We start from the raw sequence: 55,496 nt of genomic DNA, 5'->3' as shown, positions 1-55,496 counted from the left end.
AGCTAATGGATCTGATCTTCGCTTGAATGTCAGCGACAACTCTCGCTCCTAGCTGTTCATACATTTGCTCCACGGTTATTTCAAAAGCAAAAACCTTATTCAATAACCGTTCCATGAGGCTTGTCCAGTCGCCTTCCTTCTCGTCGAAGCTAGCTCGAATGAAAGAGCGCTCTGGAATCTTCACCTGTTCTTTTAATACGAACATTGGTGTCAGCTCTCCATTTTCACTTGTGGCTAGAATTTGCGTCCCTGGAGGTCGAAACAAACCCTCTATTTCTGAGGCACTTCGTCCTTCTGAAGGTGGGAGAGGAATTGTTAAGAACTTCTTCTTCGCCTTAATGGTCATGCCGTATTCATGAACGTTCGCAATCATTGCGTAAAAAGAATCGTCTTCGGCGAAAATCCCAACTTCAATTCTGTATCGTCCTAAATCTTCTATGATCTTCTGGAATTCAGGAATGTTATCCTGATTAACTTGAATACCGATGTTGTTTGTTGGCATGCTAAAACACCGTCAACTTCAACGAAGACCGACTTGTGTATTTTTTCATCAGGCGCGCGAATTCCTGACCGTAAGGTGTCGAATCCAACCCCATACTTTCTACGCTTGTGCGGTCGCTATTGGAAAACGTTTGGGACATCCCATCCACCTTCTGTGAGGCAACTCTCCGAACATTAAGAGATGCCAAGTGAGCTGCAAGATAACGTTGGAGTCTTTCCCGATATTTATCAGGAATTTTTTCCTCATCAAGCTCTGCCTTGGCATCTTCAATATATAGATTCAAATCATCATCCGATAAGCTTCTGAGATGTTTGGCGATACTCCTAATTTTGTCAGGAGTCGTATCGTTGGCCATTACTCATCATCCTCGCCGTTTTCACCTTCACCCTTAATCTCTTTCAGTTGTTCCTCAATCGCATCCAGGACCGTCTTACGATCGTCGTTAGCTTTCCATTGCTCAAGCAAATCCACCGAGAAAGTGTCTTCTACTAATTCAATCGCTTGATTCGCGTTCATGTCTTTAGTGCTTTTCACCTTATGTGTGACGATTTCACCTTTATCAATCAAGCTCTTGATGATTTTATGGTTACTGAACTTCTTCCAGTCCTGCTCGCTCACGTCGTTACTACCGGGAACAAGCATGACACCTTCAGCGTGACGAACGTACTTTCCTTTGTTCTGTACTAACATATTAAATTCCATCTCCTCTCACGATTGCCATTGGATAACGAACGATCACTCCGCCTGTACGCTCTTCCAATGGAACCTTGTAGTTAGGGAATTTGTACTCTTCTTGGTGACGTTTGATATCCATAGGAATCAATAGCTGGACTACGTTTGGTGAACTATCAAAAACTAGGAAGCTATCAGTATCACCATCACCCACCTTTTCAAGATCAGAGGTAAAGTCAATACGAGAGAACCAGCTTTGACTACGAAGGTACCCAAGGACCGTTTGGCCCGTGTACTGGTTATACTCCTTTTCAAGCTCTTCCATAGCATCAGGGGTAACGATAAGAGTATCAGCTGTATGTCCTGGAAGCTTATTGACGGCTGCACGCGCTTTGCGTAGATCAGCTACAATTTCACGCCCTGTTTTATCCTTCCAAGAAGAGGAGGAACCAGCTTCGTTATTCTGAACAGCCATGGTCTGAATGCCTTCAGCATTGGTCACCCCTAGAATGTTGTGCTTCGCATCCCCCTTCCAAGCGATACGGTTCTCTTTCTCAGAAATAGCACGGCGTGCCGTTGCTGCTTTCGTTGTCTCGACTGGTTGCCCAGACATTTGAGCTTGTCGAAGTTCCTGAACAGAAAGACGAAAGGCTGCAGCAATAGAATAAATTTGTTCTGTATGACGTGCCATGTCCGCATCCACTAATGGAATATCATCGGCTCCTGGAGCTAATACTTTAGCAGCTCCCGAACGCTTGATGACGTCATAGCTGTATGTTTCCGCACCTTCTGGAACATCAGATTTCACATTGAAAATGGTACGTGCTTTCAGTTCCTCTTTATTGATTTCATAGATTGTATTGTCGATTGCGTTTAAATCCTGCGGGCGGATCAATGCATCATTACGGATGGTCATGTAACCTTCACTCCTTCAGTTTTATGGTAGGTTGATTTCAAGCTGTGCCAGTTCCCCGGCAAGGGCTGCTGTTTTAAATACCGCTGTAGGGAATGCCACTACGGTGGATGTCGCTGTACCTTCAGGACGGAAATTGCCAGTCGAATTATCAGCCACAGCTTTATCACCAATATTGACATCCTCCTCTACTTCGACCCAGATTGGACCTTTACGGACGACAGCGACTGGCATTTGAGCCTTGTAAAGTTGATCATTGGCATTAGGATCCTGCCAATCGTGTGGTTCTTGGGCTAAAGCAATACCCACAGGTGAACCGCCTGCAAAGACATTCACTGTTTCTCGATCGGTTCCTAGTTGAACAGCCACTCCATATGGGATGGCTTCTGCAGCTGCTTTGGTTTCAGCAGAATAATCCTGGTAGTTTGCTAGTTTACCTTTACCTTGAGCTTCTGGCATGTACTTGTTGTACTCTGTAATTGCCATGAACAATCACTCCTTTGTATTTTTTATTTTGAATCCCGTAGGTTCAGGCGATCTTGGCGTTGCTTATCCAAGTCTCCGCCCGAATCATTGGTTCCCTTCATCTGGTTGGCGCCTGTGCTTTGAAATCCATTGTTTTGATAAACACTCACCGTGCCATCAAAACGCGCGTTAATGTATTCGTCGGACTTGCCATCAGCTTTGAAGTTCTCGTCAGCCTTTTGAATAACAGCAACCTTGATGTCCTTATCGCTCTTGGTTGTGTAATCAAAGTCATCATCCAGATAGTTACGGGCTGAATCAATTAAAGTGAGACGGGCATCCACAGCCTTTTGCATGTCCTCATGAGAAGGGCCGGACTCTTTCGCGCTCTTGAGCTCTTGCTCAAGGTTATCGATTTTCGTTTTATTCGCATCCACTGTTCCTTGCAGCGTGTCACGCTCTTTGGTTACAGTGTCGAGCTGTTGTTCTTTTGTTTCCAGAGCATCGATGCGTGACTTAACTACGCTATCAACCTCATAATCTTTATTATCAATCTTGATTGTTGGCATGTTGCCACCTCCACTTTTATTCTCTTTATGATCCACCTGCCAGGCCGCTGAATCTTTTCTCCATCCAGATGAATCTCCTTTTATGGCTGCTTCCGGTCCCACACGCCCTTGATCTACAATGGCGATGTGATTCACATCCACGTTGGTCTGACGGAATTGGTAGTTCTGTCCTTCGTATGTTCCATCTTCTGCGACCAGATCTGTCATGAACCCAAGGCTGATTTCCCGTTTACCGTCATTAATCTTGTCGATAAGGTCCTCATCCCAAATGGTGAATCCGACCATAATTCCCCCGCCCTGAACAGAAGCATCCGTGTGAGACATCCCTTTGCCGTAGGCTTTGATGTTTTTCATGTGGACCGGTTCATTGGGGTGGTCATCCGTTACTGGCTTCGCATTACATGAGCGAACCGTGTGGTCAGAATAGATGTCCTCAGGATGTTTGAGTTCAAACTGAATGGATCCATCGTCACGACCATAGGGGTAAACCCCGGGCTTCGTTACAACAGCTCTAACGGTCAGATATCCCTCGTCTGTTTCGTTGTAATCTTTGATAAAAGCCCGATCGAAGCGCTGTTTCTTACTCAATGTTTCACCCCCTTTCAAGCACTAAAAAAGCCCACCACATTAGTGAGCTTAAATCTATTCTATTACTGGATCAGCTGTGCACCTGCAGTTGTAATCCGTTCCAGGCCATATTTGGCGGCCCTTAACCGTAGCACCATCTTTCCATGTGAAGACATTGCCATCTAAGTCAGCGTGAGTGTCTCGCACTCGCTCATCGTCACTATCTCGCCAGGTAAACTTATCAATGCCAGCTTGTGTATGCCTGGTCTTCGTTAAATCGCCAAGAATGCTACCAGCTTGATCCCGAGCAATGAACTTAGCCCTGGATTTACTGGCCCCAGAAGCCTTAGTAATTTCAGCACCCATTTCATTGATGGACTTCCCACGCCTTACTCCCTGAAGAACAATGGTCTGTATTTTATCGTGGTAGTCTTGATCAATACTTTTAATCCAGCTGACGTTTTCATTTACTGCGGAATCCATAAACGATTCTAACCAGGTTTCACGACCAATAGGGTCAATTCCTTGAACAGTTTTCATCTGGTTCCTAAAAGTGTCCCGCTGGGATGCGTTGATGGATTTAACAAAGCTCCCAGCCAGTTTGTTGATGGTTTCAGATGTGAATATAAATTGACCTGAAAGCTCTCTTGCCTTTTGTAAAAGAGTCATGATCTTGGACAGGATACCTTCCAAATCCACGACAAAAAGACCACTATCCATTTGGGTGCGGTATTGATGGATGAGTGGTTTGATATCTTTAGTGAAGGTTTCCCATATGTTTTTACGATTAAGATCTACTAGCTTACCGATACCACGATAATAAGAAACAGATATGGCCGTCGGGAACTTACTCTGAGGCATTTGAGGGCTATTGGCCATGACCATCCCTCGCCTCTTGTATGCTCTTCTCCAATTCAGTTAGTTCATCTTCACTAAAGTCGAGCTCAGCACTCAATGAAGCACCGGTGAACCTCTTCTCTCTCACCTCATCTGATGTGAGAACTTGGTTTCTTAAATAAATCTGATCAGTTTCAGCAACCTTCTTACGAATTTCAGCATCTGCTTGACTGTCCAGCTTCCAAAGAGGATTGAAGCTGAAAGACCAATCGAGCTTGTCCGGAATTAAACTCCCAAATTCCTCTGACTGCAAAAGGAATCGGAGAAGGTACTCGATTTTCGGCCGAACAAAGTTTTCCTGAATACCCGCTATTCTTGCGTAGTAGTTCAGACTGTCGTATTGAGCCCCTGTGAGCGTTCCGGACTGTTGCCCTAGTATATGACTCTTCGGCATCCTCGCAGAGCCAGCTAGTGTCTCCCAGACAAATTGGAAGAGCTGATCAATACCGGATACGTTGGTGGATTCTTTCGCAATTTCTTCGTTGGTCCCAATAATGGCAAGCGCTTCTGTACGAAACATATAATCAAGCAGCATTTGTGCTTCCTGCCGCTCTTGCGGACTCATACTTTCAACATCGTCAGATTTATATTTCTTGAACACATAATCATAAAGGATCTGGCCAGTAGACCATGCAGCCGTGTCAAACAGCGTAATGTATTTATACATCGGTTCCAGTCGGCTTTGCCCCCAGTCAGCATCCTCAAGCTTTTGGGTCTGCATATGAAGAATGCGATCCCGGTGGACTTCCTGCTCTTCCCTTTGTTTAGAATTCTTGATCATATACGATTCAACCTCACCATATTGAGGAGAAAACACATCGTCGTTCATATTCATCTTCGATACTTTCCCTGAAGAAAAAGAGTGCAAATAATCCACTGACTTCACATTTTTCGGATTAACTGGATCACTCAATGCAAACTCCTGTGTTTCCGTAAGGCCCAGGGCAGTAAATCCATCCCCTCGTAATCGTTCATACCGCACCATATGTTGAAACACTTCCTGCGCGTTCAATGCTCTTAACTTCAATTCCAGTTTCTTTTTTAGTGTTTCATCCTCAACGTTAAGGGTAATCCACTCGCGAGTTGCATCCTCAGCTGGAATATCAATGATGTTCTGAATGAGTTGGTCATTCGAATATAGGTTTGTGATTTCTTCATGTGAGAGTCCTCTTCCCTTTTGAGGGGACTGTCGCATCAGAACATCTCTCGCTCCGCCTTTTTCTCCTACTTGTAAAAAGTCTTTTTTGAATTTGCGTGATGCTTTGGCTCCACCTATGGTCATCACCTCCCGTAAAGCTTTTTATAACGTTCTTTAATAGATAGCTTGTATTTGCTAGCTACTATGGTATTCACAAAATAGCGATCACTATCCATATGGTGATCATTAGCTTTAACCGGTTTGTCCTCGCCGCGATCTGCTGCTTTCTTATCCCAAATGTATGAAGCGTACTCTCTGAATGTCTCGGTACAGGATAAGTCGTATAGGATTTCCCCATTAATCAAAGCGTTGGCTACATTTCGAATCCCTTCTAACACATCATTTTTAGCCTCAATAACTTTGAAGCCATTCTTTTTAAGTAAAGCAATAAATGAGGATGCGCTTGGATCCACGACAATACCAGCTGGTCTGATATCACCCAGGAACTCGTTTAAATCTTTGAGGTATTCCTGATCGGTTTTTTGCTTCTTTTCTTCACGCCCGTCATAGTGATATTCTTTGAGCTTATACCAGATATCAGGGCGGAACCCCCACAATCCAAATGCTGTAGGGTTTTGAGTACCATAGTCAATCGATACATAGTGCTTTTTAAACTGGGTGTAAGTTACATTGGTCGTGTGCTTATCCATATCAAACATGTCATAGATAACACCTTCAGCAAGCACCCAAAGCCCAAGAATGTAGCGTTTATAGAAAACACCAGTATAGAGACGTTTGAAACGGTTTTTAACCTTCTCTGATAAGGAAAGATTATCATCCATCGTAAAGTGAAGATGGAGCAAGTTTTTCTCATCGGTAGCGTCCAAGTAATCGGTTTTAAACCAATGATAAGGTCCTGCTGGGTTACAGTTGAACCAGAACTTTGAACCTTCGACAGAACAACGCGCCGTGGCCTGGTTAACAAAGGATTGTGGCATAAGGGCCACTTCATCAAAAAACATTCCAGCTAATGTAATACCTTGAATGAGATCCTGACTGGACTCATCCTTCCCACCAAACACATAAAAGTAATTGGATACCCCTTTATAAGTTATGGTGAGGTAATTATCAGCTCTATGGTCCTTTACGACGTACCCTCTGGATTTGAGCATGCGTTTCAGAGGTGTGATGACGTTCCTTCTGAATGAACCAATCGTCTTACCAGCCATTCCGAGGTTTTCATCTTCAAAGGTTTCCATTGCCCACATAACGAAAGACAATGACATGACAACCGTTTTACCGGCACGAACGGAACCATCACATATGATGCCATCTTTGTCTTTAACAGGAGAATTGTTACGCCACCAGGTTAAGACCTTCAGCTGCTTCTTGGAGAAAGGCTTAAATTTAAACGGTGCCGGCTTCTTTTTCTTAGCCTTAATCATCGTCCCACACCTCTGAAGCCTTACCATCTAAAGCATCAATGAATCCATCGTCCTCATATTCGCCATCGTCAATATTAGCTTTCGCCTTATCCAAATCGAGTCGTTCTTGAGTTACTTTCATATCATGCTGCATTTTTTCGAGTTGACTTCTTCTGTGATCATCTTGGCCACTAAGTAGAATGAAGTCTTTAATCAGTGATCGGAGTTCACTCATGGCACGAGATTGTGCTGTGAGGAATGTAGCGTGCTTATCCCACGCAAATTGGATCTCCCACTCTTCTTTTTCTGTTGAGAAAGATTCACCATCAGAAGCCTCTGTTTTCTTAACTTCTTTGGTCATGTCCTCTTGATCAGTGACATACATCAATTTTTGCGCTCGAGCAATGGCTGTGTACTTAATTACAATATTCTCCCAAAGCATATCCACCGGAGACTTCTCACTTATAGCATCGACTATCTGCATGGTTTCATCGTCATCTGGAAAAATGGTACGAAAAAAACCGTGTGAACCAGCGTTGTTGTTCCCTTTAGGCGCTGAACCTCCACGGTTACCCATTGCGTTTTTACTCCCTTTAGGAGCTCCCACACTATTCTTTTTTGTGTGCACACTTTTTTCTTTGGGTGCACCCTTTTCACGGGACCATTCATGTCGTCTTTTCCATGACTTTACGGTATTAATCGAGACGCCATGTTTCTCTGCAATCTCTTTGTATTTCAAGCCTTTGATGTAATCCTTCTCGGCTTGTTTATGCTTCTCGGCCATCTACATTTCACCCACCTCCAGCATAAATTAAGTTTGTTTTGTGATCATGAAAAAAGCACCCCTTCACGGAGTGCTTTAAAAATCATTTGAAAGGATTTTCTATTTGGGAAGCTGTTGGCATAAAATCCGTATTTAACTTATCTCTCTTTACCTCTCTTTGAGATACCTTTACTGCAAATACTTCTGCCTCCAACTCTGCGCTAAAGGGCGTATGAACTACCAGTTCGACTTTATACCACTCTGAATCATTACTGGTTGCAAGGAATTCACTTTCAGTTGGTACTCTTCCAAAATCGTAATAAAGATTTTCCCAATTGGATTCACCCTCGTCATGAATATGCAAAAATACCTTAGCCATAATACACCTCCTCAATCGAACTAATTCGACAAAAGGAAGCATTCACCTTTTACATCGCCCATATTTCAGTAGATACTTGCAATGATATCCATGGAAGGGTAATCACTAAAATAAAACTCAGAACTCTAAACAATTCTTTAAATATTCCATTTTCCATTGATTTAAGAATAATAATACAAACTAAACCCACTACCAACGCTACAGCTCCCATTATTAGAAAAGGACCTGCAACTTCCCAAATCATATCCCAACTAACTAATTCCATTTCATCTCCCCCTAACATATTTATCGGAGGAATTTTGTTTTTATAAAAAAGCACCCCTTGTTGGGATGCTTCATACTACTTATTAGCTTTATCTTCAATTTTTTTAGTTTTGTTGTTCTTAGGTTCCTCCAACAAATAGTCCATGAAGTTGTTTGGTATTACCTGCTTCAATCCTTCAGGTAAAAAGTTATGAAGAATAGAGCCTGACAACTTTGCAACCCTAGGGTTGTTTTGCGTATATAAATACATCCTTGTTGAGAATGAAAGGAACCAGTTCTTTTTAGAAAGCAATTCTGATTGGGATTTTAATATATCAATTTCTCTACTTAAATTACGAATAACCTTTTCCTTTTCCCTATCCTCTTCTAAGTCTTTATTAATTTTAGTTTCAAATTCTTTTTGCAAGCTATCTAATCTCATTTTAAGTTCTTCAATTTCACTATTCTTAAATGATTCATCTTTAGACTCAGCAAGAAAATCTTCAATATCCTGAATCTTTGCTTCGTGCTCTACAAACTTTTTATGTGTAGGTGTAGACTTGAACTCTTCAGCAATATATTTAGCCCATTCTTCAATACAATTTAATAAATCACTTTTGTCCTTTGCGGGGAAATATTCTCTTTGTAGTATTTCACCGGGTACATACCAAGCCCTAAAGTCATTTCCATCAATTATAATCTCCATATTGTAATGTTTTAGATACCTATAAGTAATTAATAGCTTCTTGCTATTAGATTTAGTCACTGCGTCTATTGTAAAGTCCTCAGATTGCGTAAAATCGTTACTTAAATGTTGGTATATCTCTTGCCTAAAAGTTTCTGTGATCACTTATACCATCCTCCTCGCCTACATCTTCGACAAGGATATGGAATTTCCTGCATAAAAAGATACCCGCAAGGGTGCCTCATAAATAAGTTACTCATGTTTCCTGGCCATGGATGTCTGCCAGTCCGTCCTGCCATCCAGTTTACACAATCCTAAGTGTATACGTCATCTTTTGGGAAAAGTGTGCAATATGTGAAATCATTTATTAGGTGAAAGTATAAGAAGCCCAAACCTTTCATACAAACAGAATGGCCCTTTATGTACTTCCCATTGTTCTCCACCTGGCTTTCCTAACCATAAATATGAAATACCTTCTGATATCAGCCTACGTAATTCTGTGGATGGCATCATCTTATCTAATTGCAAAACTAATGAACCGTCTAACCTTTGAGAATACTGTCCAGCGATATCAATTCTAATCCCATTAAAAAAAAGAGCTCTAAATTGCATCCCGATCCCCCATTGCATAAATTAGATATTGAGGAATATTATACCAATTTGTCGAATTATGAACAATTGGCCTTTGGTAGTGAGTAATTGGTTTTTTTTGATAATTTTTCTACCACGTTATCCTTCAAATTATATATATGTCTTCTTGAAAGACCCATATGCCTGCTAATAGCGACCATACTCATACCATCCAGCAGACATTCCAGAACAGCCTTTTCCCTTTCCTCTTCAATTACAGCCATGCGCTCCTGGATGAATGTCACTTTCACTTCGAGCTTATGGACCCAGGTATATTTTTTATCACGGCGAACGATCTCACGCGCCACCGGATCACCGATTTCCCCTTGCGCTTTAGGAAGGGTCGATTCAATTCCAGACTGAGCGACTAAATTTGTTCCAGCATCTTCGAGCAGTTCTCTTTGCCTCTTAATCTCGTTTATCATCCAGTTATAATCACGTAGTGCATTCTCAATCTGCTTCTTGTTCATAAGACACCTCCTATTTTTGCTTTATAGCCCCACCACGACCTCTTCTGTATGTCGGGCGGTTCATCCCCATAAGTTCCTCAATATCTCGTGTGCTAAAGTCTTCTTTCTTTTTCTTAGGGTGAGGAGTCTGGATGTTATGTTTGCGTTTATATTGTTTGAGTTGCTCACGCAGTTGCTGGCTCATTCCACATGTCTCCTTTGGTTACCAAAATCTAAGTATTTGGATAAAACAGTTGCATAGAATAAAAAAAGAACACCAACAACAGCTGCATGTTTGCAACCTGTAGTCAGTGCTCTCGGTTTTTCCGATAAGCAATATTTAGCGATTATTCAGTGTATATTGATGTATCTGATTATGAGGTAAACCAGCGTTTAACCCTCTTGATATTATTTCAATTTCACTGGTGTATACATAAAACCAGTAGTCAACATCAAACAAGAATAAATCTTTTGATATGTTTAGAGGGCTTAATAGGAACCCATTGAATTCCTTTTTTCCTTTCCTTAAATTACTTAGGATTCTTTTATTCCCATCTACGCAAATTATAGGTTCTTTAACTAAAAACCACCTTAAAAATATAGGGTGTCTCTTATCAGATATTTTACTTTCGTGGTATTCGGTATCAGGGTCAATATAAAGGTGGTCAATTTCTACCTTTTCTAAAGGAACTTCCCTTTCATTGACTAATTTATTTATAGCTTCCACGTTAAAATGATAATGAAACTCTCCAAACTCACTCACGTAAGATGACTGAAATACCTCCACTCCACGTTCCGGGTCTCTGATATCTTCTTTGTCTATATCTGCTAAATGATCAAAGTAGGCATTCTCATTTATTTTCTTCTTTATACTTAGGTCTTCTCCTGTCAACTTTTCATTCCAGTATTTTTTCCATTCATTTATATATTGATAGCCTTTTAAATGTTTAGCCATACTATTAATGTGAGCTTTAAAATTAAACCTACTCCACTCTTTTTTATTACGTTCAATTTTTCTTACCGGCATGGAAAATCCCCCTTTAGTCATCTACTTACTTCATCGGCTTAAGAGTTTTCTTATTAAATGTGAATACTTAGATTTTAAATGTTTCTTCCATCTTCCCGTGACAAGGTTTTCCGCCCTGCCAGTTGATCGTCAAAGCCCCGTATCCCTCCTCAGGAGCTGGGGCCTTGACCACCTGTCCATCCTTCACAACATAAACACCGTTTTCCATCAAATCTATTTCAGCTGTAGTTCCTAGTTTTTTCGCTGCATCCGCCAATGTATAAGCCCCCTCGAAGTGTGCTATAATGAGATTGTCAGATTCATTTTAGCCGGGGCTTATGCTCTGGCTTTTTTTGTCCCATTTTACGAAATTAACTATACTAAGATAATACTCTTTGATATTGTTACGTCAGGGTGAACAATAAGGGTAGTATAGAGAAAAAGACGTAAGGGCGAATTTATTATAAATGCACTAATTATTGACGATTCTTCATTCATGAGATCCTGGCTAAAAAAAGTGTTAGAAATAGAATCAATTCACGTGATTGCTGAAGCTGCTAATGGTATAGAAGGTGTTATTGAGTTTAAGAACCATGAACCGGACATAGTTATATTAGACTTTGTGTTGCCTAAGATGAATGGGTTACAAACTCTCATTCAGCTAAAGCGAATCAATCCCCAAGTAATTGTTATTGTTTGCTCATCATTAGGTGATAAATTCACTATTGAAAAATTTGCTAAAAATGGAGCCTATGACTTCATACAAAAACCTTATTTTAAACGTTTACCAATCGTTATCTCCAGGATCAAATCAGATTTAAAAAGATAACCCATTTCACCCAACTGGTCAGAGATTTATTCTTTGGCCTTTTTTATTTAATCAGTTAGGGATATATTCCCTGTAACCTTTTACCTGTTTCAAACTGACAAAATAAGAATTCTTCCAGAAAACACGGCACTGCATAGACATGTGTTAACCTTAGTTGGATGATTAAATTTGGAGGATTACTATGGACGATATTTCACAATTAGAAAAGAAAATAGAATCTGTCCGCCAAGAAATGTATGAAGCCTATATAAATGAAGCAGACTATGAAGAAGTCTTAAATATATCTCAAAGGTTGGATAAACTCCTAAATCAACTCAGCGCCTTGACATAGGATGTACGATGTTATTGTTTTTCTTATAAGAAAATAAGTGTGAACAATATCGAATTGTTACTGAATATAATGATTTATAACTACTAAAAGAATGGTGATTCAAATGGGAAATACAATTTTGATGATCATCTACTTTTTTCTTTATTTTGTTTTAGCGGTATTGTTTATATTAGGGTCGAGGAATTAAATAACTTCAAACCTTCATTTTCTAAATTCAACTGGTTATTTTTTTGATTTCCGCTTAGATTACTACATATAAATATAGAAGATATAGTTAAGATGAATGATTCACCCTACCTTAATAATCAAGAGGTGCTATTAATGTTTTTTCTATATTTCGAGCTTTTAGGTGGCGATGATTATATAGGCATTGTTATTTTAATTAGCGCTTTTTTAATTTTAGGTGCTCTATTATATTTCACTCATAAATATGATAAGAAGAAATAATAAAACCTCTACATGTAAAGCTTTTGGCGAAGGTAGGTTGCCTCAATGAAACTACTCTTAATATTCTCTTTTTTGATTATCGCTCTCTTTCTCTTCATTCTGGGAGTCATTCATCTAATGACTTTGTAACCTTTTACTTTAAAATTATCTCGGAGCATTTTTAATACTTTCCATCACTTCATTTTCGTCTTCTAGATCCAGTCTTTTAACTTCAAAGAACGCCCCTTCCAACTTAAAAACGTCCATTTCACCTGGTTCTAAACTCTTCATATAATTGATCATCTGTTTCGCATTCATACAACCACCTCGCTTATTTCAACCTCAATCCTTGGCTTAGAGCTATACCACTTGCTGATTGTAAACTCCACTACCTGACTGTCATCGTTCCAAATCACTTTGTTCAAAGCGTCCTTAATACCCTTAGCATAATTATCGACATCCGGCTTAGTCACTGGACGGTATAATCCTGCCTCAGCCTCTGCTGTACGCTTCTTCGAGAAGTTCTTGAGTAAAGGCTTATACACTTTAACTCGGACGTTCAGTGGCCCCTCTAAAAGTTCTGATGGAGCATGTTGAGAAGCGACCAGTCCGACATACTGTTTAAAGTCCTTGGATTTCTTCGGATCATAAAGAATCGTTTTTCCTTTTTTGCTTTTGCCGGCCCTCGGTCTACCTTGAGCAACCGGCTCCCCCAGAACAGTGAACGAAATCATAACTCCAACTCCTTAGCCTTCTGACAATTCAAATTGATGTGTATCTGTTCCAGCTCTGTGAGTGTCATATCTTCTGATTTCTTACCTACACGATCTTCTGTATATCCCATTGTCCAAAGCCTGTGAATAAGCTGCTGCTTTCGTTCAGCGACACCTCGCGATAATTGTGTAGGAGCCGCATGAGAGTGTTCATTTGATAGATTCATAATTTACGCTCCTTTATTTAATCCGTTTTTCAAAAAGAGTTTCTCCATCACCGTTCTTCATCCGTACTCCAGGATTTTCACCTTCGATAATTTCTAAAGACAGTGCACCTTGCTTCGCAGCATGTCTAGCTTTATTTGCGGACGTACAGCATTTGGAGCAAAGTCCAGTCTTCCAGGTGTACTGGTTGGTACGCTTCCCGCATATTTTGCAAAGTGGACGGTCTTTCTTGCCCATTCAACCCCTCCTAGAACCATTTATTTTGATCACTGGTAACATCCACTTCCATCGCCCGGGCCATTGCTAGCTTGCTCACAAGTTCGTCGTAACTGAGCCCATCTGTATCCGTGAAACCCATAGCGTTTAGCTGATCAATTACGTGCTTGGTTTTATAATCTAGCTCACTGACTTTCATGCAGACACTTCCTTCTGCTTTGCTAAGCCAGCCTTGAGTCGCTTGATTTCTTTCTTCGACCGTTCCTGAGCCGCCAACCGACACTCAGCATTCGGGCAAGGGTTCACATAAGTAGCTGAGTGGTCGTAATCGTAACGGACTCCTCTTCCGTGGCATATCTCACACATTTTAAAACCCCTTCCGACGGTAATCAGGTCCGTCCATTTTTATAATTTCCGTTCCATCCATGAGCCTGGAGAAGTTTCGTTCGTTCAGCTTCTTTTCCAATTGATCACTAGGTAGGTTCGTTGTGAAAATCGTTGGTTTCCCCGACCGATCATCCAAAACTTCAAACAACTTTGTGTGACCCCAGCTGTTCTGACCGTCTTTGGCATTGGTGTACTCTGTACCAAGGTCGTCCAAGACTAAGAGATCCATATTTTGAATGAGCTCTAAGATTTGGTTCTCACTGAACTCACTATCATCGTTGTAGGTCTGTTTAATTTTGGTGAAAAGCTTTGGTACTGATAAGAACAGGCATCTTCTTCCCTGCTCCATGAGCCGCTTTGTTATGGATACAGCCAGGTGACTCTTTCCTGTTCCGTATGGTCCTGCAATCAGAAGATTGCTAGAGTCTTCCGTGAAGTTGTTGGCGTAATCAAGCAGGTCATCTTTCGCTTGTTTTAGCTTGGCTGTAGGTGGTTGGTAACTATCAAAGGTTGCCTTCTGCAGCGACTTATTCATCAAAGAGTGCTGATCAAAAACCTTGAAGGTCTTTTTCAATATAGCTTCATCTCTCTGCTTCAAAGTTTGTTGAGCGAGAGCGATATCTTCACATTTGCATCCAGCAGCTACCTCAATCCATTCTCCCTTGCGAGGCCCCACCGGAATCTCCATTTGGCTTTCCTCAACAAATTGCCCGCAGCCTTCACATGTGTATGATCCAGTGACATGTTTTTTAGGTGGCTTGATCTGTCCTTCATGAGTTAATCCTTCCAATGGCTCCCCTCCTAAAATCCATAGTTATATTTCTTTTCTGTCTTCCTGATCGGCGTTACATTAGATTGATTTGTTGGCTGGATGCTTTTTTGTACCGCACGAGCATCTTCCAATGACTGAACGCCTTTTGATTGCCAGTCTCTTAATATCGCTTCACAGTACCCAAAGTGTGACTTGTTGTTTTTCACTGCTAGTTTCATAGATGCGACCACAAGCTCGTCAGACATTTCGCTAGACCATTCCGTGATGTTCTGACTGACGAATGGTTTCAGCATTCCAAAGTTTTGCTCATAGAACGTGTGCGGATTTTCGGTCCCCTTTTCATCATCATCTAATTCTTCTTTATCATTCTTTAAGTTCTTTACATTCTTGTATGTGGTATTCTGTTGGTGCGTTGCTGGTATTTTGCTGTCATTTTGTTGGTATTCTGCTGTCATTTTGTTGGTGGTATCATCATCATGAGATTGATAATCCCCCCATTTAACAACGGTTACGATGCTGTATTTGTTGGTGGATTCTACTGTTATGACTCCATCTTCTTTTAGAGTGTTCATGTAATCTTTGATGGTGGACTCTTTCATGTTCATTTCAATGCTTGCTTTCTTTCTTCCATAGACAAATTGACCAGGTTTAATGAGAACTTTTTGCTTCCCGATCCTTACCTCAGTTTCTTTGTGTGAGCACTTAGTGAGGCAATAAATAAATACTTTGAGCATCTTTTCATTTTGAAAAATATCACTCAGGAGCAGCTTGCGATGTAATTTAATCCATCCCTGCATCAGCCCTCCTCCCTCCTTTAATAGGCTTTATTTTTTCTTAATAATGGCGTCCATCTTCTGAATCTTCACCAGCTCCCATCCAGGGCAAGTATTTCTCACGTAACTTTGCACGTAACGTTTGAATAGCTGCCCTGGTGAGCTGGTCCCTTCAACCATCCAGACGTAAATATGAGGAATGGCTATTGTCTTTTGGTTCATGGCACGTACACAGGCTTTCCGGTCAATGCTTGTATCTCATCTTTAAATCGTCTCTCGTCGCTGTTGTTGTCACTGAGGTGCAACAACCATATCTCTCTAACCTTCTGTAGATCATTCGCCTTCAGGAATTCTTTGACGTTCTCTAAGCTGAAGTGCGAACGTAATAGTCTCTTTTTCATCACTTTCGGAACATAGCCGGCTGCAATATTCTTGTTAAGTATGTCTAAGCTGTAATTGCACTCACAGAGGATATGTGTGAGGCCTTTGAACTTGTATCGAATGTAATAGGTGTCAGTGGCAAATAAGAGCTTATCTCCGTCCTCATTAGCCAGTAGAAACCCCAATGGTTCAGATACATCGTGTTCGACCTCAAAGGGCATGATGGTCCATGTTCCGACCGTGAATGATTCTCTTGCTTTTATAGGCTTTACTCGGGGTCCCTCAACACCGATGGCCTCTGCCGTCCCTTTGGACATGTAGCAGTTCTTTCCGTTCTTAAGCATGTCCTGAACTCCTGCACAGTGGTCCTTATGCTCGTGAGTAATCAGGCAAGCTTTGATTTTGGAAGTCTGGAAGTCTAACTTCCTCTGGATCTCTTTAAATTTGATTCCTGCTTCTAGGAGCAAGGGGGTTTTGCCATCCGTAATGTGATAGCAGTTCCCCTTACTGGAAGAAGCGAGGGCTTTGACTTCAATCATTAAAAGCTCGGTCCTGACGTTGCTTGCTGTTCTTTCTCAAAGTCATCTATAGCTTGCTGGAAACTCTCATCATTGGATTCATCCACCTGCTTTGGTTCTGGATCCGGTTCAGGTTCCGTGTACTCAACATCGATATAATCCCCGTTTGCGTTACTGTTGATTTCCTCTTCGACCTGAGCTTCTTCTACTGATTCATCCGTTTGATTGAAGTGATCAATGACTAAACTGCTATCATCACTGGAGTTAATGAACTTCTTACAAGCGCGGTTAATAACCGTTTTCTTGGCCATTTCTTGTTTAAATTCATCATGCGTACTGCCTTCTTTTTCTTTTGTCTGTTCCTTGCCCCACATCTGGGACTTGCTCCAAGCTTTTCGGATCTCTTCCATAGTCATCAATTCGGTGTACTCTTCTCCATTCGGAAGAGTAATGATGCAATAAGCACCTGTGATTTTATCCTTGTTAATGTTATTGAATTGTTGTTTATGAGAGAGGCTTGTGATCTTACCTGCCTTCATTTCGTAATCGACTTTATCCTCCTCATAAATGACAGCTGCATCAATACTTTTAGCTCCAGTCACTCGCTTTGTTACAGCCATAGTTCCGAAGTAAGACCGTTGGAAAGTCAGGGACTTACCGTATGCAATGAAATACCCTTGGTTTTTTGCAGGATTCAACCCTTGCACAACCATGTTCAGAAGGCTGTTTGCTACACTGTCTTTCGTACAATGTTGTAGAACAGGAACATAATCTTTACCGCTTTTCGCTTTGACCTCCTGGAGTTTTAACCAAGCACTTTTCATGGCATTTTCAGGGCTGTAATTGGCTGGAAAGTGAAGCTCACCCTTCTCTTGAAATTGTTTGACTTTACCAGCTACCACATCGACGGTATCTTTCTTTATCATTGCTAGTTCTTGTTTGTTTTGACTCAATTAAATCGCCTCCAATTTATTAATCACAATAAGTTCGATTGCAGTGAGGGCATCCAGTTACTAACGTGGATGCAGCTTCTTTTACTGAAATCCCTGTTCTCATATTTGATTCTTCTGCAGTTGCAGGAGATCGGTTCCCTTTATCAAATTTCCAATGATAATGTTCATAAATGTTTTTCCTGCAGTTCCAACAGCTTCCACCTTTGGGAGCAAAGTGAGGAGCACCTGACTCCTCACAATATTTTTCTTGGGCTTTAAGAGCTTTGATTACATCAAATTCCGGCATTAGACCAACTCCAATTCTTCTGCATATTCGACTCTTAGTTTCTTATCTGGTTCGCTTACTACCAGGCTGATGGTCTGTGTGTCCAGATTGATTAGATCAGTGACAGCTTCCGCGTTATCAATGAAGATCGGTACCTGGATGCCATAGTGTTCAGATAGAGTATTGATGATGTCCAGACCGACATTGATTCTCGCTGCATTATTTAGTCCGGAACTGTACGGAACACCGTCATACAACGTCTCGCAGGTCTCTTCTAAGCCGCCATTGATGTTTTCTTTAAACAACTTGAAGTTCGCCTGATTGAATCTATCATTGATTTTGCTTGTTAATAGGTTCACTTTAGATCGAATGAATTCTTCTGTTAGATATAGCTGCTCTTCTAATTGCTCGTATTCTTCACCAAGCTTCTCTTGTTCAGCTTCCAGTTCTTTCACTCGCTTGTTACTGGACGCCAATTGAACGAATTTCGCTAGGTCTTGATCAATAGCACTCTTTTCACGTCGAAGGTCCTCAAGCTCCGACTGAGCCTTATCGACCGATTCTTGTACATTGTTTCTCAATTGACCAACTTCTTGATCAACAGCTTGCTTTTCTTCCAATTTCGCTTTGTAATTAGGAAGCTCTTGATAGTCTGTTGTATTAGATTCAAGTTGCTGGAGTTCTTCATTCACTTTCTCCAACTCTTCTTCTTTCGTTTTAAGTTCATATCTAAGATTGATTAGAGCAGTGTCATGGTTGCCATTCTCAACACCAAGAGCCGTTTTTCTCTCTTTCTTCTGGATACCTTGTTCATTGATAGATTCAAGCTTGTTCGCCTTTTTCTTATTGAATTCAGCTTTAGCTTTTTCATGATCCTCCTGAATTTGCTCTTCAGGAAGTGATTGTCCGCATGTAGGGCAATTTTCTTCGTGATTGGATTCGAATTCTTCAGCATTAATTTTGTTATATTGCTCCCGGAGCTCCTTCATTTCTTTATCCAATTGTTCTTGTTGGTCTCTGTTCGATTTGACTGCATGCTCTCTCTTATCAATATCTCTTTGAAGGCTGTCCACTTCTCTGGCTAATCCGTTCAATTTATTCCGTTTACCGCTGGTCTTGTTATGGTTCAAGTCAGCTTGTTTGTTTTTAATTTCAAGCAGCTGTCCTTCAATCTCACGAGACTTCGTTTGTTTCTCGCTTACCTGGCTACCGTTCTTGATACGAGTGATTTCCTCTTGCTTATCATCAATTAGAGACTGGATGTGGTTCGCTTCATCATTCAGAGCTTGCTGATCCAGTTCACTAATATCAGGCACTGAGCGATTGACTTCATCAATTCGAACAGGGATACGATCAAGTTCTTGATTTATTTCTTTACGCTTAGCTGCAATGACTTTCTTATGGTCTTCAATACTGCGACCGTTTAGGAAATCTAGGAGCTTTTTCAGATTAGGATTGCTTTTAATAACTTCTTCATCTGTTACATCACCTGCAATCTCTAACAGAAGCTCACGACGTTTCTGCCAGTGCAATTGTTCATTGAAATAACTTGGAGAAGTAAGTAGTTTAAAGACATCCTCATCGATGATTTCAGACACCTTAGATTCAAATTCTTTTTTCTTACTAGGCACATCATCAACGAAGTAGTCTGTCGTATGGCCGGTAAACTCTTTAGATGCAGACCCTCGCTTCTTGGTCCATTTCTCTGTGTAAAATTTCCGAAGCTTTAAAAGAGTACCGTTTAGTGAGAACTCACCTTCAACTTCGTGTTCGAGATTATGAAGCACTTTATTAGCAGCATCCAAAGTCTTAATGGAGAAATCCTTCTTGTTTTGGCTGTCCTTGCCGAACAAGAGCCAAGTGAAAGCATCAAACAGGGTTGTTTTTCCAGTAGCGTTGTCCCCGTAAATTCGAACGTTCTGGCCATCTGGTTCAACAACAAACTTTTTAACTCCCTTAAAGTTTTTAAGCGACAGTGTATTCAGTTGCAGGTTTTGCACTAACAGCACTCCCTTTCAATTTTTGATATTCATTTGTTAAAGCGACCAAATCATCTTTTGAATCCTCTGGATCATTCGCAATCATCTGACAAAGAATTGCGTATCTGACCTCAATGGGAACGTCATTCCGTCCCTTTCTTAGCTGTTCAGCGTAAAAATTCATATGGCCCTCCTTGTCGTTTTTTTCAATTTAGGGCATAATGGAAGAAGAATATTTACCCAAGTTATCCACGTTGCCGCGTGGATTTTTTTATGCGCTAATTTCATCTGTAGCTACATTTGCTTCATAATCGAATTCAATAGCATCACCGCAATATGGACACCGGTCAGGATCCACATCAACTTTCACCCAGAACTCATTCCTACAAAGACCATTCATGCATGAATATTGATCTAACTTTACTAATTCCATAATTCACCTTCTTTCTGATGCCAGCGCATCGTTGAAACCAGGAACGGGATGAAAGGATGACATCTTTCAATAGGGGGGCGTTCCCGGTCTCAACGACAGGCTGACCTGTCGCCCTCTATACCTTGCTCTGCGACTAACATGCATGGTATATTGGAGTTACTAAGTTTATGTTCCTGTTAAAGTCATCTGGACGGCCATCCAGGTGACTATTTTTTTGCTTATTTCCATACATGGCTTGGAGCCTCCTAAATCGTAGTTACAAAAGCTAGATATAAGATTGATAGACTTATAATGAACATGATCCAGATCGTGACATTGGTGCTGTTGATTTTCCTCATTTGGCATGTCTCACGATCGCCACCGTAATCCCTTGATTCTCCATATCCACGGCAACTTTTCTGAGCCTATCGTGGTTAGTTTTTCTTTCTCTAAGAAACTCCAAATCTTTCGCGACGTGAATAATCTGAGTTGCTGAATACTTCGCTTTATCGATGTTTCCTTGAGTGAATTGTTCTTCAAGCTCCTTCATCTGTGACCAAAACTTTTTCGTTAATTGTGCTGCTCTTTCTACATCTTTTGGTAAGTAATTATTCAAATTGTTCATGACGTGACGTACCCCCTTGATTGAAGTTTTCGATGGTGATCCTCCCAAAGCTGGGTCCAACTCAATCCATACTGCTCACAAAGCGTTGCGACATAAGTGATTGATGCTCCAATAACATCGATGTGCTCTCTTGCTGATTGTTCTATGTCTTGGAGTTCGAACGATTGAGTAAAGGAAGGATTCTTGGTTAGCTTCACTTTTTCCATCGCTACGATAGCCTCACGCAATTCTTCCATTGCTTTCTCTCTGACGGCTGAACGATGAAGGTCTACAGCCGGTCCATCCATTCGTGTTACTCCCCACCCTGTGTATTCAAAGGCTGCTTCAAGAGCCAACCATGGATTGTTGTTTTTCTCTGTGAAATGTTGGACTGTTGATGGAGTAATCTTTCTTTCTCCATTCTCTTGCTTGGCTACATACTCACGTGATTGGAACATGTCCATCGATAGTTGTTGCTGAGTTTTACCGCTATGCACCCGCGCCTCTTTCATCATCCGAGCAGCTTTGCTCCTCTTCATTTCAATCACTCCTTTGTACCGTAAGAGGTACCAATATTTAGTTGTCATGGTGTTAATCTAGATGTAAGAAAAGTCACTGAGCTTTCTTTTGTTTAGAAGATCTCGATTCTTCCAACTTTATTGGGCGGCCGTGAATCCTGGTCAGGTGTTTTTCCACAATCCGGAGAATCGCTTTGTTTTGACCTTCTGTTAGGACAACTGGTTTAAGAGACATTCAACTCACCTGCCTTGGAATCCAGTTTTCGATATATGCAATGGCGCTTTGTAGATCCTTGCGCTTCACATCTTTATAACTCGCTACTCCAAAGCGATCTTTAATTTCTCTATAGGCTTCTCTGAACAACCGACTGTCTTCTTTCTTATCATTAGTGAACTCGTACACCCGGCGAGCTACACCTTTTTGAAGACGGCGTTGTTCGCCGTGATGCAGTGTGATTTGTTCATCCACTTTTGTTTTCAGTTCACCGATATCTGTCGCATGTTGATTAACGACTTTCTGCATTTCATCCTGACGCTCGGAAGTTTCTATAGTAAGTTTCATTGACTGGATAACGGATTGGCGTTCGTCTAGGACACGGACATTGGAATATTCGCCTGTTTTTCTAATCGAAGGAAGCACTTCTGAAGTGACCCATTTTCTAAATCGTTTCGCTTCAGGTTTTCGACTATCGAGAATGACATCGTAAAGACCATCTTCATTTACAAATGTTGCTTGTTGAGTTCTACCTAGTGAATCTTGGATGGGGTAATTTGAAATGACTTCATCTTCCAGCCGTGTTTTTACTTGCCTTGGGTTTCCGAGGCTTAGAATTTCGCATACATCCTTTAGTAAGAAAAATGATTCTTCGTCTTGTTGAACAATTCTTAGTTCTTGGTTATCGAACATTTCAGTTAGTTGATTCATATATTCACATCCTTAAAGGTAATTTCTCCCTTTCTGTCGAATGGTGTATGTCGGAAGGGAGGTGCCAATATTGGCTGATCAAAATAAAGAGATTGCTAAAGAACTATTAATGAAAATGGTTGAAGAAAAAGTTCTAAGGTTCGCGAAAAAAAGCGATGAGGATCTTGAAGTGTACAACCAAAGAAAAGTATCTGAATTGAATAATTACTACAAAGAAATTTATTCAGTGGTCTCAAACCCTGTTAAAGATTAGAACTATTTAACTTAGCTAAAGAACTTACTAGCTCCGGCAAGAGTTGCAGCTCTTCGCTGGAGCAATTACCATTTCGAATATCTATAATGTAGTTAGACAATTCGGTTATGACCTTTTCAACGGTTTCATTCACCTAGATCACCTCCTTAGACAAAATTTCCGTTTTAGAATAATCGGTCGATAAAAAAAGTTTCTCAATTGGAATATCAAATTTTTGGGAAATAAGGATTAGCTCATCAGCTTTAAATTTGTAATGACCATTTTCCCTTTTCCAGTATTGAGATCCATCGCTTAATCCTAGATGTTCCGCGAGGTCATATATTGTATAGTCGCGTTCACTCCTGGTCTTTTTGATTAATTCAAGGTTGATTTTCATCGTGTAAACCTCCTTTCAAATATTCTGTTTTAGAAATCTTAGTCCAAGTATAATTATTCTAAAACAGAAAGTCAACACTAAAAGTTTCTTTTTTAGAATAAAATATTGATTTCTTTTTTAGAAACCGTAAAATAGGCAACAGGACGGTGGTTATATGGATGTAGGGAAAAGAATAAAAAAAATCAGAGATGAAAAAGGCATTCAGCAACTAGAATTAGCACATAAAGTAAATATTTCACAAACTAAGATGAATAAAATTGAATCTGGTTACCAGAAAAAAATAGAACCTGACATCCTCATTGAAATTGCAAATTCTTTAATGGTGACCACGGACTATTTATTAGGAAGATCAGACACACCTCATTTATCAGAGGAAGAAGAATTTAAAGCGTTCGCGAACAATCCGGAATTAGATCGCTTTTACCGTGAACTGCCGCAATCAGATGAAGAAGATTTAGAAAAGCTACGAGCTATGTGGGAAATCATCAAGAAAAAAGATAAAAAAAAGTAATGTAAGTTATATTATAATGAGGTTAAATCTGAAGTAATTAAATTTTCTGGGGAGGAAATTATGAAAAAATTACTAACAGTTTTATCTTTAGGCCTTCTAATTATTGCTTTAGCAGCATGCGCCGGGGGAGATGGCGCAGAGGCTAATGGGTCTGGAGGAGAAGAACAGCAATCCGAAGTACCACCAACCGAGGAAAAAGATTCTTCTAGTGATTCTAAAGCAGATGAGTCGGAGAGTCAGGACACTGAAAGCGAAGAAGTTGAAGCAACAAGTAATGAAAGTGATACAGATGAAAGCTCCATAAGATCTTTAGTGGACGAAAATGGAGAAATGACTGACCCAGAATTCGGAGATATCAAAATCACTGGAGTTGGTTATAGCGAAGAGGTCGGGATAAATGGAAACGAAGATGATCCACTTATACCGATAGAAATGGGAAGCATGAAATTAACTATAGGTAGCGTAGGTGTAATGCAAATCGAACCTATTGATGAAATGAAGAATTTGTTCAACGGAAAAAATAAAGTAAAAGTTGTAGTAATGGATATGATTGCCGAAAATACTTCCGATGAAGATGTTTCTTTCCACCCAAACCAATCAACGATTGTTACTGACACCGGGGAACAGGTAACGTCAGATCTCTTCCTTTCCGGTGAAGTCGGTGGTGATTTTTACGGTAAAGTTACAAAAGAGGGGCAAGTTTGGTGGATACTAAACGACGCTGAAAAAGAGATTAATAATATAAAACTAATTTTAGAACCTGTGTTCGACACTGCTTCTTATGAAAATACCTCAGAAGAAAAAAGGGTTGAATTTGAGGTATTAAGCTGGGAAGAGGCAAAAGAGAAAGATGGTATTAAATAATAGAATATAATTTTATGTTTATGCGTAGAAATACGCATTTCTTTTTACCGCGAAACCGAACATACGTTCCTAAAAGGTGGGTCAATATGATTCTTTATACTTCATTAGAAAACTACGTTTTTAAACTCCTAAATTCAATTCAAGTGTCGAAACCTGATCAATTAGACATTGAACTAATCGCCAGAAATTTGGATATTGATTTAGAATACTGGGAGAAACCAAGTGAAGCGATGGTTATAGAAAAGAAAGGATACATTTTCTTGAACAACGCACTTTCTAAAAATGAACAAAAATTGGATTTCGGTCATGAACTGGCTCATGTACTAATGGACTGTGGCCAGCAATATGGGATGCCAGAACTTTTTAGAGAATACCAGGAATGGAAAGCTGATGCATTTGCTTTTCACTTTTGTGTACCGACATTCATGCTAGAGGAAATGGATATTCCCTTTGATATATATAAAGCGACACGTTTGATTCAAAAAACATTCAAAGTAACGGCCGAAGTGGCCGTTAAACGTTTAAAGCAATATGAGAACAAGAGACAAGAAGAGCGTTATTTAATTGAAATGCAGAGAAAATGTACCGAACGAGATCGCATTCTTAATTTATGGTATTAAAAAGGAGGAACTATATATGAGAGTGGCAATCTATGTCCGAGTCAGTACATTAGAACAAGCAACTGAAGGTTTCTCTCTACGGGCACAAGAAGAAAAGCTAAGGGCTTTTGCTTTGTCTCAAGATTGGGAAGTAGCAAAGATTTATCGTGATGAAGGTGAATCAGCTAAAGATTTGAATCGTCCCAAGCTTAAAGAACTTTTGCGTGATGTTGAGAGAGATTTAATCGATGTCGTCCTGGTTTATCGCTTAGATCGGCTTACACGTTCAGTGGTCGATCTATACGAACTCCTTGAAACCTTAGATAAGAATCAATGTAGCTTTAAATCTGCCACAGAGGTTTATGATACCACCTCAGCAACTGGTCGACTGTTTATTACGTTAGTTGCTGCTATGGCACAGTGGGAGCGCGAGAACCTGGCAGAGCGAGTTCGGTTCGGGATGGAGCGACGTCTTATGGAAGGTGGCTGGTCTGGCGGACCGGTCCCCTACGGTTATACCTATCACGAAGGGACATTTAAAATTGTTCCAGAGGAAGCGAAGGTTGTAGAAAAAGTGTTTGAACTTATAGCTGGTCGTGGGATTAACTCAGTGGCAAGAATGTTGAATGACATGGGATATAAAACACGTAGTGGTGATCAGTGGCGTAAAGATGCTGTTCATTACATTGCACGGAATCCATTTTACATCGGAAAGTTCCGTTTTAATGAAGGGAAAGACGGAACTACTAAGCCTTTTTCCGAACAAACCTTATACGAAGGCCCACAACCTAAAATCATTGATGATTCAACATTTGCTTTCATACAAGAGGTGTTAGAGAAACGCGCCGGCCAAAAGAAAATCCGCTGGAACGATTACATCTTTAGCGGTGTCTTACGTTGTTCACGGTGTAGTTCACCTATCGTCGGGACTAAATCCAAAGGTAAGAAGCGCTATCGTTGTACTGGTAATTCAAATGGCTGCAAGATGATTGCTTTCACGGAAGAACATATTGAAGGTTATTTTCTTTCCAATTATGATAATTTCATCAAAGGTGTGATGAAGGAAGCAACTGAAGTAGACTCTGATCACGATGATATTGAAAAGCAGATTCAGTTCATACAGAGAAGAATGAAAAAGTATAAAGATATGTACCTCAACGATCTGATTTCTATTGAGGAATTGAACGCTAATATAAATGAGTTACGTCAAAAGGAGAAAGATTTGGAGGCACAAGCCAAACCTAAAACAGCAAGTAACCCTGTCGTTGTTAATTTGGCTTATGATTTACCCGAGCTTTGGAAAGGAATGAATGATGAGGAAAAGAAGATGTTGGTCAATACGATCTTCGAAAAGATTATTGTGAATGGAGATGAAAAAGCTGGATATGCTCCTGGAAGACCTAAGCCGATTTGGTTCGAAAGTATCCAATAATTGACGGGTCAAGTTGTACTTTTGGTGGTATAGCTTGCCCGTTCCCTCCCGCCAAAATGACGACCATTCCTTTACTCAGGTGATGCAAAGCCTTCAAACGAATATACGGCTCAGCTACACTTGCCACTGGTATGGAAGTCATGACCCGAATTTCTTTTTTTGATTTTTTCTTCAACACACCCCTTAGCATCAGACTATTAATAATCGTGCCGATTGTACCTATATTGTCAGCCTCTACCCGTTCAATCCCCCAGTCTTCAGCGGTTCTACCTCTGAAGATATTGCCACCTCCGACGACGACCGCAACCTCCATTCCACTTTCTAGAAGCGAGAGAATTTCGTTTGCGATATGGTCCAGTCGTTGATTGTCGAAGCTGTCCTTGCTGTCCCCTTTCAAGGCACCACCACTAATTTTTAGTAAGACACGAGAATATCTCATTAGGAGTCCCCTTTTCATTGACCATTGTTTATTCGAAAAAAAGAGCCTAGACCTGTGTCTAAGCTCAGCATAAAAAGAACCTTTCCACTAACATTCTTCAATGCTATCTTATGCGCTGGCAAGCTTTAATCATTCCACTTCTACAGTGGTTTCCAACCAGGGATGTTCGTAGGGGACCCCTCCCTTACCATCATCCATCATAGGATAAAAAGCCAAATCAAGCTCGTCCAGCTCCTTGTCATAGCGGAAGTCATCAAATTGGATATACCGGAACGTGGTGAACGTGCCTTCCTTGGTGCCAATCGTGTGTCCATTATACGTGGTGCCGTTGGAATCGACAGCTTTTACTAAAAATTCTATATGACCTTTCTCTCTCAACCAATCCTTTTCCTTATTTTTCATCACCGCATTTCTGTCTCCATACCACATTCCAAGATATAGTCCTTTTGCATCGTTCCTGCTGTAAAGCTTGGTCAAATGGACTTTCGTATCCCCAATTTCCTGAGAAGAAACCGTAATAGGTTCGGGGTGTTGTCGGGGGGCTTCCACCATCGGATAGGTCTGGTTGTTTTTCAGTGCGTTGACCTCTTTGTTGTCTACATAAAAAAAGACAGCGGCAATCAATACAGCAATCAAACCGAATATAGCCACGCGCACTTTTTTCATCCATTTCACCTCTTTTTATAGGAAGGTAAATCTTACCGTCATTATATCAAATTCCTTTTCTCGACGTTGTCAAATGAAGGGAGAGGTTTTGTCGATTTCTTACCGATTAAGTCTATTAAGTCTCTGACATGCTCAAACGCACAAAAAAACTGCTCTTTCTTTTAAAAGAGCAGTTTACGTTCTATAGATATTTCTTCTGTACTTTTTTACCACCGTAGCTGAAAACAACATCCCGTCCCTCAACTTTCGTTTCTATGTGGACATTCCGCCCCCACAGCTGATAAACATAAGGCAGTGTTTTTTCCAAATACCCGACATCGAGTTCAACTTCTTCATAATGGTGTTTTAAGTAAAGTTCCCCACCCTTCACATAATCACCATCCTGGACAGTGATATATGGGAATCCTCCATTCACCCTCATGGTGACAAGCTGATCGCGGACCGCCTCATGATCTTTATCTGTTATTTTATATTTTTGCCCTTGTTTTTGGAAAAGGTATAAATCCTCTCTCCGAACTAGTTCTTTCGTTAAATAATTGCGGATGAAGCTTTGATCCGATTCTATTTCCCGAACCTCGAACATTTTTTCTCTTCCTGAACCGGGTTCGATCCCGTGTTTGATCATTTCCTCCGTCGGATTGTCATACCGATCTTCAATATCCTCAAAAACCTTCAACCCTAAATAATACGGGTTCAGCTGGGTCTTACTAGGCTGCACAACACTCGCATTGAGTTTAGCGAATTCAATAGACTCATCACTCGTCAAATCCATTTCTCTTAAAATTCGCGCATGCCAGTAAGAAGCCCATCCTTCGTTCATGATCTTCGTTTCCAACTGTGGCCAGAAATACAACATTTCCTCCCGCATCATCGTCAAGATATCCCGTTGCCAGTCCTCAAGTTCACGGCTGTACTGTTCAATAAAAAGCAGCAAATCCTTCTCAGGCCTTGGTGGAAATTTCTTTTTCTTTCTAAACCTTGGCTGCTCCTCTGATGAAGACTCGTCGATCTTCCAGATATCATCATATTCTGTTTGAAGCGGTTTCTCTTCACTTTCTTCTTCGTCCATGGACCAGGCGAGTTTTGGCCGGACGAGAGATGGATCAATATGTTCCTGAATGGCAAGGACAGCATCAAGGAATGATTCGACCTCATGTTTGCCATATATTTTATCGTAAGTAGCGATTCGTTCCGCAGTCGCCGCCATACTCTCAACCATATCCCTTTTCGTATTCTGGAACCGGGCATTATTTTTAAAGAAATCACAGTGAGCCAGGACGTGGGCAACAATCAGCTTATTTTGGATTAAACTGTTTGAATTCAGCAAAAAGGCATAACAAGGATTCGAGTTGATGACAAGTTCATAAATCTTGCTTAATCCGAGATCATATTGTAGCTTCATCTTGTAGTATTGCTTTCCAAAGCTCCAGTGGGAAAAGCGTGTCGGCATCCCGTACGCTCCGAATGTATAAATAATATCATCAGGACAGACTTCGTAACGCATTGGGTAGAAATCAAGCCCGAAACCTTTAGCGATTTCTGTTATTTCTCTGATCGCATATTCGAGCTTCTTTTGGTCATCTGGTCTCAAAGATGCCCCCTCCTTCGATTTCGCTTATTTTACTATATGAGGGTAAAGCAGCGAACATGAAGGTTCAGACCATCTTCTTGTCCCCTATACTAGAATTTTAGCCATGACATACTCATCGACAGGCCTTCCACTGACGATAAGGGACTGTCTCTTCACTCCTTCTTTTTCAAAACCCATGCCTTCATAAAAGTGAACAGCTCTTTCATTATGGACCATAACCGTAAGTTCAAGCCTTATCACTCCTTTTTCTTCCGCCCATTCAAATAGACGAAGGAAAAGCTCCTTAGCGGATCCTTGGCCATGGAATTCCTTCAATACTCCCGTAATTACGCTCGCTGTATGTAAAATCCTTGGTGCACCCCCGCCAAAAACGGTGACATGCCCGATGACTTCCCCGTTTAATTCGGATAGGAAGATCGTAGAATTTTCTTCTTTCTCCACCTTTTGAATCAAGCCTTCCACCTGTTCTATGGTGGATTTTCTTTCGCCTTTACCAAACAGTAAAAAATCGGATTCTGCCTCCAGATTCTCAATGAGATTTCTATAGTCTGCCGCATCACAGACCTCCGCCATTCTAATCATTTTCAAATCCCCCTTTTTTACATTTTATCAGAATAATGGATGGGAAACGTCACTCTCTTTCTTACTTCACCTGTTTGATGACAGCGGTGCTTTCCCCTAAAAAAAGACTACAATATTCTAAGGAGCCTGAATAAAAAAAGAGAGCTAAAAGCTCTCTTTTTATACGGCCTCCTCCTGAAGGGAAGCGTTTAGTTTTCGATTTTTCAATACAAAATACATGACCGATAGTACGGAAGCTCCTAAAATGAAAGCTGTCAAAATAGAAGCATTCTGCCACATGAAGGCGAAATTGCCATCGGATATGATGGATTTGTATCCAGCCACTGAGTAAGTCATAGGTAAAAGTGGATTAAACCATTGTAACGGTTCAGGAATCAATTCTAGAGGGAAGGTCCCTGCACTCGTCGTCAGTTGAAGAATTAAAATCAAAATAGCCATGAATCTTCCTGGGTCCCCGAGCCAAGTCACGAGCATCTGTACCAACGTCATAAAGGTCAAACTCGTGAGGATACTGAACAAATAGAAATACCCTACATGTGTAACTTCTAGTTTCAACCCATACAGTATCACACTTGCCGCAATCACAGCTTGAATGGTGCCAGCCACAAACAAGACACCAAATTTCGCCGAGAACCACCCAAGCCCGCTTCTCGGATTTTCTACGGGATCACGGACAGGGTAAACAATCGTAATTAACAATGCGCCTACGAATAAGCCTAGTGACAAGAAATAAGGGGTGAAGCCTGTACCGTAATTCGGCACATGATTAAGGGATTCTTTCTCCACACCTACAGGTGATCCCATCATTTCTCCTGTCTCATCATCAGCTTTCACCTCATTCGCTTCCGATGAAGCTGTAGTTAGATTCGATTCGAACTCTTTCGTTCCGGCTGTTAATGCATTTGTCCCTTCTGACAAATCACCTGCTCCTTCTTGAAGTTGCCTAGAACCGTCAGCCAGCTGGTTGGACCCATCGAAGATCCGACTCGCTCCTTGATTGATGTCAGATGCTCCGGAGGCCACTTTCACAGCTCCCTCCTGAGCTTTGGCCAGTTCTTGAGAAAAGCGACCCATAGAGTTCCCCAACTTCTCTTGCCCATCGGAAAGCTTGACGGATCCTTCATAGAGATTCGTTTGACCAGCGACTAGTGAATCAGCCCCTTTTTGCAGTTGAGTTTGTGCCTTGAGGAGTTCTTGAATTCCCCCGGTCAGCGGCCCAGTAGATTCGACGACACTTGCTGTTGCTGAGTTGAGAGAACTTGCTCCTTGAACAAGGCTGCCAGCTCCAGCCTCCAGGTCTTCAATCTTTTGGAGAAGAGCTTTTTGTTGTTCTTCAGGCATGGTTTCAACTAAAGGAACCATCTCTTTTCTTAGACTAGTGATACCTTCAGCCACCTGTTGGGCAGAAGAGGATACCTGACCTGCGCCTTGATTCAACCCGACCATACTTTCATTAAGCTTTTCTGCGCCACTTTTTAACGGAGACGTTTTTTCAACCATCAAAGAGATGCCTTCGCTTAAAGATTCGGCTCCTTCTTTAGATTGAGCTATGCCCTCTTGTAAGTCTTCCGCGCCACCTTGGGCATCAGCTGTTCCTCTTTCAAGTTGCGAAAACCCTTCTTGTAATCTTCCCAGTCCATCACTCAAGTCAGACGACCCGGCAGCCAAATCAGACGCACCGTTCCGCAGCGTTTGCGTCCCACTTGCAAGCTCCAGTTGTTTCTCCGAGAATGTTTTTAATTTTTCTTCCAATTGTTTGGCTCCCTGGTCCAAATCGGCCGCTCCCTGGTCCAGGCTTCCTGCTTTCTCACTTGCTTCTGCTAAACCTTTTTGAAGTACATTGAACTGCTCAAACATAGCACTCGCATAGGTTTCTGTCATTTCACTGGATAATTTAGCTTTCATTTTTTCTGTTGCCGATTCTCCGATTTGGGCAGATAGGAAGTTAAACCCTTCATTCGGTACGTATTTCAACTGCAACGGCTTCGGCGTATCATCCATCACCGTTGTAGCATACTCAGAAAAATTGGATGGAATCTCCACAAGCATATAATACTCTTGCTTTTCAAGACCTTCATAACCTTTATCCTCTGAAACGAGATGGTACTCAAAATCACCACTGTCTTCTAATTGACTCACGAACTCTTCCCCTACTTGAAGAGGCTCTCCACTGAACTCCGCCCCTTCATCAAGGTTGACAATGGCTACGGGCAATTGATCCATACTGCCATAAGGATTCCAAAACGCCCACAAAAACATGGCACTATAAATCAGCGGTATAAGAAGCACCGCTAAAAACGGTACGAGTACTTTTTTGTTCTTTCCGATATGTTTCCACTCTGAGATCCAAAGTTTCCAACCATTCATTTTCCATCCTCCAATAACATATGACTAAAATATTCATTTGGTCATTTTCGTGCAAAAAAAGAGGACCATCATTCGGGTGACAATCCTTTGAACACATAATCATCAAATAAATGAAGGATCTTTTCCTTAGATAAAGGCTCATGTCCTTCTTCCCAATCAATAATCAGTGCCGTGTATAACTTCAACATCATAAATGCTGTAATTTCCGGATCACATTGGCGAATATCTCCCTCTGCCACCGCTGCTATAACTTTTTCCTTTAGATAATCCAAAATTAGAGACTCTATATTTTGAAGGGCTTCCTTCACAGCTGCCGTTCCTATTTCACGAGCTTCGTACACGAGTTTCACTGTCAATTGATGGCTTTTACGGTATTGAAGCAATTCGACCAGTGATCGATGTACATTTTCTTTCAGGGATTGTTCGTCATCCATGACGGATTCAGCTTTTCTCTTCATTTCCAAAAGGAGTTCCGCGATAATGTCCTGAAACAGTTCTTCTTTGTTTCGGAAGAAGTTATAAATCGTCCCTTTTCCTACATTAGCGGCTTTGGCGACATGATCCATCGTTGTCGCTTTATAACCCAAGATGGAAAAAGATTGACGTGCAGCGTCACGAATTTCTTCTTTTCTATCCATATCAATCTCACCACCTGACCATTTGAACGAATTAGTCATTTTTACTACAGAATTGATTATACGCTCTTTTATTAGAGTTGCAACCTTTTTTTGAGGTACACTGAAAGAAATAAGAACAGAAGGGAGTTTTCATATGAAAAAGAATGTCCTCCACTCCTATGAGCATTTATCTTCGCATTATGAATTCGACGTTGACCGAAAGCCCTACAATGCTTATCTTGAACGTCCGGCCATGGTCGATCTACTCCCTGATCTTCAAGGGAAAAAAGTTTTGGATGCAGGCTGTGCAGCAGGATGGTATGCGCGTTACATGGCCGATCAAGATGCAGACGTCACAGCGATAGACCTCAGTCCTTCGATGATTGCCGCAACCAAGCGGAGAGCAGGAAATGCCAAGGTCCACGCTTTCGTTCACGACTTAACAGACCCTCTGCCAATGGATGATAGATCCTTTGATCTTATTATCTGTTCACTCACTCTGCATTACATAAAAGATTGGGCACCCATTTTTCAGGAGTTCCATCGCACATTAAAACCAGGAGGCACCCTTCTTTTCTCTACCCATCATCCGTTCATGGATTATATGAACCATGAGGTGGATTCTTATTATGCCTGCCATGAAATCCAAGATGAATGGACAGTTGATGGAGAAAAAATTCCGGTGACTTTCTACAGACGTCCGCTTGAGGAGATTATTTCCTCAGTGACGGATCATTTTCATTTCATCAAACTCTCCGAGCCAAAGCCTACATTGGAATTTAAAAAAGTACACCCAGAAGGATTTCATAAAGTTTCAACAAAGCCTAATTTCATGATCTTAAAAGCTGAAAAGCCAGAACTTTAAAAAAGTCCTGGCTTTTCTTTATTATGAACGTTGGTCAGGGAAAATCCGGTCAACCATTTCTCCGAATTCACGGAAAAATCCTGTGACAGGCTCACCGTTTTGAGAGTCTTCCACATAATTGTTCGTCAAGTCAACAAAATCTGGATTTGTTGAAATGTAAACATTGTTAATGTCCTGGTCCGATGCTTTGACTGCTTTTTTGATTTGCTTTTCCATTTCATCAGAGACTTCGTTCTTGTCTCCTTTAGGATTATCAAGCTCTGCCGCTACATAGGCATTATCGCGTGTTTTCAGCACATATACACGATCCACGCCATCGACATTCTTTTCGATACGGTTTGCTGCATCCTTGGCCACTTTATAATTCGTGTTATGAACCATTCCGCGATCATTGTCATACTGGTTCGCTTTTTGACCATTTTCGGCCATGTCATCAGCTGTACGTTCGAAGCTTGTATTTTCTACTCCGTTGTAGTTGCCATTGTCACCAGCTTCTTGTTCCGCCTGGCAGGCGACAAGAGATCCAGCTGCTAAAAGACCGATGGCTAATACTTTGATCTTCATGTTTTTCAACCTCCTTCCATCCATGTTTACGGTTAGTATGTGTGGTTGGAAGGCAAATATGCGATTGCTAAAAACAGGAAGTCAGCTTGCATATAAAGAAAATCCTCAGTTGAATGAGAACTGAGGATTAGCTATTCAGAAACGGGATGCTCCACCATATTTGAATGAAAATTAAATAAACGAAAAAAATAGCGTTAATAAATAAAAGGAAAGCAGAAACAAGTTTATAATGACCCTCTATTTTTTTATAACCGATCCGAATAAAGATAAAGCCCGCAATTAGAAGAATGTACAATCCAATAAACCATATCCACGTATAAGGTGTTGCAGCATCAAACCCTACTTCGTAACCGATCCCATACAACAACCAGGGAGCTAAAAAACATAAAATGGATAGAGGGAGAAACCGTTGATCACTTTTTATGTAAAAAAGAGAAAGAATGGCAACAACCAGGGTTATTCCTCCAATGATTTCCGAAATGAGAATCATCACCTGTTGGGTGGCATCAGCTTCAGCTGTTACAAAGCCCAGGAATAATAACAATCCCAATAAGATGACACACCCCACATTTGCATAAAGCAGATTTTTTTCTGACATCACGAAGACTCCTTCCGTCAAAAGCAAAACTTTTCCATACTATCATAACAAAATTTCCAATGCTTTGCGGAAGAAAAAAGCAAAAATGTGTCGGGATTCCCAGAACTGTGACGAACTCTCTGATTGAGTAAGAACGCTCGCGGGGATAATAAGACCACTCCTTTCATAAAGGAAGTGTCATCCAATGAATCACTATGATTACGACAAAGCCCTGCACTTCATGATCTGGGGGCAATGGGACGACTTGCTCGTCCTCATGGTACGCACAAGGGATGAATTTCTTTCTAAAAAGATCGAAACATTCCTTCACTCGGCTTATTATCCGAGCAAACAAAGCGAAATGCTGGAATCTCACGAAGCCTTGTTAAGCTATATCGATCATGCTCAAGCGACTACACTAGAGCCCAGCTTTTTCACATAAATAAACAGACCAGGTCATCCATTTTTTGGATGACCTGGTCTTCATTTATACCCGTGGGTAATCTTGGATGAGCGGGTGGAGATGCATTTCATCAATGACCATATGTTTCGGCGCAAGCGCCATGTAGACGACGGCTTCCGCAATATCATGAACCTTGAGCCATTCTGATTTTTCAGGATCGCCTTTAGTCCCATTCGCAAAATAAGTATCCACCATTCCAGGATTGATGGTACCTGCCCGGATGCCATCTTTTCTCACTTCTTGAGCGAGTGACCCCATAAACCCTTGAACAGCGTATTTTGTGGATGTGTATAGGGCACCACCTTCTGGAATCGTATATCGAGAGACATCAGAGGCGACCGTAATGATCGTACCGAACTGTTGCTTTTTCATGATAGGAAGAACGGCTTTGGTCGCGAGAAATACACCCTGTACGTTGATATCGTACGTACGACGCCATTCTTCTACCGTCACTTCTTCAATTGGTTTAAAATCACCGATTCCAGCATTGTTGACAAGAATGTCTACTTTGCCATACGCTTTCTTGGTCCCTTCCACCACCTGGTCGATTTCGTTTTCATCACTGACATCGGCCATATAAGCCAAAACGTTTGTGTGCCCTTGCTTCTTTAAATCTTCCTTCGTTTGGTGAATTTCTTCAGAGCTGCCTATGATGGATAAATAAGCCCCTTTTTCAGCGAGTTGGAAAGCAATTTCTTTTCCGATTCCTCTTGAAGCTCCTGTAACAATAGCCACTTGTTTGTCCAACATCATCAAAATTCCTCCCTTACGTTCGTTCTGGCTTTTCTTCTGTGTCTAATTTAAATCGAAGATCAAATAAATCCCGACGTCTGTCCCGTAGCTGCCGGACAGTTCCTGACTTCCGCTGTCTTCTCAGTATTTCTAAATCAACATCTCCAACAACGACCGTTTCCACATTCGGATTACATTCACCAATAATTCCATCACGGGCAAATTCGAAGTCCGATGGAGTAAAGATGCCCGATTGTGCATATTGGATATCCATATTCTCCACTTGCGTCAGATTTCCTACCGTACCTGCAATAACGGTGTACACCTGATTTTCGACCGCACGAGCCTGGGCACAATAACGTACACGTAAGTATCCTTGTCTGTCATCCGTACAAAACGGGACGAAAATAATGTTCGCTCCTTGATCGACTGCATAGCGAGCGAGCTCAGGAAACTGGATATCATAACAAATCTGAATCGCGATTTTGCCACAATCCGTATCAAAGACTTTGACCGCATCTCCAGGCTGAATGCCCCACCATGTCCGTTCGTTCGGTGTTACGTGAATTTTGTATTGCTTTTCGATCGTACCATCGCGTCTGAATAGATAAGATATGTTATAAATCTGCTCTTCTTCCTCCACGAAGTGGGACCCGCCGATAATGTTCACATTGTATTTCACAGCAAGGTGTGTGAACATTTCAATATACTCTTCGGTATATGCACTCAATTTACGAACGGCTTGAGACGGGACTTTTTCTTCTAAGAAGGACATAAGCTGCGTAGTGAAAATTTCGGGAAATACCGCAAAATCAGATCCGTAATCAGCAGCAACATCTACGTAATACTCACATTGCTTTGCAAACTCTTCAAAGGAAACGATATTTTTCATCATATATTGGATGACCATAATTCTCACTGGATGACTTGTCTTAAAATAGCGTTTTGTACGGGCACGATAATCAATATTATTCCATTCCATCAGCGTCGCATACTTCAAAGACTGCTCGTCATCCGGAAGATAATCAGGGTTGATCCGCATGACAGTAAAGCCATTCATGATTTGGAAGGTAAGGACAGGATCATAAATGTTTTGATTGCGGACTTCCTCCACATATTCACGTGGGGACATTTCATCTTCGTACTTGTGGTAGTTCGGAATACGTCCTCCGATGATGATACTCTTCAAGTTCAACGCGCGGGCTAATTCTTTCCTTGCTTCATATAAACGTCTTCCTATTTTCATCCCTCTGTATTCAGGATGGACCATCACTTCAATTCCATACAGATTGTACCCGTCTGGATCATGATTCGTGATATACCCTTCATCTGTAATGTCATCCCACGTATGTTTATCATCATATTCATCAAAATTAACGATCAAACTTGAACAGCTTCCAATGATTTTCCCATCAAACTCAACGACAAATTGCCCTTCCGGAAAATGTGTCAAGTGGCTCTCCAGATGTTCCCTCTTCCATGGATCCATATCAGGGAAACAAACTTTTTGTAACTTAAAAATCTGTTCGATATCTTTATCCTGCATGTTTCTAACAATCATTTTCTTTTCATACTGAGTCAGATCAAGCTTCGACATCTAATCTTCCTCTCCTCATCATGATCATTCAACCATTTTCATCGTACTCAACCTCTATCCTTCTTGTCTAGTTTTTAACAAAGTTATTCAACTATATGGCAGGATTGTGGAAGACTCGATTTCGAGACTTTTCGGGGTTCGTTTGCTGTGTTGAGCGTTAGGGGTGGCTGGGAAGCTACTCGTCTAGCTCCACCGCCCAGACACTCGCGTCATAAGCCGAACAGCAAAGGAATGAAAAGGCACATTCCGTTGCTGTTCGGCTTATGCCAGTCGTGTCTACCAAGGCGGTTCCGCATTTGAACACTTTCCTGTGGGGGAGTGGCAAGCTTCCTCACTTCGTCCTGCGGGATCTCGCCTATCTCCTTTCTCCCACGGGAGTCTCGCAGCTTCCCAACCACCCCATTCGATGCATATGTGAAACGAACCCCTTTCCCGAGGATGAATGTCTTTCACAATTCCTGATTTATAGTAATTAAGCGCTCTATAGCAAGCTTTTTATCCAGAATAGCGGTTATGGGAATTCATATAGCTCTACTTTCCTTGTCAGTAAAAACATCCTATACCGTAAGTGGTTTCGAGACACTTATTGGATAAAGGGGCGGAGGGGAATGGGGAGACTCCTACCTTAAGTGTGCAGGCGCCTTGATCAGCGGCGTATGGACTGGACTGAGCTGGCGGAGATAAAGGAAACACGAAGAACGAAGTGATTCGATGTTGACTTATCGTACAGAAGCGAGGGAAGTCTCACTAGCCGCTAGGCGCCGGAACCGGATATCTAAGGGAAAAAAGTGCTTGGTGAGACCCCACAGGACGCAGTCCGAGGAGGCTCAAGAGAATAGAGGAAGTTCGATTAAGTTCGGCACGTCCTGTGCCAACATCGAACGACCCCACTTCGTATGGGGCCCCGCGGAAAGCGAGCCATTCCCCTCCGCCCCCATCCACTCAACAAAAGTCTCGAAACTGAGTCTTCCACAATCGGGAGCTTATGTGGAAGATGGAGTAGTAAAGTCAGGGGGAGCGGAAATGAAATGTATGAATTGAATCGGTTCATAACTTCGTGTATGATGGTTTAAGAAGAGGTGTAGACAATGAATGGATTTGAAAGACGGAAAGAACGCAAAAAGCAAAATATCTTGAACGCCTCCCTGAAGTTGTTCTCAGAATATGGGGTGCAGAAAGTCAGCATCCAGGAAATTGCAAAAAAAGCACAAGTTTCTCAAGTCACCATTTATAATTATTTTGGCGGCAAAGATGAACTCCTATTCGAGACGGTTAAAAAATTCATTTACGAACGATTGGATCGTTTTCGTGACGTCGTCCACAATGACGACATGGACTTCAAAAAAAAGATTCGATTTGTCATTCAAGATAAAAAAGAAAACATCCTCCATATGGACCCTGGATTTCTTCAAACAGTGATGAGGGACCAGCCTGAGTTACAGGAACTGATTCAAACCTTCACAGAAAAAGATGCTGTCCCTTTACTGATGGAACTCGTGGAACAAGGAAAAGCCCAAGGGTACGTTCATCCGGATATTTCTTTCCGCTCCATCATGTTTTATATAGAAATGTACTACCAGGCGATGCGCTCGAAAGAAGATCTCTTCGACCATTCTTTACCGGAATTAAGTGAAGAGATTACCCATATGTTTTTCTATGGTCTGATGGGGAATCAGGACGAGCATTTGCATGAGGACAAAGACAATGAATAGCTGATATAAAAAATGCGTAGAGATTGTTTCTCTACGCATTTTTAATCCCTTGTTTATCTCCATTTTTTCACATACCAACGAATAAGATCATTCCATTTACTTCCGAACAGTTTCTCTCTCCAATAAAGGTCTGCGGTTTGAGAGACGACATTGTTTTTAGCAGGGTAAGGATGTACGACATTCGAGATGCTTTGAAACTTCTTATTGAGCGCCTGCACAGTCCCAACTTCCTGCATCCATTCTCCAGCCCCTTCACCAATAGCATGAGCTCCGACGATTTTTCCTCGGTCCGTTGTCAAAACTTTTACAAGTCCCTCTTTTTTCCGTTCCGCCATAAAACGATCGTTGTCAGCTAATTTTGTTTTGAAGGTCAACAAGTCTTCCCCATACTTCTCTTGTGCTTCTTCTTCAGTCAAACCGAGATGATAAATTTCAGGGTTCGAGTAGACAACCCATGGAATCTTTTCATAAGAAGCTTTTCTAGAAAGGCCCAAAACGGCATTAGATACGGCAATTTTACCTTCCATTCCTGCGACATGAGTGAAAGGCATCGATCCATTACAATCACCTACAGCATAAATATGTTTCTTATTGGTTCTTAAAGTTGCATCCACTTGAATCGAGCCTTTTTCAGTTACAATACCTGCCTTGTCCAGTCCAAGACTTCCGATGTTCGCTTTTCTTCCAGCCGCTACAAGGATGGTATCTGCAGTGATGCTGTTTGGAGCACCATCTTTCTTATAGTGGATGTGAACCTGATCCCCGTTTTTCTCCACGCGTTCAGCCTTTGCATTCGTTAAAATATTCAGTTCTTCAGATAACAAGCGTTGAGACAAGCTTGCTATCTCCTTATCCTCTTTAGATAGAATTTGTTCACTGCCCTCGATCATTGTTACATCCACACCTAAACGACTCATCGCCTGAGCCAGTTCCACTCCGATAACTCCTCCGCCAATAACCACCATAGAAGAAGGTTTCTGATTCAGTGAAAAGATGGTTTCATTTGTTAAGTAATCCACTTCCTCCAAACCATCGATCGGAGGTATAGCTGGGGAAGATCCAGTAGCTATGACAAAACGTTTGGCTGTAATCGTCTTTTCCCCTACTTGCAATGTGTGTTCATCTAAAAAGGTTCCTTCTGCTTCATAAATATCAATACCAAGGTTGATAAAGCGATCCTTTGAATCATGTTCTTGGACATCTTGTAAAGCATCTGCCACCCGTTCCATCGCTGATTTGAATAATTTTTTATATTCATCTTCCGTCCATTCAGCGTATTTAGCGGACTCTTTCACCTCTTTAGCCGCTTGAATCAATGCCTTTGAAGGCATGCATCCATAATGAAGGCAATCCCCACCAAGTTCGGTTTTTCGTTCAATAAGAGCTACTTTCGCCCCAAAGCTTGCCGCGCCTGCTGCGACCGTTAAGCCGCCTGAACCGCCACCTATGACGGCGATTTGATAATCAAACGTCATGGGATTCTCTCCTCATGGACTCATAATGTTCAGAGATGGCCTTCATTCGTTTCTTATTGACTCCAAAGTCGGAATGCCCCACTCTTGAAGCAGATCTGAAATGTATGACCTCTTCCTCCTGATCGAAATAGAACTCAACATCGTCCTTGAATTTCATCCACTTGGATTCGACCACGGCATGTATATAATTTTCGGTTTCCGTTTCAACTGCCGTCCTCTCCATCTCACTCAAGACTTTTTTGATTACAGACTTTGTTGTCTCCAAATCTTTAGAAAAAGCAAGCGCTGTCATCTTCTTTTCTTCTTGATCCGTTTGAGTACTCACACAGTTCGGAGACTTCGGACAGTCCGACAATCTCCCATTCTTAACGCCTATATAAGGTTTACTCATTATTACTCCTCCTTTTCTACACGATACCCTTATACTCACTGCTTCATCAACAAAAAAGCACTCCTAACTGTCTAGGAGTGCTTTCCATTCGAAGAATTCCCGTTACCGCGAGGAGGTTTCTCTTTTTCGTTCGAGCCTTTCCCTCTATTTCGGTCATCCTGCTTATGATTATGTTTCGAACCTGAATTCTTATCTTTCTGCTTTTCTTTTTCTTTCTCTTTCTCTTTCTCTTTTGGTTTAGGAGAAGTTTTAGGCTTTCCCTTTGGTTTATCGCTCGCTTTCTGATCTTCTTTTCGTTCGTTTTCATTTTCTTTATGTTTTTTCTTGTTCTCTTTCTTTTCTATGTGCTTTTTCTCGTTGTCTTTCTTTTCTATGTGTTTTTCCCCTTGGTCAGGCTTTTTTTTCTGCTGACCAGGAGCTTGCGCTTTTCCTTTTTGGCCTGCTTGTTCGGGTTTCTTATTTGTTGCACCCTGTTTTTCAGGCTTCACATCAACAGCAGGTGGGACCACTGATTTCACATCAGAATCACGTACTTCCTCTTGTTTTTCTTCAGATGAATCATCTTTATAAAAGGATTGAATAATTTCTCGATCATCATCTTCAACATGAACAGGGAGTTCTGATTCTTCTGATTGGTCCATTTCTTCATTCTTTATTCGGTCTGCAACCATTTCATTGACAGATGCCTTTTGGTCTATGGCTTTTCTTCTTAGATCCTTCGGCACTAAGAAGGTAGCAATGCTTATATTTGTGGCTTTTTCCATAAGATACGTTTCAATCTCTTCCGTGTAATTTTGATTCACTTCTTCTTTTAAATAACTTATACCAATCAGGACTTGGTTCGCATCATTCACATACCCCCTTGCTTGACTCAATTCAAGCAACTCAAAGGTAACTTGCGATGCATCTTTCTTTTTCCAATCCTTCAGAGCGGAAACGATTTCTTCAGCCTCATCATTTTGAGGAATCATATCTATGACTTGCATTTGATCATTCAATTCAAGTTCAACACTAGGATTAATATCAATATTCATATAAGCAAACGCTTGGTTGCTTCCATACCACGAAAAAACAGGAAAAACCATCAGTAGAAACATAATGGCTACAACAGCTGCTCGCGTATGATGATTACGCAAAACCTGCGCCCATCGATGCAGGACTTTACGCTCATTAGCTGTTTTGAATTGCACTTCCATCCCAATATCTGCATGGTCAACCTTCTCAGCTCTATGAAATTTGCCATCACTAGTCATGACAATCATATATTCATTCTGCTGTTCCATGACAATACCTTTTTTCACATACCCACCCCTTTCAGATAATCCTTAAGATATACGTAATCCCCGTTCAGGATGAGAACTAATGCGATGATGAATTTACGGTTTCGTTCTAATGTTTTTTTACTAACATCGACACGATCGACCAGATCTTTGATCGGTAATCGTCCTTTGTCTATGACTTGCGAACACAAAAATTCATCTTCATAAACGAGCCTCGCCACCTGAACAGCGGATTCTCTGGCATCTCTATGTTTAGGAGAGGCATCAATCAGCTCATCAAAGGATAGCTTATACTTTTGCAATTGAGACTGAAATTCCATAATTTCCTCTTTACGATGCCAAGCTTCTGTTTCCAATTGGAACTTTTCCTTAGCCGCTGAAATTTCTAAAGGATTTTCCATTTGTTCTTCATCATGAAAATCCTCATCGAGCGAAGTGACTGGCACACGTCTTTGTTCATTACGAATATAATCAATCACTTTCCGCTTGATTACAAGTCTCGCAAAAGAAAGAAATGAACTTCCCTTATCACAAGAATAAGATTGGATGGCTTCATTGAATGCAAGCAAACCGATACTGAATTCATCATCTTTTTTAGGGTCTATATATCTTTTACAAACTTCAGAAACACTTTTGGCGATGAAAGGTTGATACTGTTTCAGCATTTCATTACGTGCATCATCATCTCCCTGTTTGGCTGAAGCTACTTGTTCATCCAGGGAGGGATCTGCTTTTTGAAAAAGACGTTTGATCAACCTTTATCACCTCCAGCCTATTAATGTTTTCGATTATGGCTTTTATTTTTTGGGTGTCTTTTTTAAGATTATTTCAATTGTGTTACAAAATCGTATCAACCAAAATTTCTGAAGTTTGTCTTTATGGGGTCAGGTAAAAAGGTATTGTCCTTGACCATGACCATTTTACTGAACAACACCTGAACGGTCTACTTCATAGGGGTTACATTTTATTAAATAACCATTTCAAAAAATAAGTCCTAAGACTCTTCCATGGTGTACAAAGATAGAAAAGAGACGAAAAAGCCCATTTAATAGGTATATATACTCATTAAAGTAGTTTGGAGCTTCTAAGTAATAAAAAGTAAAAACAAAAAGGAAACCTAAGGAAGGTTTCCTTTTTCCGTCTGTTCATAATAATAATCAATAGGTACCGCGAGGCCGACCCGCCCCTCTTCATCATCATGGAGTGTGGCGAAAACCACTCCGATCACTTTTCCTTGATCATTGATGACCGGGCTCCCTGAGTTTCCTCGGTAGATCGGAGCATCAAGCATGAGAACTTGTCGATCCCAATCAGCCAACTGTTTATAGCCAATCACATTCCCCTCATTAGCAATCCCTGTAAACTTTAGCGGATTCCCAATAAAGTACACATGTTCACGTGCATCAAAAACCGTTTCATCAGCAAGTTCTAAATGAGGGAGGTTTTCTCCTTCGACATCAAGAACAGCGAGGTCGACTTCAGGATAAGATTCTACTACTTCCGCACCGAAAAGCCCATCATCTGGAAAGCCAACAGAAATTCTTTTTTCATCTTCTATGACATGATGGTTCGTAAGGATATAGCCGTCTTCAGTAAAAGCAAATCCCGTTCCTTTACTTTCTCCCGCCTCCACCACTACAACGGATTCCTTATAGGTCTGTACCTTTTCATCTGTCGAAAGTTTTGCTGAAGTCATAAGGAAGTCAATCGCTGGAATAGAAAAAGTATTCGGAAGAACGGCGACAATATTCAATACCATCATGAAAGCGATCAACCAAAATATCCATTTAGGAAAAGGACGTTTTTCCTTTTGCTGTTCTTTCTCCATCCTTTCCCGTTCATAAGCTTTTCTTTTCTCTTCCTGAACGAGTTCATACAATTCGTCGTCATCTATTTCTTCATACAGGTCATCATCGATGATGTCTTTCTTCTCGTATTCTTGCTCATGCATGTAACCTGCCTCCATGTAAGCAGTTTTGAGACCTATACCGCTTCGATACCTACAGCGCCTTGCTGCATCTGGTACATACGATAGTACTCACCCTTGCTATGAATCAATTGCTGGTGGGTCCCTTGTTCCATTATTGTACCATGATTCAATACAAAAATTTGGTCCGCTTGTTGAATGGTAGACAAACGATGAGCAATCACCAGAGTTGTTCTTCCTTCCTTCAATACCTCCAGCGCTTTTTGTATCAGTTGTTCTGTTTCCGTATCAATGTTTGCTGTCGCTTCATCCAAAATCAAAATGGCAGGATCAAAGGCTAACGCGCGAGCAAAAGATATCAGCTGCCTTTCTCCCATCGACAAAGTATCCCCTTTTTCATTAACAGGTTCATCATATCTTCCGGGTAATTTTTCCACAAAGTGATCAGCACCGACAGCTTTCAACGCTTGTATGGCCATTTCCCGGGAAATACGCTCATCCTCCATGGTTACATTCGACATAATTGTTCCACTAAAGATAAAAGGATCTTGAAGAACAATTCCCATGTGGCTACGAACTTGCTGTCTCGACCACTCGTTCGTCGCCTTTCCATTGATCCGGATTGTTCCCTGCTGTGGATCATAGAAACGGAATAACAGATTCATTATGGAGCTCTTTCCTGAACCTGTATGACCAACGAAGGCAGCTGTCTCTCCAGAACTCACTTTGAATGAAAGATCTTTAAGCACATCATTCCCCTTTTCGTAGGAAAACGTCACTTGATCAAAGTGAATATCCCCTTTGTACCGTTCAATCGGTGTAGTTTCGACAGGCTCTCCATTTTCATTCAGGATTTCAAAAACACGCCCTGCAGCTACACGGGCTTCTTCGAGCTGCGGCAATTGATTGACAAGGTCTGTCACCGGCTGGAAGAGTCTGTTCAGATAATCAACGAATGCATAAAGCACGCCAGCAGTAACGATGCCTTCAGGACCGATGGAACCTGCTCCAAAGTACCAAATAAAAGCGACGAAAGCGAGATTTCTCAGTACATTCACGAGATTAAATGATGTTAGAGCATTTAGTCTGATCAATTTCCTCTGGTAGACAAAGTGACGCTCATTCAAGTTTTCAAAATCTGCTGACGTCTGTTTTTCCTGCCGAAAGGATTGGATGATTGACATTCCCTGGATCGCTTCATTTATATTTCCGTTCATGTCACTGAGGGTGGAACGCACGACTTGGTTATACCTTCCTGCATACCCTTTGAACAACTTCATCCAAATCAGCAATATCGGGATTAATAATAAGCTCAACAAAGCTAGTTTCCAATCTAATAACAGCAATGCGATATAAATGCCGCCCATATAAAAGAAACTCGTCACGAATGTCGCTAACACTTTTACATACAACTCACGGATCGACTCTGTATCATTCGTTACCCGAGCGACCACCTTGCCTGCCGGTTGGTCGACAAAGAATTGGATCGGCAGTGTCTGTATATGCGTGAAAAGATCATCTCTCATTTTTCTAATAATTCTATTTGAAGACTTTTGCAGCAAAAACGTATGTGAAAACTGAAACACGGATGAAATGAGCAGTAACCCCACGTATATACTGAGGAGCCAATAGATGGACTTCATTTCAGGAAGAAAAAAACGGTACAATTCCTGAAGCTCTATTTTTTCAGCACCTACAACATACGTACGGTTTGACGTTTCAACGGTCAATACCCCGTCCTGCCATTGACGACTGCCAGCGATGGGCACTTGTTCCTCCGTGAAATAATAGCTTCGATCAACTTGCAGAATCGTCCGAGTTTGAAGGATTTCATCCGACTCATTACTTCGATCGGAGCGTTTATACATATCCCCTCTGTACGTAACGGTATGTTCATCTTTTGTTTCGACCTGATGCCATTGAGTTTCAATTCCAATGATATGCTGATCAATCAGCCTTTTGGCAATGAATGGACCGGTGAGTTCTAAAGCAACGGCGATGATTAAACAAACCAGACCAATGAATATACGTTTACGAAACAACCACGCATACTGAAACAGCTGTTTTTCGGTCGATTTCTTCATCGTCCCACCTCCCCGTTTTCCAACTGTTGATGCTCATACTGCTGTTGATACCATCCGCCATTTTGAACCAATTCATCGTGCGTCCCCTTTTCGACAACTGCTCCATCGTCGAGGACTAGGATTTGATCTGCATGGGTTACGGCTGAAAGTCGGTGAGCGGCAATGAACGTCGTCTTTCCTTGCCGTTCTTTTCTCAAATGTTGAAGGATTTCAGCTTCTGTTTTCCCATCTACGGCTGACATGGCATCATCCAGCAATAGAATTTCTGGGTCCATGATAAAAGCTCGGGCAATGGAAACCCTTTGTTTCTGTCCACCCGAAAGTGTAACTCCACTTTCCCCGACTTTTGTGTCCAGCCCTTTAGGGAGATGCTGAATATCATTTGAAAAATGAGCAAGCTCTAACACTCGGTTAATTTCCTGGTCGGGTGCACCTGGTTTACCAAATTGAATATTCTCTCTGATTGTTTTTGAGAACAGCACCTGTTCTTGTGGGACGTAACCGATCCACGCCCTTGTCTGATCAAGACTAAGGTCTTCCAGAGAAACACCATTTACCTCAAGACAACCAGAAGCCCCCGGATATTCTCGAAGGAGCTGACGGAACAAAGTGGTTTTCCCTGCCCCCGTTCTCCCAACAACCCCGATGGTCTCCCCTAGCTTCACTGTTAAATGAATATTATCAAGACTTTTCTTATCTGCCCCTGGATAAAGAAAGGATAGCCCTTTGAACACAATCTGCTTCGGCTCTTCTATTAAAGCAGGTGTCTGTGGGTCTTTCACGTCCGATTCATAATCAAGCGTCGACTGTACACGATCCAAGGACGCATTTCCACGTTGCAAAACGTTAATCAGTTCACCAACGGCAAACATCGGCCAAATTAACATCCCTAAATAAACATTGAAGGAAACCATTTCTCCTAAAGTGATTTGGTTTTTGAACACGAGGTTCGCTCCGTATCCTAATCCAATCGTATAAGAAAGGCCAACCAATATTTTGATCGTCGGTTCAAATAGAGCATCAATCTTCGCTACTTCTATGTTTTTATCGTAAACTTCACTGGTCATTTTGTTGAATGACTGTTCATCATTCTTTTCTTGCACAAAAGCTCGAATGACTCGAACTCCTCGAATGGACTCAAGGACTTGATTGTTCAATTCTCCAAAAGATTCCTGTGCTTCTGTAAAACGCTGGTGAATTACTTTCCCGTACCGATTCATGACAAGAGCCATGATCGGCAAGGGAATCAACGCCGCAAAGGTCAACGGCCAGCTTATCGTAAAACCCATAACGGCAATAATCATCATCATAAACACGGTCGAATCGACCAGGGTCAGGATACCGAAACCCGCCGTCATCGTCAGAGCTTTCAGATCATTCGTAGCTCTAGCCATAAGATCCCCTGTTCGGTTCTTTCCAAAAAAAGTCGGAGTCATCCGCAGAAAATGATTCATCAAGCGGGACCTCATTGTTTTCTCCATCATCATCGCACCACTGAATAGCGTATAATCCCATAAGTAGGAAATGGTATAACTCGAGATGATGATGACCCCATAAATGAGTAACAGTTCCAATAGACGCTCTCTCGTAAAGGAATTGAACTGTATTTCATCAATCGCCATCCCCACAAGTTTCGGAGGAATCAAATCAATCATACTGACAATGATTAAAGCAATAATCGCCAATGTGTAACGCTTCCAATAAAGTTTAAAAAACCAACGCAGCTTGAACAATACACTAAACATCAACTACCACCCTCTCTTCAAAACAGTCGCTAACCGCTCTCTTTCCAATCTTCGTTCCATTCTTTCTTTTCCATGTAGTGAACCATTTTGATTCCTCCTCTAAAATGCTTTGATTTATATAAAAATCGGTCGTGTAACCGATTTCTATCCAAACAAAAAAAGACATACGTCCTTTGACGTATGTTTTCACACATAAAAAAGGCACGTACCTACGTGACCTTGTTCCTTCTATACGATTTTAATAAAAGTCAGATAAACAAACGGCTTTCAGTCACGATCGATATGAAGTTGTCTTTATATTGAAGACGTTGCTTTTTCATCATCGTGACCTCCCTTTTGTATCAATGATTATATATTATATATTTTTCAGAATTTTAAATCAACCATTTTTTTAAACAGTCGTTATTCAACAATAGGGCAGGATGGTGTAAGACTCGATTTTGAGGCGTTCGGGGGGTTCGTTGCTGAGTAGAGCGTCAGGGGTGGCTGGGAAGCAACTCGCTTTCCTGTGGGGGAGCGCCGAGCTTCCTCGGGCGGGCTAAAGCACTAAGGGATCTCGCCGATCTCCTTCTCCCACGGGAGTCTCGCAGCTTCCCAACCACCCCATACCATGAAGGTAAGAAACGAACCCATTTACTGTGTGAGGGTGCCTTCTACTATCTTGCGCCTATAAATATAAAGCTCTCTATAACAAGCTTTTCGCATGCAGAATAGCGTGCTTAGGAGTTCATTCCCCTCAAATAACCACGTGCATAAAAGAAGCTTATTTCGGAAGTGGTTTCGAGATACTTAAATGGTAAAGGGGCGGAGGGGAATGGCGAGACTCCTGCGGGAAAAAAGTGCATGGTGAGACCCCACAGGACGCAGTCCGAGGAGGCTCACCGCGCTCCCGCGGAAAGCGAGCTATTCCCCGCAGCCCCCATCCACTCAACAAAAGTCTCGAAACTTATTTTTCAAGAAAAGGGAGCGATATTTAGATAAGATTCTGGCCTTCTAGGATGACGAGGGCTAGGATGAGGACTATGATGATGACGAATACGATGGATAGCGGGCGGGATACGTTTGCCCTCTGAACCTCATCCCAACGGACAGGACGAATGCCGCTGATTGAGAAAATGGAGACGGCCGCCAGAAGGATGGACATGATGTTTACCGTCACTAATAAGAATGCACCATAGGCTGCTGTCATCGATCCATCTCCAATCGACATTCCCATAGCGACAGAAGGCGGAAGCAAAGCTACAGCTACCATCACACCAACCAAGTTCCCGGATAAACGGTTCAAAAAAGCAAGCGCTCCAGCAGCGCCAGAGGCTACCCCTAATGGAATATCAATCAAAGTAACCTTCGTTCTATCCAAGTATTGAGCGTTTTCCATTCCGACATCAGTGAAATAACCGAAGGCTATGGAAATAAACAATACGATCGCTATACCATATAAAGAACTAACAGCTGATTGCCCAAGCCCTTTATAATCTCCAAGAATAGCAAAAAAAGCAACGGAGATAACCGGACCAATCATGGGCGCAATAACCATAGCCCCGATGACAACCGCTTCACTATCTTTAATAATACCGACAGTAGCTACGATAGCTGATAATAAAATTAGTAAGGAATAATTCATTGTAATATGACTGTTTTTTTCAGCGGCATTCATCAATTCATGCCGACTCGCTCGAAGCAGACGAGACCTTTCCTCTTCATCGTCTTCCTGTGCCTCTTCCTCTTTGGTTTCTTCATGAATGGTTTCCTTGGAGATATAGGTTTGAACAGGGATTAACAGGGTTTCAAACCCTTCCACCACATTGGAAACTTCCTCTAAATAATTGAGGATTTCTTCCACCTCATTTTTTTGGACGAGGATTCGGACAAGCATACGTTCTTCTGATTCACTGGAAACCCAATACGAACGATGATCATACCCGTTCAGCTTTTCATTGATGGAATCGAAGTGTTTGTCAGGAATGTACACTTCAATCAGTTGCAAGTTCATGCGGTTCACCTCTATTCGACCATTCTGTAAAGAAGTTGATGAATCTTTAGATCTTTCTACTCTCTCTGAGGAAGTATTGAACCTCCTTCATAATGTCTCCTATTTTTCACATACTAATTCTACTTAGCCAAGAAGAGAAAGGAGGTTCCTTGATGTCTCTCCTACTACCTATGAAAAAAGAAGAATATCTATCGTCATCCAAAGAATTGCTTAACCAAAGCCCGGACCTCGTCCAAAAAGTGTTTAATCATGAGGGTCAATTAATTATTGTCCAATTCATTCATTATCAAATAAACAAAGATCAACTAGAGGATGAACTTCTAGAAATCATCACAAAATCTAATCGTCCCTGGACCAATGAAGCTCTGTTAAATAAAATACCCATAGCTTCAACAAAACAAGAGAACAAAATGGATGCCATCATAGAGCAGATGATTCATGGAAGTGTATGCATTTATATTGAAGGTGAAAAGGAAGCGACGCTCTTCGCTCTGCCTAATCAAGAACACCGTTCTTTAAACCAAGCAGAAACAGAGTCGCTGGTATTTGGCCCTCAGGTTTCGTTTACTGAATCCCTCATGACGAACCTGAATGTCATACGGTGGCGTTTAGATACATCAGATCTTGTTACGGAAAAATTGATTGTCGGCGAGCGGATTAAGTCGGAAATTCGTATCGTGTATTTAAAATCTCTTGCCGATACAGAAAATGTGGATACTATAAGGCAGCGGATCAGCGATTTAAAAGTCCCTGAAGTAGAAGACACTAGTGTCCTTGGACAATTGATCGAGGACTCTTCCAGTACAGTTTTCCCACAATTGATATTCACAGAATTGCCTGACCGCTTTTGCCAAGCGATTGTTAAAGGCCGTGTAGGAGTGATGGTTGATAAAAGCCCGACCATGTTGATTGGTCCAATGAACCTCTTCAGTTTTTTTGAGTCGACGGAAGATTTGTATATGCGCTGGAATATGGGGAGTTTCATAAGGTTACTTCGTTTCATTTCTATGGCTTTGTCCATCATTTTGACACCGATGTATGTAGCTGCTCTGACGTTTCACTATGAAATCATCCCAAGCACCCTGCTTGTATCGTTAGGCCAATCGCGGTCAACCGTCCCCTTCCCACCCGTTCTAGAAGCCCTTTTATTGGAAATGTTAATTGAATTGCTTCGCGAAGCAGGGGCGCGATTACCTACCAAGGTAGGTCAGACAATGGGTATCGTTGGAGGGATCGTTCTCGGTCAGGCTGCTGTAGAAGCTGGGTTTACGAGCAACATTCTCATCATTATCATCGCACTCAGCGCACTGGCTTCCTTTACTGCCCCGAGTTATTTAATGGGGACAGCGGTTAGGATCATCCGCTTTCCGATGATCCTTCTGGCAGGCGCCTGGGGAATCATCGGAATTGTTTTTGCCCTGTCTTTCCTGGTCATACATCTATTAAAGCAGAAATCATTGGGGCGTCCATACTTGTCCCCTATCTATCCATTGCAGTGGGGTGACTTCAATGAATCAATATTCAGAGTACCTTTTCAAAAAAATGCGGAACGGTCAAAATCCCTCATGACCAAAGATAGATCCAGATACAATGAATCAAAAGCGGCCGAACGGAATGATGTGGACCGTCTATGAAAACGAATATTCCCTTCCACCCTGATCGTGCCGTTCAAGCTTTTTACCTTTTCTTTATCATCCACACCTCTCAAATCGGAGCCGGGTTAATGGGAGTCCCGAGGATTCTTGTCCTAGAAGCAGGGGTGGATGCCTGGATATCAGTTTTAATCGCGGGTCTTTACCTTCATTTGGTTGTTTTCATCATGCTGCAAATTTTAAAGTCTTATGAAAATGCAGACATCCTTGGGATCCAACAAGATTTGTTTGGCGTATGGATTGGAAAAACGTTGGGCACTGTGTACGTCCTTTATATTTTCCTGCTACTCTTGACGGTGATTAAGAATTACATTGAAGTTGTTCAGGTGTTTGTCTTTCCAGAGATGCCGATCTGGCTTATGGCTCTCTTTTTACTCTCGCTTATGGTTTATAGTATCTTAGGCGGCTTCAGAGTGGTTGTAGGAACGAGCGTCATTTTTTTCTTCCTTACCATCTGGCTTGTCTTTACGATCTATAAACCGATTACCTATATGGACTGGGAACACTTCTTACCAGTCTTTCGGACACCGGCTCCTGATTTACTAAAGGGCGTGCAGCAAGTCACCTTTTCCGTGCTTGGACTTGAGATTCTCTTTTTTGTTTATCCGTTTATCCAAGACAAAAAAAGAGCGGCGTTGCCTGCACATGCGGGTGTATTCTTTACGACTTTCCTCATCCTGTTAGTAACCGTTGTTTCCATCGGTTATTTCAGTCCTGATCAGTTGAAGGCCATCGTATGGGCCACATTATCCTTGTTCAAAATCATTAGTTTTTCCGTTCTAGAACGGTTTGATTTTATTGCGGTGGCGTTATGGATGATGGTCATCATACCGAATATCGTTTTATTCGGGTGGATGATTGTCCATTCCTTGAAGCGACTGTTCAATGCTCCCAAGAAACCAACGCTATATGGATTGGCATTCCTTTTATTCTTCACTTCGATAACGGCTGAAAAAAGGGTCGCCCTAAACGAACTGACCAATTGGACGGGACAAATCGGGTTTTGGATTGTTTTTGTCTATCCATTTTTGATTTACATGATGATTCTATTAAAAAAATTAATGAAAAAGAGGAATGCTTCATGAAATGGTCCTCCATTCTGATTATCGTTTTCATACTCGCAGGTTGTATTCCGAAGTCTTATATCGAAACATTAGGAATTATCACAGCTGTCGGGTATGATCTGACTGAAGACCAACGGATACGGGGCACTCTCGTCATGTACCAGTTCGATACGGCTGAAGCGAGCACATCACAGGTCGTTACAGGGGAAGCAGATACATCAAAAGGGATCCGGTTTGCTACAAGCCGGCTCACCAGTCATCAACTTGTATCCGGGCAAGTGAGACTTGAAATATTTGAAAGCGAACTGGCTAAACGAGGAATGATGAAGTATATGGACACCCTTCAAAGGGATGCGGCGATATCGGATATGGGTTTTTTAGCTACCAGTGAGGTCCCGTCAGAAGACCTCTTGAAATCAGGAAATGATGAAGATCGTCCCAACACAGGAAATTACATTCAGGAGCTGATTAAAAAAAGCATCAACGAAGAAGCCATCCCCAATGCTGTTCTGACCAGTTTCCTGCATGACTATTACGATGCCGGTAAAGATCCCATCCTTCCATCCCTTACCCTTGATGAGGATAAAGCAGTGATCAACGGGATCAGTTTATTCCAGGATGACCGCTACGTCCATACCACATCTCATGAAAATACGTTTTACATTATGTTGATGAAGCAGGAATTCCAGCACGGGCAATTTCAAATCCAACTGGCAGATGATGCTTTAAAGAAGTATCACAAGAAGGAAAGCATCGACAAACCAGGCGATGGTGCCCTGCATGTATCGATCCATGAACTAAATACCGAACATGACATCCATCCTTCTAAAGGAGATCCGACAAATCAATCATTCACACTGAAGATGGAAGGGCGCTTGTTGGAAATCACCCAAGATATCGATTTAAAAAATAAAGAAGCTGTAGAAGCTTTGGAAAAACAAGTTGAAAAAGAAGTAAAAGAACACCTTCAAGAAACATTGCAGATTCTAATCGAACATCAAGTCGACCCGGTCGGATTCGGAGCTAAATATAACGCCCAAAACAGAACGAATCGGGTCACAAAAGAAAATTGGCGCGAACAAATCCCAAGTCTCCAAGTTGATTTTGATGTATCGTTTAAACTACTCCGCTATGGCATTTCCGAATAAAGATAAAACCCCTTGTGAAGAAAGGTTCGCCTTTTCATCACAAGGGGTTAAATCCATTTAAACAATCCCCAAGCCCGTCTTTGTGTGTAATTCTATTTATGAAGATGAACCGCTACCTACGCTTCGATCTGGAAACATTTATGAGTCCAAAGTCCATCCTTGTCAGTTAGGAGAAAGTCATCAGGCTGCCTGCCAATCATATATAGACGATGAAGAGGTCTCGTCATAGCTACATAGAGCATTTTCAAATCCAATTCATTTTTCTCATAAGAATGTTCATTACAATAGAGAAAAACGACATCAAACTCCAGCCCCTTAGCAAGGTATGCAGGGAGAATGACACGATTCCCTAACATGTCCGCATTCTCTTCCATAATCTCGAAGGAAGGAAGTTCACGAGCCAGCTGCTCCGCCTCTTGTTTTGTTTTCGTAACGAAAGCGAAGTTGTTCATCCCTTTTCTGACTAAATCGTTGATCAGCTGATGGATGTTCCCTTTCCGAAGCTCATCCCTATAAAGAAAAGTAGGCACATCCCCATGTCGGACGACAGGCTCCGCTTTCGGAAGTGCATCCGGCATATCGTCTAGAAGACCATTCGCTAAGTTCATGATTTCAATTGTCGTCCGGTATGTCTTTTGCAAGGTGAGATAGTTCGCTGTTGGGAAAATTTCGTTTTGAAGTGTTTCCCAATTATCTAATCCCCGGTAATGATAGATCCCTTGAGCCAAGTCTCCTACAATAGTGAACAAATCCGTTTGAAAAGCCTTCCTCAAGCTGAAAATTTCCATAAAGCTATAATCCTGTGCTTCGTCAATGACCACTTTCTTTGCACGATCATCAGGATCAAGACCTGTGATAAAGGTCTTCAAATACAAAAGAGGAGCCAAATCCTCCGCAAAAAGCTTCCCGTTTGCGTGCACCTTTCTCGTATTCTCTCTCATTTGTTCCCACTCATAAGATTCTTCAGCATGAACCTTTGAAAACATTTTCTCCTCAAAGAGCTGCTGATAGATGTTCCATACCGCCACTTTCGGATATTTCTTCATAAAACGATTAACCGCTGTCCGGGCTGCTTTCTTAATTTCATCCAGCCTTTCCTCTTTCCGTGTAATTAAAAAACTGACGCGGATTTTCCGTTTCTCCGCATCCTTCATCCCATAAAGCGCATCATCCAGGGCTTCGTCATATTTGGCTGCTATTTTGTCCAATATTTGTTTCTTTTTTCTTCTTAATTCACTTTGCAATACGGCTTTAATTTTTTGGACGCGCACCTCGTAAGGAAAATAGCTGTATTCCTCAAAAAACAGACGATTGATGGCTTTTGCACTTTTAATCTTGAATCCTGCAAGCTTAAAATCACTCTCTACCTCGTAGCATTTCTTCCATATTTGCAGATAGCGA

The 55,496-nt window shown here is 41.5% G+C and carries 67 protein-coding genes and 1 pseudogene (2 of these 68 only partly in view); 13 read left to right on the top strand and 55 right to left on the bottom strand.

Going from position 1 to position 55,496, the window contains the following annotated elements; genetic code table 11:
• The 18 genes from ACJA3J_RS05775 to ACJA3J_RS05690 all read right to left on the bottom strand — a co-directional run.
• On the bottom strand, positions 1–502 hold the 5' portion of the coding sequence (locus ACJA3J_RS05775) for a hypothetical protein (protein ID WP_406945757.1). It extends 107 nt beyond the left edge of the window; only the first 502 of its 609 coding nucleotides appear in the window; the start codon lies at positions 500–502; its stop codon lies beyond the left edge, outside the window.
• A gap of 1 nt (position 503) precedes the next feature.
• Positions 504–857: a DUF4054 domain-containing protein gene (locus ACJA3J_RS05770; RefSeq protein WP_406945756.1), complete on the bottom strand. Its 354-nt coding sequence runs from the start codon at positions 855–857 to the stop codon at positions 504–506.
• Positions 857–1,192 (bottom strand): hypothetical protein, encoded by a 336-nt coding sequence (locus tag ACJA3J_RS05765; RefSeq protein ID WP_406945755.1) that lies wholly within the window; start codon positions 1,190–1,192, stop codon positions 857–859. Before ACJA3J_RS05765 ends, ACJA3J_RS05770 begins: the two co-directional genes overlap by 1 nt.
• 1 nt (position 1,193) lies before the next feature.
• Positions 1,194–2,090 (bottom strand): DUF2184 domain-containing protein, encoded by an 897-nt coding sequence (locus ACJA3J_RS05760; protein ID WP_406945754.1) that lies wholly within the window; start codon positions 2,088–2,090, stop codon positions 1,194–1,196.
• A 21-nt stretch (positions 2,091–2,111) separates the two neighbouring features.
• Entirely contained in the window at positions 2,112–2,573 is a 462-nt protein-coding gene (locus ACJA3J_RS05755; protein ID WP_406945753.1) for a hypothetical protein, read from the bottom strand.
• Between the two features lie 23 nt (positions 2,574–2,596).
• Entirely contained in the window at positions 2,597–3,709 is a 1,113-nt protein-coding gene (locus ACJA3J_RS05750; protein ID WP_406945752.1) for a DUF2213 domain-containing protein, read from the bottom strand.
• 54 nt (positions 3,710–3,763) lie between these two features.
• Complete coding sequence (locus tag ACJA3J_RS05745) at positions 3,764–4,573, bottom strand: minor capsid protein (protein WP_406945751.1); 810 nt, start codon at positions 4,571–4,573, stop codon at positions 3,764–3,766.
• Entirely contained in the window at positions 4,557–5,867 is a 1,311-nt protein-coding gene (locus ACJA3J_RS05740) for an anti-CBASS protein Acb1 family protein (RefSeq protein ID WP_406945750.1), read from the bottom strand. The genes ACJA3J_RS05745 and ACJA3J_RS05740 overlap by 17 nt, the downstream gene beginning before the upstream one ends.
• Entirely contained in the window at positions 5,867–7,168 is a 1,302-nt protein-coding gene (locus ACJA3J_RS05735; RefSeq protein ID WP_406945749.1) for a PBSX family phage terminase large subunit, read from the bottom strand. Before ACJA3J_RS05735 ends, ACJA3J_RS05740 begins: the two co-directional genes overlap by 1 nt.
• Positions 7,161–7,931 carry a phage terminase small subunit gene (terS, locus tag ACJA3J_RS05730; protein WP_406945748.1) on the bottom strand — a complete coding sequence of 257 codons (771 nt, stop codon included), beginning with the start codon at positions 7,929–7,931 and terminating at the stop codon, positions 7,161–7,163. Before terS ends, ACJA3J_RS05735 begins: the two co-directional genes overlap by 8 nt.
• A gap of 82 nt (positions 7,932–8,013) precedes the next feature.
• On the bottom strand, positions 8,014–8,289 hold the full coding sequence (locus tag ACJA3J_RS05725; protein WP_406945747.1) for a hypothetical protein: 276 nt from the start codon (positions 8,287–8,289) through the stop codon (positions 8,014–8,016).
• Positions 8,290–8,338: 49 nt separating this feature from the next.
• Positions 8,339–8,554, bottom strand: coding sequence for a hypothetical protein (locus ACJA3J_RS05720; RefSeq protein WP_406945746.1), 216 nt, complete (start codon positions 8,552–8,554; stop codon positions 8,339–8,341).
• 75 nt (positions 8,555–8,629) lie between these two features.
• Positions 8,630–9,382, bottom strand: coding sequence for a hypothetical protein (locus ACJA3J_RS05715; RefSeq protein WP_406945745.1), 753 nt, complete (start codon positions 9,380–9,382; stop codon positions 8,630–8,632).
• A 195-nt stretch (positions 9,383–9,577) separates the two neighbouring features.
• On the bottom strand, positions 9,578–9,829 hold the full coding sequence (locus tag ACJA3J_RS05710) for a hypothetical protein (protein ID WP_406945744.1): 252 nt from the start codon (positions 9,827–9,829) through the stop codon (positions 9,578–9,580).
• Between the two features lie 56 nt (positions 9,830–9,885).
• The gene (locus tag ACJA3J_RS05705; protein WP_406945743.1) at positions 9,886–10,317 is read right to left on the bottom strand and encodes a LuxR C-terminal-related transcriptional regulator; all 432 of its coding nucleotides are present in this window, start codon (positions 10,315–10,317) and stop codon (positions 9,886–9,888) included.
• A 10-nt stretch (positions 10,318–10,327) separates the two neighbouring features.
• Entirely contained in the window at positions 10,328–10,501 is a 174-nt protein-coding gene (locus ACJA3J_RS05700) for a hypothetical protein (RefSeq protein ID WP_406945742.1), read from the bottom strand.
• A gap of 135 nt (positions 10,502–10,636) precedes the next feature.
• A complete protein-coding gene (locus tag ACJA3J_RS05695) occupies positions 10,637–11,323 on the bottom strand; it encodes a hypothetical protein (protein WP_406945741.1) in 687 nt (228 codons plus the stop codon).
• A gap of 67 nt (positions 11,324–11,390) precedes the next feature.
• Positions 11,391–11,579, bottom strand: coding sequence for a DUF3954 domain-containing protein (locus ACJA3J_RS05690; protein ID WP_406945740.1), 189 nt, complete (start codon positions 11,577–11,579; stop codon positions 11,391–11,393).
• A gap of 183 nt (positions 11,580–11,762) precedes the next feature.
• On the opposite strand from ACJA3J_RS05690, the gene ACJA3J_RS05685 reads away from it, so the two are divergent.
• Together ACJA3J_RS05685 and ACJA3J_RS05680 are read left to right on the top strand one after the other, a co-directional pair.
• Positions 11,763–12,131 (top strand): response regulator, encoded by a 369-nt coding sequence (locus tag ACJA3J_RS05685; RefSeq protein ID WP_406946277.1) that lies wholly within the window; start codon positions 11,763–11,765, stop codon positions 12,129–12,131.
• 181 nt (positions 12,132–12,312) lie between these two features.
• Positions 12,313–12,462 carry a Spo0E family sporulation regulatory protein-aspartic acid phosphatase gene (locus ACJA3J_RS05680; protein ID WP_406945739.1) on the top strand — a complete coding sequence of 50 codons (150 nt, stop codon included), beginning with the start codon at positions 12,313–12,315 and terminating at the stop codon, positions 12,460–12,462.
• 591 nt (positions 12,463–13,053) lie between these two features.
• Here ACJA3J_RS05680 and ACJA3J_RS05675 read toward each other — a convergent pair.
• The 16 genes from ACJA3J_RS05675 to ACJA3J_RS05600 form a co-directional block, all read right to left on the bottom strand.
• Positions 13,054–13,206 carry a hypothetical protein gene (locus tag ACJA3J_RS05675; RefSeq protein WP_406945738.1) on the bottom strand — a complete coding sequence of 51 codons (153 nt, stop codon included), beginning with the start codon at positions 13,204–13,206 and terminating at the stop codon, positions 13,054–13,056.
• Positions 13,203–13,622: a RusA family crossover junction endodeoxyribonuclease gene (locus ACJA3J_RS05670; protein WP_406945737.1), complete on the bottom strand. Its 420-nt coding sequence runs from the start codon at positions 13,620–13,622 to the stop codon at positions 13,203–13,205. Before ACJA3J_RS05670 ends, ACJA3J_RS05675 begins: the two co-directional genes overlap by 4 nt.
• Positions 13,619–13,828 (bottom strand): hypothetical protein, encoded by a 210-nt coding sequence (locus tag ACJA3J_RS05665; protein ID WP_406945736.1) that lies wholly within the window; start codon positions 13,826–13,828, stop codon positions 13,619–13,621. The genes ACJA3J_RS05670 and ACJA3J_RS05665 overlap by 4 nt, the downstream gene beginning before the upstream one ends.
• A 13-nt stretch (positions 13,829–13,841) precedes the next feature.
• A complete protein-coding gene (locus ACJA3J_RS05660) occupies positions 13,842–14,063 on the bottom strand; it encodes a hypothetical protein (RefSeq protein WP_406945735.1) in 222 nt (73 codons plus the stop codon).
• Positions 14,064–14,073: 10 nt separating this feature from the next.
• A complete protein-coding gene (locus ACJA3J_RS05655; RefSeq protein ID WP_406945734.1) occupies positions 14,074–14,241 on the bottom strand; it encodes a hypothetical protein in 168 nt (55 codons plus the stop codon).
• Positions 14,238–14,408 carry a hypothetical protein gene (locus ACJA3J_RS05650; RefSeq protein WP_406945733.1) on the bottom strand — a complete coding sequence of 57 codons (171 nt, stop codon included), beginning with the start codon at positions 14,406–14,408 and terminating at the stop codon, positions 14,238–14,240. Before ACJA3J_RS05650 ends, ACJA3J_RS05655 begins: the two co-directional genes overlap by 4 nt.
• Position 14,409: 1 nt before the next feature.
• Entirely contained in the window at positions 14,410–15,219 is an 810-nt protein-coding gene (locus tag ACJA3J_RS05645; protein ID WP_406945732.1) for an ATP-binding protein, read from the bottom strand.
• A gap of 11 nt (positions 15,220–15,230) precedes the next feature.
• A complete protein-coding gene (locus ACJA3J_RS05640) occupies positions 15,231–15,998 on the bottom strand; it encodes a DnaD domain-containing protein (RefSeq protein WP_406945731.1) in 768 nt (255 codons plus the stop codon).
• 194 nt (positions 15,999–16,192) lie between these two features.
• Entirely contained in the window at positions 16,193–16,894 is a 702-nt protein-coding gene (locus tag ACJA3J_RS05635) for an MBL fold metallo-hydrolase (RefSeq protein WP_406945730.1), read from the bottom strand.
• Positions 16,894–17,826: a recombinase RecT gene (locus ACJA3J_RS05630; RefSeq protein WP_406945729.1), complete on the bottom strand. Its 933-nt coding sequence runs from the start codon at positions 17,824–17,826 to the stop codon at positions 16,894–16,896. Before ACJA3J_RS05630 ends, ACJA3J_RS05635 begins: the two co-directional genes overlap by 1 nt.
• A 19-nt stretch (positions 17,827–17,845) precedes the next feature.
• Positions 17,846–18,112, bottom strand: coding sequence for a hypothetical protein (locus tag ACJA3J_RS05625; protein WP_406945728.1), 267 nt, complete (start codon positions 18,110–18,112; stop codon positions 17,846–17,848).
• Positions 18,112–20,091 carry an AAA family ATPase gene (locus ACJA3J_RS05620; RefSeq protein ID WP_406945727.1) on the bottom strand — a complete coding sequence of 660 codons (1,980 nt, stop codon included), beginning with the start codon at positions 20,089–20,091 and terminating at the stop codon, positions 18,112–18,114. The genes ACJA3J_RS05625 and ACJA3J_RS05620 overlap by 1 nt, the downstream gene beginning before the upstream one ends.
• Complete coding sequence (locus tag ACJA3J_RS05615; RefSeq protein ID WP_406945726.1) at positions 20,057–20,254, bottom strand: hypothetical protein; 198 nt, start codon at positions 20,252–20,254, stop codon at positions 20,057–20,059. The genes ACJA3J_RS05620 and ACJA3J_RS05615 overlap by 35 nt, the downstream gene beginning before the upstream one ends.
• A 583-nt stretch (positions 20,255–20,837) precedes the next feature.
• Entirely contained in the window at positions 20,838–21,107 is a 270-nt protein-coding gene (locus ACJA3J_RS05610; RefSeq protein WP_406945725.1) for a YqaH family protein, read from the bottom strand.
• Positions 21,104–21,625 (bottom strand): XRE family transcriptional regulator, encoded by a 522-nt coding sequence (locus ACJA3J_RS05605; RefSeq protein ID WP_406945724.1) that lies wholly within the window; start codon positions 21,623–21,625, stop codon positions 21,104–21,106. The genes ACJA3J_RS05610 and ACJA3J_RS05605 overlap by 4 nt, the downstream gene beginning before the upstream one ends.
• Before the next feature lie 214 nt (positions 21,626–21,839).
• The gene (locus ACJA3J_RS05600; protein WP_406945723.1) at positions 21,840–22,529 is read right to left on the bottom strand and encodes a BRO family protein; all 690 of its coding nucleotides are present in this window, start codon (positions 22,527–22,529) and stop codon (positions 21,840–21,842) included.
• Between the two features lie 70 nt (positions 22,530–22,599).
• Between ACJA3J_RS05600 and ACJA3J_RS05595 the strand changes: the two genes are divergently transcribed.
• Positions 22,600–22,782 carry a hypothetical protein gene (locus ACJA3J_RS05595; RefSeq protein ID WP_406945722.1) on the top strand — a complete coding sequence of 61 codons (183 nt, stop codon included), beginning with the start codon at positions 22,600–22,602 and terminating at the stop codon, positions 22,780–22,782.
• On the opposite strand, the gene ACJA3J_RS05590 is transcribed toward ACJA3J_RS05595, so the two are convergent.
• Entirely contained in the window at positions 22,772–22,915 is a 144-nt protein-coding gene (locus tag ACJA3J_RS05590; protein WP_406945721.1) for a hypothetical protein, read from the bottom strand. The genes ACJA3J_RS05595 and ACJA3J_RS05590 overlap by 11 nt on opposite strands.
• Positions 22,916–23,158 (bottom strand): helix-turn-helix transcriptional regulator, encoded by a 243-nt coding sequence (locus ACJA3J_RS05585; RefSeq protein WP_406945720.1) that lies wholly within the window; start codon positions 23,156–23,158, stop codon positions 22,916–22,918. It abuts the gene before it with no gap.
• A gap of 154 nt (positions 23,159–23,312) precedes the next feature.
• Between ACJA3J_RS05585 and ACJA3J_RS05580 the strand changes: the two genes are divergently transcribed.
• The 4 genes from ACJA3J_RS05580 to ACJA3J_RS05565 all read left to right on the top strand — a co-directional run bounded on the left by ACJA3J_RS05580 (position 23,313) and on the right by ACJA3J_RS05565 (position 26,564).
• On the top strand, positions 23,313–23,669 hold the full coding sequence (locus tag ACJA3J_RS05580) for a helix-turn-helix domain-containing protein (protein ID WP_406945719.1): 357 nt from the start codon (positions 23,313–23,315) through the stop codon (positions 23,667–23,669).
• A 60-nt stretch (positions 23,670–23,729) separates the two neighbouring features.
• Positions 23,730–24,533 (top strand): hypothetical protein, encoded by an 804-nt coding sequence (locus ACJA3J_RS05575; RefSeq protein WP_406945718.1) that lies wholly within the window; start codon positions 23,730–23,732, stop codon positions 24,531–24,533.
• An 86-nt stretch (positions 24,534–24,619) separates the two neighbouring features.
• Entirely contained in the window at positions 24,620–25,153 is a 534-nt protein-coding gene (locus ACJA3J_RS05570) for an ImmA/IrrE family metallo-endopeptidase (protein ID WP_406945717.1), read from the top strand.
• Positions 25,154–25,169: 16 nt separating this feature from the next.
• Positions 25,170–26,564, top strand: coding sequence for a recombinase family protein (locus ACJA3J_RS05565; RefSeq protein WP_406945716.1), 1,395 nt, complete (start codon positions 25,170–25,172; stop codon positions 26,562–26,564).
• 34 nt (positions 26,565–26,598) lie between these two features.
• Here ACJA3J_RS05565 and pyrH read toward each other — a convergent pair.
• From pyrH to ACJA3J_RS05535, 6 genes and pseudogenes are all read right to left on the bottom strand, one after another.
• Positions 26,599–27,003: pseudogene (gene pyrH, locus ACJA3J_RS05560) on the bottom strand (UMP kinase); the annotation flags it as partial.
• A gap of 129 nt (positions 27,004–27,132) precedes the next feature.
• Positions 27,133–27,669 (bottom strand): hypothetical protein, encoded by a 537-nt coding sequence (locus tag ACJA3J_RS05555; protein ID WP_089653154.1) that lies wholly within the window; start codon positions 27,667–27,669, stop codon positions 27,133–27,135.
• A 181-nt stretch (positions 27,670–27,850) separates the two neighbouring features.
• Positions 27,851–29,260, bottom strand: coding sequence for a SpoVR family protein (locus ACJA3J_RS05550; RefSeq protein WP_115894549.1), 1,410 nt, complete (start codon positions 29,258–29,260; stop codon positions 27,851–27,853).
• Positions 29,261–29,344: 84 nt separating this feature from the next.
• Positions 29,345–29,842, bottom strand: a complete 498-nt coding sequence (locus ACJA3J_RS05545) for a GNAT family N-acetyltransferase (protein ID WP_406945715.1) — start codon at positions 29,840–29,842, stop codon at positions 29,345–29,347.
• Between the two features lie 159 nt (positions 29,843–30,001).
• Positions 30,002–32,209, bottom strand: a complete 2,208-nt coding sequence (locus ACJA3J_RS05540; RefSeq protein ID WP_406945714.1) for a YhgE/Pip family protein — start codon at positions 32,207–32,209, stop codon at positions 30,002–30,004.
• A 68-nt stretch (positions 32,210–32,277) separates the two neighbouring features.
• Positions 32,278–32,853: a TetR/AcrR family transcriptional regulator gene (locus ACJA3J_RS05535; protein ID WP_208599186.1), complete on the bottom strand. Its 576-nt coding sequence runs from the start codon at positions 32,851–32,853 to the stop codon at positions 32,278–32,280.
• Between the two features lie 127 nt (positions 32,854–32,980).
• On the opposite strand from ACJA3J_RS05535, the gene ACJA3J_RS05530 reads away from it, so the two are divergent.
• A complete protein-coding gene (locus tag ACJA3J_RS05530; RefSeq protein WP_406945713.1) occupies positions 32,981–33,691 on the top strand; it encodes a class I SAM-dependent methyltransferase in 711 nt (236 codons plus the stop codon).
• Between the two features lie 21 nt (positions 33,692–33,712).
• Here the strand turns inward: ACJA3J_RS05530 and ACJA3J_RS05525 are convergent, their stop codons facing one another.
• Positions 33,713–34,255: a YhcN/YlaJ family sporulation lipoprotein gene (locus ACJA3J_RS05525; RefSeq protein ID WP_089653142.1), complete on the bottom strand. Its 543-nt coding sequence runs from the start codon at positions 34,253–34,255 to the stop codon at positions 33,713–33,715.
• 127 nt (positions 34,256–34,382) lie between these two features.
• Entirely contained in the window at positions 34,383–34,853 is a 471-nt protein-coding gene (locus ACJA3J_RS05520; RefSeq protein ID WP_115894554.1) for a hypothetical protein, read from the bottom strand.
• A gap of 184 nt (positions 34,854–35,037) precedes the next feature.
• Here ACJA3J_RS05520 and ACJA3J_RS05515 point away from each other — a divergent pair, with 184 nt between their 5' ends.
• Positions 35,038–35,274, top strand: a complete 237-nt coding sequence (locus ACJA3J_RS05515) for a YhdB family protein (RefSeq protein ID WP_089653138.1) — start codon at positions 35,038–35,040, stop codon at positions 35,272–35,274.
• A 45-nt stretch (positions 35,275–35,319) separates the two neighbouring features.
• Here ACJA3J_RS05515 and ACJA3J_RS05510 read toward each other — a convergent pair whose 3' ends face one another.
• The gene (locus ACJA3J_RS05510; protein WP_406946276.1) at positions 35,320–36,045 is read right to left on the bottom strand and encodes an SDR family oxidoreductase; all 726 of its coding nucleotides are present in this window, start codon (positions 36,043–36,045) and stop codon (positions 35,320–35,322) included.
• A gap of 16 nt (positions 36,046–36,061) precedes the next feature.
• Positions 36,062–37,624: a GNAT family N-acetyltransferase gene (locus ACJA3J_RS05505; RefSeq protein WP_406945712.1), complete on the bottom strand. Its 1,563-nt coding sequence runs from the start codon at positions 37,622–37,624 to the stop codon at positions 36,062–36,064.
• A 1,088-nt stretch (positions 37,625–38,712) separates the two neighbouring features.
• Here ACJA3J_RS05505 and ACJA3J_RS05500 point away from each other — a divergent pair.
• Positions 38,713–39,336, top strand: coding sequence for a TetR/AcrR family transcriptional regulator (locus tag ACJA3J_RS05500; protein ID WP_089653133.1), 624 nt, complete (start codon positions 38,713–38,715; stop codon positions 39,334–39,336).
• A 53-nt stretch (positions 39,337–39,389) separates the two neighbouring features.
• On the opposite strand, the gene ACJA3J_RS05495 is transcribed toward ACJA3J_RS05500, so the two are convergent.
• The 8 genes from ACJA3J_RS05495 to ACJA3J_RS05460 all read right to left on the bottom strand — a co-directional run bounded on the left by ACJA3J_RS05495 (position 39,390) and on the right by ACJA3J_RS05460 (position 50,231).
• A complete protein-coding gene (locus ACJA3J_RS05495) occupies positions 39,390–40,811 on the bottom strand; it encodes a dihydrolipoyl dehydrogenase family protein (RefSeq protein ID WP_406945711.1) in 1,422 nt (473 codons plus the stop codon).
• The gene (locus tag ACJA3J_RS05490; protein ID WP_089653130.1) at positions 40,801–41,202 is read right to left on the bottom strand and encodes a DUF1499 domain-containing protein; all 402 of its coding nucleotides are present in this window, start codon (positions 41,200–41,202) and stop codon (positions 40,801–40,803) included. The genes ACJA3J_RS05495 and ACJA3J_RS05490 overlap by 11 nt, the downstream gene beginning before the upstream one ends.
• Before the next feature lie 71 nt (positions 41,203–41,273).
• On the bottom strand, positions 41,274–42,503 hold the full coding sequence (locus ACJA3J_RS05485; RefSeq protein ID WP_406945710.1) for an anti-sigma factor domain-containing protein: 1,230 nt from the start codon (positions 42,501–42,503) through the stop codon (positions 41,274–41,276).
• The gene (gene sigI, locus ACJA3J_RS05480; protein ID WP_089653127.1) at positions 42,500–43,237 is read right to left on the bottom strand and encodes an RNA polymerase sigma factor SigI; all 738 of its coding nucleotides are present in this window, start codon (positions 43,235–43,237) and stop codon (positions 42,500–42,502) included. Before sigI ends, ACJA3J_RS05485 begins: the two co-directional genes overlap by 4 nt.
• Before the next feature lie 362 nt (positions 43,238–43,599).
• Positions 43,600–44,433: a S1C family serine protease gene (locus ACJA3J_RS05475; protein WP_115894556.1), complete on the bottom strand. Its 834-nt coding sequence runs from the start codon at positions 44,431–44,433 to the stop codon at positions 43,600–43,602.
• Between the two features lie 32 nt (positions 44,434–44,465).
• A complete protein-coding gene (locus ACJA3J_RS05470) occupies positions 44,466–46,493 on the bottom strand; it encodes an ABC transporter ATP-binding protein (protein WP_406945709.1) in 2,028 nt (675 codons plus the stop codon).
• A complete protein-coding gene (locus ACJA3J_RS05465; protein ID WP_406945708.1) occupies positions 46,490–48,238 on the bottom strand; it encodes an ABC transporter ATP-binding protein in 1,749 nt (582 codons plus the stop codon). The genes ACJA3J_RS05470 and ACJA3J_RS05465 overlap by 4 nt, the downstream gene beginning before the upstream one ends.
• Before the next feature lie 973 nt (positions 48,239–49,211).
• Positions 49,212–50,231 (bottom strand): TIGR00341 family protein, encoded by a 1,020-nt coding sequence (locus ACJA3J_RS05460; protein WP_089653118.1) that lies wholly within the window; start codon positions 50,229–50,231, stop codon positions 49,212–49,214.
• Positions 50,232–50,383: 152 nt separating this feature from the next.
• Between ACJA3J_RS05460 and ACJA3J_RS05455 the strand changes: the two genes are divergently transcribed.
• Genes ACJA3J_RS05455 through ACJA3J_RS05445 form a run of 3 tightly spaced genes read left to right on the top strand, consistent with a single transcriptional unit; the run spans position 50,384 to position 54,095 of the window.
• The gene (locus tag ACJA3J_RS05455; RefSeq protein ID WP_089653116.1) at positions 50,384–51,865 is read left to right on the top strand and encodes a spore germination protein; all 1,482 of its coding nucleotides are present in this window, start codon (positions 50,384–50,386) and stop codon (positions 51,863–51,865) included.
• Positions 51,862–52,968, top strand: a complete 1,107-nt coding sequence (locus ACJA3J_RS05450; RefSeq protein ID WP_406945707.1) for a GerAB/ArcD/ProY family transporter — start codon at positions 51,862–51,864, stop codon at positions 52,966–52,968. Before ACJA3J_RS05455 ends, ACJA3J_RS05450 begins: the two co-directional genes overlap by 4 nt.
• The gene (locus ACJA3J_RS05445; protein WP_406945706.1) at positions 52,965–54,095 is read left to right on the top strand and encodes a Ger(x)C family spore germination protein; all 1,131 of its coding nucleotides are present in this window, start codon (positions 52,965–52,967) and stop codon (positions 54,093–54,095) included. Before ACJA3J_RS05450 ends, ACJA3J_RS05445 begins: the two co-directional genes overlap by 4 nt.
• A 116-nt stretch (positions 54,096–54,211) precedes the next feature.
• Here the strand turns inward: ACJA3J_RS05445 and helD are convergent, their stop codons facing one another.
• On the bottom strand, positions 54,212–55,496 hold the 3' portion of the coding sequence (helD, locus tag ACJA3J_RS05440; RefSeq protein ID WP_258871482.1) for an RNA polymerase recycling motor HelD. Its footprint extends 980 nt past the window's final position; only the last 1,285 of its 2,265 coding nucleotides appear in the window; its start codon lies beyond the right edge, outside the window; the stop codon is at positions 54,212–54,214.

The organism is Halobacillus sp. SY10, assembly GCF_045401165.1.
Taxonomy (GTDB): Bacteria; Bacillota; Bacilli; order Bacillales; family Halobacillaceae; genus Halobacillus; species Halobacillus aidingensis.
The sequence above is the reverse complement of the archived record's forward strand: the minus strand, read 5'-3'. Positions and strand labels throughout refer to the sequence as shown.

Bases quoted from the DNA above. Each gene is read 5' to 3' on its own strand.
- ACJA3J_RS05770 (WP_406945756.1), bottom strand. From the start codon at position 857: ATGGCCAACGATACGACTCCTGACAAAATTAGGAGTATCGCCAAACAT.
- ACJA3J_RS05765 (WP_406945755.1), bottom strand. From the start codon at position 1,192: ATGTTAGTACAGAACAAAGGAAAGTACGTTCGTCACGCTGAAGGTGTC.
- ACJA3J_RS05760 (WP_406945754.1), bottom strand. From the start codon at position 2,090: ATGACCATCCGTAATGATGCATTGATCCGCCCGCAGGATTTAAACGCA.
- ACJA3J_RS05755 (WP_406945753.1), bottom strand. From the start codon at position 2,573: ATGGCAATTACAGAGTACAACAAGTACATGCCAGAAGCTCAAGGTAAA.
- ACJA3J_RS05745 (WP_406945751.1), bottom strand. From the start codon at position 4,573: ATGGTCATGGCCAATAGCCCTCAAATGCCTCAGAGTAAGTTCCCGACG.
- ACJA3J_RS05740 (WP_406945750.1), bottom strand. From the start codon at position 5,867: ATGACCATAGGTGGAGCCAAAGCATCACGCAAATTCAAAAAAGACTTT.
- ACJA3J_RS05735 (WP_406945749.1), bottom strand. From the start codon at position 7,168: ATGATTAAGGCTAAGAAAAAGAAGCCGGCACCGTTTAAATTTAAGCCT.
- terS (WP_406945748.1), bottom strand. From the start codon at position 7,931: ATGGCCGAGAAGCATAAACAAGCCGAGAAGGATTACATCAAAGGCTTG.
- ACJA3J_RS05725 (WP_406945747.1), bottom strand. From the start codon at position 8,289: ATGGCTAAGGTATTTTTGCATATTCATGACGAGGGTGAATCCAATTGG.
- ACJA3J_RS05720 (WP_406945746.1), bottom strand. From the start codon at position 8,554: ATGGAATTAGTTAGTTGGGATATGATTTGGGAAGTTGCAGGTCCTTTT.
- ACJA3J_RS05710 (WP_406945744.1), bottom strand. From the start codon at position 9,829: ATGCAATTTAGAGCTCTTTTTTTTAATGGGATTAGAATTGATATCGCT.
- ACJA3J_RS05705 (WP_406945743.1), bottom strand. From the start codon at position 10,317: ATGAACAAGAAGCAGATTGAGAATGCACTACGTGATTATAACTGGATG.
- ACJA3J_RS05700 (WP_406945742.1), bottom strand. From the start codon at position 10,501: ATGAGCCAGCAACTGCGTGAGCAACTCAAACAATATAAACGCAAACAT.
- ACJA3J_RS05695 (WP_406945741.1), bottom strand. From the start codon at position 11,323: ATGCCGGTAAGAAAAATTGAACGTAATAAAAAAGAGTGGAGTAGGTTT.
- ACJA3J_RS05680 (WP_406945739.1), top strand. From the start codon at position 12,313: ATGGACGATATTTCACAATTAGAAAAGAAAATAGAATCTGTCCGCCAA.
- ACJA3J_RS05675 (WP_406945738.1), bottom strand. From the start codon at position 13,206: ATGAATGCGAAACAGATGATCAATTATATGAAGAGTTTAGAACCAGGT.
- ACJA3J_RS05670 (WP_406945737.1), bottom strand. From the start codon at position 13,622: ATGATTTCGTTCACTGTTCTGGGGGAGCCGGTTGCTCAAGGTAGACCG.
- ACJA3J_RS05665 (WP_406945736.1), bottom strand. From the start codon at position 13,828: ATGAATCTATCAAATGAACACTCTCATGCGGCTCCTACACAATTATCG.
- ACJA3J_RS05660 (WP_406945735.1), bottom strand. From the start codon at position 14,063: ATGGGCAAGAAAGACCGTCCACTTTGCAAAATATGCGGGAAGCGTACC.
- ACJA3J_RS05655 (WP_406945734.1), bottom strand. From the start codon at position 14,241: ATGAAAGTCAGTGAGCTAGATTATAAAACCAAGCACGTAATTGATCAG.
- ACJA3J_RS05650 (WP_406945733.1), bottom strand. From the start codon at position 14,408: ATGTGTGAGATATGCCACGGAAGAGGAGTCCGTTACGATTACGACCAC.
- ACJA3J_RS05640 (WP_406945731.1), bottom strand. From the start codon at position 15,998: ATGCAGGGATGGATTAAATTACATCGCAAGCTGCTCCTGAGTGATATT.
- ACJA3J_RS05635 (WP_406945730.1), bottom strand. From the start codon at position 16,894: ATGATTGAAGTCAAAGCCCTCGCTTCTTCCAGTAAGGGGAACTGCTAT.
- ACJA3J_RS05625 (WP_406945728.1), bottom strand. From the start codon at position 18,112: ATGCCGGAATTTGATGTAATCAAAGCTCTTAAAGCCCAAGAAAAATAT.
- ACJA3J_RS05615 (WP_406945726.1), bottom strand. From the start codon at position 20,254: ATGAATTTTTACGCTGAACAGCTAAGAAAGGGACGGAATGACGTTCCC.
- ACJA3J_RS05610 (WP_406945725.1), bottom strand. From the start codon at position 21,107: ATGAACAATTTGAATAATTACTTACCAAAAGATGTAGAAAGAGCAGCA.
- ACJA3J_RS05605 (WP_406945724.1), bottom strand. From the start codon at position 21,625: ATGAAGAGGAGCAAAGCTGCTCGGATGATGAAAGAGGCGCGGGTGCAT.
- ACJA3J_RS05600 (WP_406945723.1), bottom strand. From the start codon at position 22,529: ATGAATCAACTAACTGAAATGTTCGATAACCAAGAACTAAGAATTGTT.
- ACJA3J_RS05585 (WP_406945720.1), bottom strand. From the start codon at position 23,158: ATGAAAATCAACCTTGAATTAATCAAAAAGACCAGGAGTGAACGCGAC.
- ACJA3J_RS05580 (WP_406945719.1), top strand. From the start codon at position 23,313: ATGGATGTAGGGAAAAGAATAAAAAAAATCAGAGATGAAAAAGGCATT.
- ACJA3J_RS05575 (WP_406945718.1), top strand. From the start codon at position 23,730: ATGAAAAAATTACTAACAGTTTTATCTTTAGGCCTTCTAATTATTGCT.
- ACJA3J_RS05570 (WP_406945717.1), top strand. From the start codon at position 24,620: ATGATTCTTTATACTTCATTAGAAAACTACGTTTTTAAACTCCTAAAT.
- ACJA3J_RS05565 (WP_406945716.1), top strand. From the start codon at position 25,170: ATGAGAGTGGCAATCTATGTCCGAGTCAGTACATTAGAACAAGCAACT.
- ACJA3J_RS05555 (WP_089653154.1), bottom strand. From the start codon at position 27,669: ATGAAAAAAGTGCGCGTGGCTATATTCGGTTTGATTGCTGTATTGATT.
- ACJA3J_RS05545 (WP_406945715.1), bottom strand. From the start codon at position 29,842: ATGATTAGAATGGCGGAGGTCTGTGATGCGGCAGACTATAGAAATCTC.
- ACJA3J_RS05540 (WP_406945714.1), bottom strand. From the start codon at position 32,209: ATGAATGGTTGGAAACTTTGGATCTCAGAGTGGAAACATATCGGAAAG.
- ACJA3J_RS05530 (WP_406945713.1), top strand. From the start codon at position 32,981: ATGAAAAAGAATGTCCTCCACTCCTATGAGCATTTATCTTCGCATTAT.
- ACJA3J_RS05525 (WP_089653142.1), bottom strand. From the start codon at position 34,255: ATGAAGATCAAAGTATTAGCCATCGGTCTTTTAGCAGCTGGATCTCTT.
- ACJA3J_RS05520 (WP_115894554.1), bottom strand. From the start codon at position 34,853: ATGTCAGAAAAAAATCTGCTTTATGCAAATGTGGGGTGTGTCATCTTA.
- ACJA3J_RS05515 (WP_089653138.1), top strand. From the start codon at position 35,038: ATGAATCACTATGATTACGACAAAGCCCTGCACTTCATGATCTGGGGG.
- ACJA3J_RS05510 (WP_406946276.1), bottom strand. From the start codon at position 36,045: ATGTTGGACAAACAAGTGGCTATTGTTACAGGAGCTTCAAGAGGAATC.
- ACJA3J_RS05505 (WP_406945712.1), bottom strand. From the start codon at position 37,624: ATGTCGAAGCTTGATCTGACTCAGTATGAAAAGAAAATGATTGTTAGA.
- ACJA3J_RS05500 (WP_089653133.1), top strand. From the start codon at position 38,713: ATGAATGGATTTGAAAGACGGAAAGAACGCAAAAAGCAAAATATCTTG.
- ACJA3J_RS05495 (WP_406945711.1), bottom strand. From the start codon at position 40,811: ATGACGTTTGATTATCAAATCGCCGTCATAGGTGGCGGTTCAGGCGGC.
- ACJA3J_RS05490 (WP_089653130.1), bottom strand. From the start codon at position 41,202: ATGAGTAAACCTTATATAGGCGTTAAGAATGGGAGATTGTCGGACTGT.
- ACJA3J_RS05475 (WP_115894556.1), bottom strand. From the start codon at position 44,433: ATGCATGAGCAAGAATACGAGAAGAAAGACATCATCGATGATGACCTG.
- ACJA3J_RS05470 (WP_406945709.1), bottom strand. From the start codon at position 46,493: ATGAAGAAATCGACCGAAAAACAGCTGTTTCAGTATGCGTGGTTGTTT.
- ACJA3J_RS05465 (WP_406945708.1), bottom strand. From the start codon at position 48,238: ATGTTTAGTGTATTGTTCAAGCTGCGTTGGTTTTTTAAACTTTATTGG.
- ACJA3J_RS05460 (WP_089653118.1), bottom strand. From the start codon at position 50,231: ATGAACTTGCAACTGATTGAAGTGTACATTCCTGACAAACACTTCGAT.
- ACJA3J_RS05455 (WP_089653116.1), top strand. From the start codon at position 50,384: ATGTCTCTCCTACTACCTATGAAAAAAGAAGAATATCTATCGTCATCC.
- ACJA3J_RS05450 (WP_406945707.1), top strand. From the start codon at position 51,862: ATGAAAACGAATATTCCCTTCCACCCTGATCGTGCCGTTCAAGCTTTT.
- ACJA3J_RS05445 (WP_406945706.1), top strand. From the start codon at position 52,965: ATGAAATGGTCCTCCATTCTGATTATCGTTTTCATACTCGCAGGTTGT.